Below are 57671 nucleotides of genomic sequence, written 5' to 3' on the forward strand. Positions count from 1 at the left end.
TGTTGGAGGGCAATCCGCGACTCGAAGTCGCTTCGATCAGCGTCGGTGGAAAACCGATTCCGGGAGACGGCGAGCCAGTAATTGGAGCCATCGGAGCCATCCCCGGTTATTATGTCGCGTTCAGCCACAGCGGTGCAACGCTTGGCCTGATCGTGGGCGAGTTGCTTGCTTTCGAGATTGCCACTGGAACCGAACATCCCATGCTCGCGACCTTCCGACCGGAGCGTTTCTCGAAATAACCAGCATCGGGAAAACCTATGGAAAGTAAGCCCGTCCGATCGTGGCGGGCATACTTTGCCGCAAGGCGCTGCAGAATTGTGTTTCGGAAGGTAAGGGAGCAAGCCACTTACCAGTTATCGGCCGGACGAGGACTGGTTATGACGTCGAAATAAAAGGATGAAAGTAACTTGGTAAGGTAACTGAACTCAGAGTGGCAGTACATCATGATGTCCAAGCCCGATCTCGTCTGGCATCTGTGTCCCTTCTCGGTGGTATACAGACCGAGTGCGAACCTGCTGCGCAAAACCAGCCCGTCAAGCGTATCTCTGCCACATGCATCGTTCGGCCCGAGACCAGCACACCATCGGAATCCTGAACCACGTTGTCGCCTCGGGGATTCTCCGAGCGCTCCGATGTAGCTGTTGCCCATTTTCCCGTTTTCGTTCCAGACAGGATGGCGTTTGCGATCGTTTGGATGCCACCAGAGCAAATGCTCCCCGGTTTTTAAATACTTGAAAGCACCAGTCAAGCATGACGCCATTGTAGCCCGGCGTGACGGTTCGGCAAGTGACGACGAAGATAACCGGCACAGCCCGAGCAATCCTTGCCTCGCTGATTGGGTGAACCTCTGCGGCGCTGCTCTGGGCCTCGAAGTCCCTTACGAATTCCCAGACAAGGAAGTGTATCGACGAGTCGACGACTGTATCAGGCTTTTCGCGCCGATCTTGAATGGCGCAACGTCGACCGGATGACGACCCAGATGCAACCAGCCGATCTTCAATCTTCGCGCTGGGTTCAGAAGAGGTTCAGTGTTGACGGACCATGGTGGCCATATCTCATCATTCGCAAGGTCGGGCAAACGGACGTAGCGGCAATCCACGGCAGGGTAGGGCGGCGGCTTTTACCGTGTAAACGCCTCGCCACTTTGGTCAACGTTACCAACCACTAGCTAAGAGCGCCCTGGAGGTATCACCTGTGCGAGCCCAATATCACCCAGCGGCTTTGACGTTGTGGCCGCCGGCACGCAGCAGAGCCATAAGGACCGGACCAAGTGAAAACTCACCGCGCTTCGCCTTGCTTGTCAAATCCCGCAGATATCCGCCCGCTGAGTTGATGTGACCGCCGCGCTCAAGAATGCAAGCGATGGTCACCGCCGCATTTTCCGGACCCATCACCTCACAGGCCTCCTGATATGCCGACGGGCTGACACCCAACATTGATCGAACCACCACGGCAGCCGTCATAAGCTCCCGCCAGTTTCTGATCTCCCCTCCAGGGCCATAGTTCGAAATTTCCGGGCACGCACGCAAGACAAGTCCAATCGGGAAAGCCTTTATCGGCACATGCACGGCCCGCCCATTTTCACTCGGCTTCGCTTCCAGCTCGTTTCGAGAGCTTGGTTCAAGTTCATTAGGAGGGTTGGTATTTGAATTCTGTATGTGCCGCTCAATTTGGGCATCACTGGTGTTCATTTTTGATGAAAAGTCTCCGGAATTCAGGAGTTTGACGATATCCTCACGCAAACTGCTCATCCTGACGCCGAGATCGCCAAGTTCAGCCAGGCTGGGGCTGCGCGGGATTTCTCTCACGAGAGCAATATACCGTTCCTCGATTTCGTCCCAATCGCCTGCAGCCCCTTCTTCAACAGCTGCCGTGATGAGCTTGCGGATATCACGCCGGCAGATTGTCAGGTTTTCCTTTGCCCGTCTAAAGGCAATTCGATCGGCCGCAACCTGCTGGGCGAGGCATGCAAGCTCCTCAGCGCGCATAAGAAGCGGCGATATGTCGAAACCGAAGGCGTGTTCGATTGATCCATCGTTATCTTTTCTGGCATAGCGTTTACCGTTGGCGCTATCCTTGCGGATGATCAAGCCGGCCTCGACGAGGAGCGCAAGATGCCGACGCAAGGTAGCGCCTGCAATGCCATGGGCACGAATTGACAGCTGAATGTTCGAGGGAAAGACGATGAGTTGCGCGTCCTGGCGCAGTTCGTTCTCAGGATAGAAGCTCAAAAGCGCGTCGAGAACCGCGAGGCTGCGGTCCTGCAGACCAAGCACCTCCCGAGCTTCCGATGCGTCGCGGAAAACCTTCCACTTGTTTGCCGATTTACCTTCCTCGATCCTGCTCGTGGCGATCTGCCGCCTCACAAGCGCAAGGGTAACCTGTCGCCGCCCAAAGGGCGTCGTCACTTGTCCACCTTCCATGTCTTCGCCTCTCAAAAAGGCAAAAGAAGAACGCTCACCGAAACGGCGCCAAAGACTCTTGACTAGGTTTCATGGAAATGCGATTCTCAAGCTCTCACACAACGAGAAGGGCTTCCATGACGGCAACGTTTCGGGGGCCTTTTTCTTTTGCGCGCTTTCCTTCCTTAATTCGTGCCAAAATCCGCTTGCGGTTTCGATCAGTTCTTCGATTTCTCACGACTGAAGCGCTCGGCCAGCGCTGGCAACTCTGATTCAATAAAGCTCAGGAATTCCACCGAGGCCGGCGTGTACGCTGAAATACGAACCTCCTTGGCCGTACGCACAAGCCTGCCCAGTTGCTCGCCTGCGGGGCCAGCAATGACTTTGCCAGTCTCCTTCAAGGGAGCTTTCGGTTTCAGAGCATTAAATGCTGCCAGAAACTTCTGGTCTGATCCGAGGCGCTTTTCGGCGCTGACGGATAAAGCCTTGCTCACTGCATCGTGCAGATCCGGCCTTTCGGAAAAAGTCTTTGCAAAGTCGGCCCATCTCGGACGGCCGACCTTCGCCGCCCGCCCGATTGCTTCGATGATTCCGGACGGGACGGCGCGGTAAACGGACCGCATGCGTGCCAGTTCAGGATCGTCGATGGACAGGGCAGCCTTGATATCGCGAGACTTCACATTGGCATCGTCCATACGGCGGGCAAACAGGGCGCGCTCAATCCAGGTCAGATCCTGGCGATCGGCGTTTTCAATACCCTGTGCGATGACCAGTTCAACGTCCGAAATCTCTACCTCGATCGCCTTAACCGGAATTCCGAGGTCCCGGGCGGCCTGGAGCCGGCGGTGGCCGTAGATCACCTGATAGCGGTCAGGTGAGGACGGTGATTTTCGGACCTGGATGGGAACCTTTTGGCCTTCGGAGCGGATCGAATTCCTGAACGCCTCGAAATCGGAGGCATCATCGTCAGGAAGACGATCGGGAAAGGGCGAGGGATCGATTTTGGACGTATCGAGTTCGCGGATGGCGCCTCCGCCGGCCTCGACCAGCGCCTTCAGGCGATCGCGTTCCGATTTGATGTCGTCGATCGCCCGGTGCGCCGCACCAATCACGCCCGCACCGACACGAGCGGATGGACCGGGTTGGGGAGCGGCCGCAGGGTTCTCCGTCGACAGCCGGTTTTCCAGTTCCGCAGAGAGCAACCCAAAATTTGCTACGATGGATTTACGCGATGACTTGCTGGTCATGTGCGCCCCCAACTGGTGTTGATCAGTTTCACAATGGCTTCATTGACGGCGTCGACCGCCTCGCGGGCTCGCTTGTGTGTGTCACGGCCGATCTGGCCCATTTCGAGTTCGTAGATGGAGCGTTTTGCAAGTCCCGCTGCCTCGACGGCTGTGCTTTCGATCAGGGTTGGAAGAAGCACATCGGTACCAAACAGATGGCGCATCATGGCGACAACCTGAGACTGGGGCGCATCGTTGGGATCATGACGGGTGACGAGATAGCGAATGAAATCCTGATCAAGTTGCGCGCCGTTTTCATTCAGCACGCTGATCAGGTCTCCCATCATCAACAGGAACTGGCTCATGGAAGCCACGTCAAGCATCGCCGGATGGACGGTGATGATCATGCTTGTGGCAGCGTAGATTGCGCTGAGCGTCAGGAATCCGAGGGACGGCGGCGTATCGAGGATAACCACGTCATAATCCTGATCGACCTCGGCCAGCGCCAGCTTCAGTCGCTCGAAGAAAATTGCCCCAGAACCGGATTTCTGCGCCAGTACCCTTGGCGTCTCGTGCTCATATTCCATGAGCTCGAGGTTGCCCGGGATCAGGTCGATGCCGTCGAAATAGGTCTTGCGAATAATGTCGCGGATCGATCGACGCTCGGCGTCGTCATAGCGCAACGCCGCATAGATGGTCTCGTTGGCGCCGACGTCAAACTCGGGCTGCGCACCGAAAAGAGCAGAAAGCGAGGCCTGTGGATCGAGATCAAGTGCGAGGACACGATAGCCCTGCAAGGCGAGATAGTGTGCAAGGTGAACACAGGTCGTGGTCTTGGCACTGCCACCCTTGAAGTTGGCAATGGCCACGACCTGGAGGTGTTCTCCCTCGCGGCGTCTCGGTAGGAATCTCAACGCGTCTGCCGGCTTCTGGCTAGCGAAGAGTTCCCGCAACTCGTTGATCTGGGCCAGGGTGTAGACCCGATGATTGTTTTCCAGACGTCCGGGAATCGGGCCACGCCCTTCACTCGACAAGAGTTTCAGGGTGGAATCAGGTATGGACGTCAGCTTTGAAACTTCATTGGTCAGGAAGGGGCGCAGGCTTTTCTCCGACTTCGGCGGATACATGCGTGTGCGCAGTTCCTGCAACTGCTGCGACAAAAGGCTTGCATGGCGGGCAATCTTGCCGCCTGCATCTTCCTTCCGAGCAATTGTTGCTTCAATCTTGTTCGCTATCGCCATATCGCCCCCTTGGCGGACAAAGTTCGGTTTGCCGCCCAAAGCCCGCCAAAGGTACAACACGATTCTCGCGTCGCGTCCAGAGATTAAAAGTTAATGAACTCTTAACGTAACCACGTACGTCCTGAACAAAGGCGGCGCTGCTATTGCGTTATTTTATTGGCTTTCCAATGCCTTAACACTTTAATACGGGCAGCTTTGATTGTCGTTCGGCCCAGGTCAACTATGCAAGCGCCCGCCGTTTGGAACCGGTCCGGGATCTCTGTACAGCCTCCCAGGACCGCGATGTGAAAGAACCCGGATTTGTAGAATTCACCAACTGCCGCCCGATTCCCGAATGTGCTGATTTCCATCCAAAGAAAAACGGGGAACTTCATGCACATCATGGCTATCGCCGCACCTCGCAACGAAGGCGAGAAAAAACTGCTGGAAGAGCACCATAAACTTCGTGCGCGGGTATTTTCAGGACGCCTGGGATGGGACGTACACGTCCACGGCGGACACGAACGCGACGCTTTTGACGATCTGGGACCGACATACATACTCGCCGTCTCCGAGGGCGATCACGTGCTCGGCTGCGCGCGCCTTCTTCCGGCAGTTGGCCCCACGATGGTTGGCGATGTTTTCTCATCGCTCCTTCCCGACGGTAATCTCCACCCCCACGATGCCATGATCGAAAGTTCGCGCTTCTGCGTAGACACCTCTCACGAAGTGGCCGGGCGATCAAACAGGGCTCACGAGACGACGCTCGCCATGTTTGCGGGGATCGTCGAGTGGGCCTTACTCGCCGGCTATACCGAGATTGTAACCGTGACCGATCTGCGCTTCGAACGCATCCTCTCCCGTGTCGAATGGCCACTGCGGCGCATAGGTCCCGTCAAGAAAATCGGTACCACAACAGCTGTCGCGGGGATTCTCCCGGTCTCCTCATTGATCTTCGAAAAACTTCAGCCGGCAAATTACTGCTCAATGATGGAATTTCGTCCAACACGTCCAAAGGAGCGGCTTGTGGCTCATCCCTCGTCCCATGCCAGGCTTGTCAGAAAGCTTAAGGAGGCGCTCGGCGACCAGCTTTGCTCGGCCCTTGATGACGGCGCGGTGGTCGAAGTGATGCTCAATCCCGACGGCAGACTGTTCATCGAGTATATCGGTCGGGCTATTGCGGCGGCCGGGGAAATATCGGCGTCGGCAGCAGAAATGTTGATCGGGACCGTTGCGCACGCTCTTCGCTCGGAAGTCGGCATGAACCAACCAGTCATCTCGGGCGAGTTGCCCATCGGCGGTCATCGATTTGAAGGCCTGCTTCCACCGGTCGTCGCAAATCCAGCCTTTTCGATCCGCCGGCGGACTTCGCGTCTCATAGCGCTCGACGAAGTGGCAGAGCTTGACACTTACAGGACGCTAGCTGCCGCCTTGGTAATGTCGCAGACCCTGCCAACCTGCCATCTCCGATGGCGTAGCGATACAAGTTGGCCATGGCCAACTTTTGCTACGCGCTTCGGGGTGTTTTAAGCATAAGGCCCGGCCAACCTGAGTTGAGCGGGCGGAGCGGATTTCAGATGTTCAGTTTGCTGCCGGGACCGGGCAGTCCAAATCGCCCTCGGTGCACTGCAGGTAACCTTTGAGGTCTTCTGTGCGGCTTTGGGTCAGACCTTCGTGGCATGAGCTGTTGACGAACGGATATACGGTCCCAGTACGAACGTTTGAGGTTTGAAAATTGCATTCGGCATCGCGAAACGCGATCCATGCCCTCTGTGTTGCAACGAGTAGCTTGGTAGTATCGGCATCGTCCTTCAGTCGCCCTTCGATCTCCTTATAGACCTTGTTCATTTCTGCATCCGATTTCTTCAGCGATTCAGATGCGCAGACGTTCATTTCAGTCTGGTTGGTTTTGTCGCCACAACTTTCATCTGCAAACGCGAAGGTTGACGCCGCCAGAACAAATGTGACGGACAGCAGCAAAGCTTTCATGGTGAACCTCTCTCCCTTTAGATGTGCGTTCGAATACCATACGCCGAGACGGAGCTTATCCTATTGGTTGTTTTTTGCGACCACCGGTTCTCATGGTCGATCTTTTCGATAGATTGGCAAGCTCTTCGTTACCTAAGCAGGGCAGCACAGGCGAAGGCGCCGTCAGGGGTCAGAACAAGATCAGGGCGAAATCGTACGCCAAGCAAATTTGTCCATATTCTCAGCAGTTTGCCATCTATTCAGATTTCCAACAAAGTGTTCCTCAGGAACCTGAAGAAACTGTCTCGGCATTGCCGAAGTTGACAAGGTCGCAGTTCGTGAAGGTGCTGTCGCCGGGCCTTGAAGTTCCATAGCATTACAGCGTCGATTTCGATTTCTCGCTCGTTTCCGTTGCCTGGCAGCGCGCTTTTTGACTTCAGTCGGTCTCGCCTGCGACGTTAGTCTGAGATTTTTGAAGACACAGGGTTGCTCAAGCGATCGCTTAAGTCGTAACCGTTCGATTGGGCTTGACCACTCAAGGCGTAGTGACGACTTGTATGAAATTGAGTAATTGCCAACTGGCGTCTGCAAAATCGCATGCTGCCGGATCAAATTCAAACGTCAGGAGACAAGAGGTGTTATTGCGTCGCAAGCTGATCGCCATCTTCCCTTGCCTGGTGCTAACCCTCTTCAACACGGCTGCTCCCTACACAATAAAAGTTCACGGTGTCTCGGCGATCGTTGCTGAACAGGTGGCCGATGCCAAGGATGGCAACGGGAATGGTGGCGGTGGAGGCAGCGGAGGCGGAGGCAGCGGAGGAGGTAGCGGGAACGGAGGAAGTAGCGGCAACAGTGGCGGCAACGGTAACAGTGGCAGCAACGGCAATTCGGGCGGCAAGGGAAGCAATAACGGCCAATCGTCGGGCACCGGAAATGCTGCGAAAAGCCAAACCGATGTTAATGACGCGGCGAATTCAGGTCGCGGTGCCCTGACTGTTCGCCATAGGGATGGCATCAGCGAAAGTGTCCAGCGCGGACGATACGTGATGAAGGACGCGAAAGGCCGAACAATCGTCAACCGCGATGCAACGACCGCAGACGAGCAGCGGCTCAGATCGTTCCTTCGTTAACGGCGTCTGTCAATCTCGTCGCGAAACGCCATCGCGGCTTCCGTCCGGTTGCTCACGCCAAGCTTGGTGAAGATCTGCGTCATATGGTGTTTGATCGTCTTTTCGTGCAGGTCCAGCTTGAGACCGATATGCTTGTTGCTTAATCCGGCAGATGCAAGCGCCAGTACCTCCTGCTCACGATCCGTCAACGCGGTAAAGGGATTGGCCCCTGCGCCTGATCCGCTTTCCGAAATCAGGCGTGCAGACAGGGTCGGCGCAACGTAGCTCTCGCCTGCCGCGACGCTTCGAATGATATCAGCAAGTGCACGTGACCCAACCCCTTTCAGGACGTAGCCCTTCGCTCCACTCTTCACCGCTGCCATGACGTCATCGCCTGCCTCGGAAACCGTCAGCATCACGATCTTCTGGCCGGGCACCTGGTCAAGTATAAGCGGGATAGCCTCGAGCCCGCCTCCAGGCATGGAGATATCGAGCAGCAGGACATCCGGTCGGTGCTCTGCCGCTATGCGTAGCGCGTCTTCCTTGCTGCCTCCTTCTCCGACGACGTTGAACCCGTCCATTTCCATCAGGCTTCGGATGACACCTTCCCTGAAGAGGGGGTGATCATCCACAACTGCCAGGCTGATTTGCTGCGCCGTCATGCCTGCTCCATTTCCTCGATGTTAAGGGACATTCGCACGGTGGTCCCACGCTCGGATGAAAAAAGATGGAAGACGCCACCCAGGCTTTCAACACGATCCCTCAGGCCGGCAAGGCCGAGTTTCTGCGGTGAAACATCCCTCACGCGGAAGCCCTGTCCTTCATCGATAACTTCGATGATAATCAGTCCGTCTTCAGATGTTTGCGCAACCTTTTGCCCGACGCCGCCGGCATGGCGATATCCGTTGTTCAGTGCCTCCTGTACAAAGCGATAGATGCATATCTTTGCCGAGGTCGAGAGGCTTGCAGGCGTCTTGTTCAACGAGAGTTCGGCAGAAGCGCCCGTGCGCTGCCCGTGCGCGAGGATCGCACGTTTCAGCAGGTCAGCAAGGCTATCCGTTTCTATGTGGGGCAACATCAGCCCGCTGCAAATACCACGGATTTCCGCCATAGCGTCATCGAGGCTTGTCTTGATGTTCGTCAAGGATGCTTCGCGATCTTCGGCAGGAGTGCAAGGATCGGTGAGCATCGGGCTGTCAAGGCGTAACGAGGCATAGGCGACCAATTGTGCGGGACCGTCATGCAGGTCAGCACCGATGCGGCGCAGATAGCTCTCGTTAAGCGAGGTGGCCCTTTGCGTGGCGCGCTGAACACGTGCACGTAAAGCTTCGTTCTGCCGCAGCAGGGCGGACAGTTCAGCGACGCGATCACTGAGCGCCTTGCGCTGGCTGTCAATAGTACGGCTTCCACGCAAGACGATAATCGACAGGAGGATAAAAAATGTCATCGTAAATGCAGCAACCATGAACCAGCTCAACAGCCGAGCCTGATTGAGGCTCCACTCGAAATCATGGGCTACCTCGAAAAATTCAGAGACGGCGACGACTTTGCCGGACCAGGGCTGCAGGACAGGATTGTAGATTTGCAGAAGTGGATTTTCACTGTCGCGTTCGGCCTCGCTCTCGACGTCACCGATCCGATTGAACCTTGCTGCCATTCGGCCGGAAAAGGCCGTTCTGAGGTCATCAGAAAGCGGGAACTGCTTGCCGGAAAGATTCTTGTCGCTGGAATAGAGAATTGTTCCATCGCTGCGCCAGAGCCGGAATGAAAAAAGGCGCTTTCCAAGTGCGCCCTGACCAAGTGTCTCATCCAGGGCCCGCGTTATCGAATCGTCCAGAGCATGGGTGGTTTGCATATCAGGCAGAAGAGGGGCGATCACGCTGTCGACATAAAGCGCTGTCGTCGCTGCGGAGTTACGCGTCACGGCGTTTTCGATCAGGCTGGCAACGAAGTAACCCACGATAACCATCGCACAGACCGCGACAAAACCACCCGCAAGCAGGAATTGCCTTGCAAGGGATTGAGAATTCCAGCGTGCGACGAGATTTGTCAGAGGCACTTTGTATTTACGGCCTGTCGGCAGAACACGCATTATCAGCACTCATCTCCCAACCTTTATAGCTATCCTGGCAAAGCGGATTGTCAACCATTGCCTCGGGGAGGCGCGGGTTTGCCCCGAAGATGAGCCCGTTCTCACTCCATACAATCAGGGACCATCGGGCGCGATCAATCGGACTATGGTCCGAATGCCCAAGGCATAGGTCCGAGCGGAGTAGAAACCTGAAATTTCGGCAATATTGTAGTGCGCAACAACTGCTGGCACCGCGGCTCGAACTGAAGCGGCGGCAAATTTTATGAAGGACGTTCTCATGAAAATCCGCTCTGTGATCGGTACCGCAAGCCTTGGCCTTGTCCTCGCCGTTGCCCCCATGGCAGGAGATACCGTCGGCCTCATGCATGCTGCTTTTGCCAAGGACGGAAACGGCGGTGGTAGTGGCGGCGGCAACGGTGGTGGCAATGGCGGCGGAAACGGCGGTGGCAACGGGGGAGGCCATGGTGGAGGCAAATCCGGCGCCGGCGAAAGCCGGGCTTCCTCGAACTCATCCGCGCACAAGGGCTCTTCGACATCATTGAAATCGCATGATTCAAACAAGCCCTCAAAAAACCACGGCGAGAAATCGAAAACGCACAGCGCAAAGCCCGGCACTGGCAGCCTTAATTCGATGAAGAGAAATTACCATGCCTATCTGAATTCCAAGGACCCCAAGATGGCAGCGCTTGCCGCCTACGTGAAGGCATATGCGGAATTCGAAATTCAGTACGGGGTGACGGCCGTGCCCACGGATCCCGCGCTTAGCGAGACTGCGCTGGTTTCGGCGCTGGAACAGTTGGCAAACAGGCCGGTGACCGACGAGGAGCTTGCCGAGGCGAAGAGCATTCTGGGCGCCGGAACAGACACAGGGAAAATTGCAGAAGTTCGCGATGCTCTCGAACAAGAAGCCGGAAACTGAGAGACAGCCGGAAAGGGAACGGCGACGCCAGGACGAGGCCCGGTCAGCGATCAGGGCAACAGGTTCAGTCGATAAAATCACCGGCGGCGAGTTTTCTGCCAGGCCCCTGGGGAATTCGGCGTCGACCAATGCTATTGAATTGCCGGAGCAATAACCGGCATTATCGCCGGATCAAGCCGCCCGCCGCGGGCTTGATCCGGCGATATCATGTGAGCGAGACGCGTGTCGTGTGCGTGATTGGGAGGCGGATACCTCCCAATCAATTGCCTGGAGAACCGATTATGTCGAGCCCGAATGGACCGGCTGTATCCCGGAAAGTGGCTGCGGCTACTAACCTCCGTCCGTCGTTATGCCGCGCACTTGCCGACACTCAAACCAATGTCGATCGCGCCGTGTACCCGAAAGCGGCAAACACCCGGCGTCGGGCGAGTAACGACCGCCACGGCAGTCCTGCATTTATCAACGCCTTCAAACTCCGTTTCCCGGGAATAGAAAGTTGGAGAAACGGCCCGCAGCTTTCCAAGGCGCCATTAGGCGGCTGCGGCGCCTTGACTGCGAGCTTCCCGACTCATCGCGACGAAAATAATCGAAGCCTGGATCTGGTGTTTCGCCAGTTTCTTCAGACCGGCTCACGTTTCAAAAGACGGCCTGGAGCGTGCCAGACCTTCAGGCGACTGCATCGCCTGTCCGGATTTCAGCGGACTGTTCATACGCCAGCGCAAATTCCAGCGTTTCCCGGTCACGGCGTGGTGGTCCCACCAACTGTATACCAGTAGGCAGGCCATTCACCCCGAAACCCGCAGGAACGGCTGCCACGGGAAGTCCAGCCAGCGTGGGACCGATCACCACCTCCATCCAGCGATGATAGGTGTCCATGGATTTGCCGTCGATTTCGGTCGGCCAAGAGAGGTCGATATCGAAAGGGAATACCTGTGCGCTCGGCATCAAAATGAAATCATACTGTTCAAACAGTTTGCAGAGATACTGGTACCAGGCCGTCCGGACGACGGACGCATTGAAGATGTCGGTGGCACTGCAGGAAAGCGCGATGTCGAATTCAAACATCTGTTGCCGATTAAGAAGCAACCTTGTTTCTGCCTGGTCATAGAAGGTGCGCAGACCGTGGGTCACGTTGAAGCTGCGCAATATCATCCACGCTTCCCACAGCTTCGGCAGTTCAAAATCCGGCACAAGTTCATCGATAACGCAACCCATGTTCGCCAGAACGGCGAGAGCCTTGCGATCAACATCCAGAACGCCGGCTTCAAAGGGAAGATATCCGCCGAAATCACCGAACCAGGCGACTTTCATTCCCTGGGTTATTGCAGGACTGCGGATTGCCAGGCTTTCGTCCGCCAGGGAAAGAGGGTCGCGCCGGTCATAACCCGCCTGCGTTGCGAGAAGCAGGGCGGCATCCTCCACCGTCTTGCCCATTGCGCCAGAAGTGGCAAGCTGGCCGAGAAAGAGCTCGTTCCCTTTTGCGCCTGGCACTCTACCGAAGCTCGGCCGGAAGCCGATTACGTTGTTGAAGGCAGCAGGATTGCGCAGCGAGCCCATCATGTCAGAGCCATCTGCGACCGGCAGCATTCGGCAGGCGAGCGCCGCCGCCGCGCCACCCGAAGAACCGCCGGCGCTTCTGGTCGCGTCATAAGGATTTCGGGTTGGGCCGTGAACGGGGTTGGTCGTATGGGACCCGAGGCCAAATTCGGGAGTGTTGGTCTTGCCGATGAAAATCGCGCCTGCGGCGCGGACGCGTTCCACATGGAGACTGTCTGCGCTGGAAACGAAATTATCAAAGAGCGGGGACCCCCAAGAACATGGCAGGCCCTGAACTTCGGAGAGATCTTTTATCGCTTGGGGGAACCCGTGCATCCAGCCCCGCGAGCGCCCCTCCCCAAGTTCCCGGTCACAGGCGCGCGCTTCGTCCAGCAACTCTGTGCTTGATCGACGAAAGACGATCGCGTTCACGGCCGGATTGAGAGTATCGATGCGATCGAGGTAGGCTTCCATTACGGAAAGGCAGGAAACCTGCCGCGAGTGGATTGCCCTGGAAAGCGCAGCTGCGGAAAGCCGGGTGATGTCGCCTGTCATCAATCTGTCCTCAATCCAGTGTCGCCAGAAGGCCGGCCATCAGCCTGCCGCGATCGACCAGGCTATCAATTTCGATGTGCTCTTCGAGAGTGTGATAACCTGCGCCCAATAGCTGACATAGGGGTCCAGCAGTGCACATGCGTAATTATACTTTGTTATGGCGTTTGAGGTAGCTGACGGTAGCGTCAATTAGTCTGCTCAAGGTTTCCACACCAGAGGAGGTGTTAAACGCATGATCCATGGCAGCCTCCCAAACAATGTGCTCGCCTCGATGAGCTGCGGCGAACTTTTTCGCCGTACCATGTGGTATGACGTCGTCAACCGTACCCTCTGCAATAAAAGCGGGTCCGGCATATTGAGACAGCTCTGTAAGAGGATCGAAACCCGAGACTTCTACGAAGAATGGCTGCCCCAAAGTCACGGACGCTCCCCAAGGCAAGGTCAGCGTCGTTGGTTCCGGGCTGTTCAGGCCATAGAGATAGGCATTTTTGCCGACCAAACCGGGGAAAGACACCTTAGGTTCTCCCACGGCGGCCCAAAGTGCCACCCCTGATGGCCGGTTAGTTCGACCAGCAGCGGCTGCTGCAACCAGTCCGCCCTGGCTCCAGCCGAGTAGGATGACCTCGCCATTTCCAAGATCGGGCTGGGTGGCGATAAAATCCATCGCTGCCAAACAATCATCAATCTGCGTGGAATAGCTAGATCCTTCGATGGAACCATCACTGTCTCCCCAGCCATGAAAGTCTATTCGAAGCGAAGAGTGGCCGAGATCAGCCAACCTGGCAGCGACGTATTCAAATATCCCCATTCCTAGAGAGGGGATCGCGAGTTCATTTCGAGTACCGCCGAAACCGTGAAGGAGCAAAAACGTTGAGTTTTTGTGGCCTTTCGCATCACGAACTGTTCCAACGATGGTATGCGCACCAGATTTGAATGAAACTATTTTCTCTACTGCCACTGGATTCATCCTCCGTAATTTGAGTGAGGAACAGGCTAGAGAACCCCGCAGCAACTAGGCGGGGTGTTGGTGAGCGAACTAACTACTGCTCATCACAACTACACCACCCGAAGGCAGTGCGAACAATGCACTGAACAAATGCTTTCTCATCCATACAAGCAACTTCTATTTTGAAGGCTCAAGAGTCAATAAGCCTCAGTCTGAGACGTCTTCCTTAATTGTCCGCGAGACGAAAGTCGTCGTTCGGCTGCCACCCCATCGCGGAGACTTGCAAAGCGGTCTTGACAATCAGCTTCGGGCCGAGAGGCGTCTGCCGCTCAGCGCGGATACCGTTGAAAAAGGCGCGTGCTAATCTTGCTCGGAGGCTTCCGTTGTCGGGGCGTGTCGAGATGTCTTTCCCGTCACGCCGGTTTTGGCATTGGTAGCGGGATCAGCTTTGCGAGTTTCCGGAGGTTTTGGGCTGCTGCTGCGAGGTGGAACTCATCACGCGCTCCGTTCGGCCCTCGTAATCGCAAACGATCCAGTCTGAGGATGCGTTTGAGGTGGGCAAAAAGCATCTCGACCTTTTTCCTTTGATGCCTCGACGCAACATAGGCTTCGGTCTTGGCGATATCACGCGCCATATCGCGAGCGCCTTCATGGATGGAGCGTGGTATCTTGCGCGCCGGAGCGTTCGGGCAGCATCTTGGTTTCAGGGCGCAGGCATCGCAGTCGAGTTTGCTGGCCCGATAGCGTACCATGCCATCTTCATCCACGAGAGGACGCTCATTCTTGTAGGTGATTTGCCGCGAGCGTAACTCCTTGCCGCCAAGGCAGGTATAGAGATCGTGCTTGTGGTCGTAGGTAAAGTCGGCACGCTCGAATGTGCCGTCACGCCGTTCCGATTTGTCGAAGACTGGGATATGCGGCTCTATCCCGCGCTCGTGCACCAGCCAGCCCAGCATCTCTGCCGAACCATAGGCGCTGTCGGCGGCCAATCGCTCCGGATAGAGGCCGAAGCTTTCCTGAGTGCGCTCAATCATGGTGCGCGCCGCGCCGACTTCGGCCTGCCGGATCGCACGGCTCGCCTCGACATCAACGATGACGGCATTATCCAGATCAATCAGATAGTTGGTAGCGTACGCGAAGAAGGCATGGCCTTTCATTGCTCCGGTCCACTGCGCCGCCGGGTCCGATCTCGATACGAACTTCGGCTTTGCTTCGCTGGCCGCACCCCATGCCGCGTCATCGAGAGTGTCGAGATATTCCTGAACCGAGCGACGGGTCTCGGCCATAGCTTCCCAGTCGACAGCCTCTGACCCCTCTGCGGAGCGCTGCTTGTTGGCATCCGCCTTGATCAGGCTCGCATCGACGGCGAAGCCTTCGCCACCGACAAGTCCCTCTTCGATGCAACGCCTGACCGTCGTCTCGAACAGCTCCCGCAGCAGATCGCTATCACGGAAACGGCCATGTCGGTTCTTTGAGAAAGTCGAATGGTCCGGAACATCACCTTCAAGGCCAAGCCTGCAAAACCAGCGATAGGCGAGGTTCAGATGAACCTCTTCACATAGCCGACGCTCCGAACGGATGCCGAAGCAATAACCGACGATGAGCATCCGGATCATCAGTTCCGGATCAATCGAGGGCCGCCCGATCTCACTGTAGAAAGGCCGCAAATGAGACCGAAGGCCAGACAGGTCGACAAAGCGGTCGATAGAGCGCAGAAGATGGCTTGCAGGGACATGACGCTCGATGCTGAACCCGTAAAACAGCGCTTCCTGCGCCACCGTCCGCTCGCCATCATCGGCACATCCTCCTAAATCCCTGGAAGGAGTGAATCAGAACTTTGCACTGACAGCAACGCCGACTTTTTCAACGCTATCCGCCAGAAGCGGACTTTGCGAGCACCACGAAACGATCTATTAAAGTTGGATAATGCGCTTATCTGATATCATCATCGCGACCCTCGCCATCGCACTTTCTGCAACATGGGCAGACGACGCTCAATCGTCTCGCCAAAGCTTCGTCGTACCGACAGGTAGCGGTGGAGTTCTGGTCGAAAGCTTCGGAGATTGCGCAAGGGCGGTTTGCCCCGCTGCTGTGATCTTGAGCGGCAGCAAGGGCTTCGGCGCACCCGTTTACAACGACATCGGGCAGACGTTCCAGGCGGCGGGTTTAAGCGCCTATCTCGTTCATGTCCTTTCGCAGGCGGACCTTGACGCTATCGCTGCCGCGGACAGCGCGAAAGCACGCCTCGCGTATTACGCAAAGCGGTTGCCGGACTGGACTTCCAGCGTTCATCGGGTGATTTCCCATCTTGACGGACAACCGCGCCACGGCGGCAGGGTTGGCGTCCTCGGAATCTCCCTTGGCGCGCAGATCGCTTCAGCGGCGTCCGTTGGGCGAACCGATGTCGACGCTCTGGTGCTGGTCGATGGTGGGTTCCCAAATGGCTATTCCCACACTGCACACTCATTTCCGCCCTTGCATTTGATTTGGGGCAGTGCCGACCGGACCTTTCCTTTGTCTATTGGGCGGGAGTTGCAACGGAAGGCGCAACGCCTTGGCAGGCCTGCTAGCCTTGATGTTTATGAGGGAGGCGCACACGACTTCTTCCTGAGATCAAGAACCTGGAACGCTGATACAGCTCACCAGAGCGCCGCCAATTTTCTGTCGTCGACTTTGTTGCAACGATGACCTCTTAGGGCCGCAAGCGGACCGTAGCTGTGTCAGCCGCATCAGGCGTATGTTTCGCTTGAAAGGAAGGCTTCGACCCGCTGGATAACTTGCCAAGGCAGAGCGGACCAGCTCACCCGTGCACGATCGTTCAAGACGCGGCGTCATCTTCTGTGTCACAACAATTTCGCGGCTGCCGTAATTTCGCTTCTTCTTCGCGGTCGAACAATGAGGAATCACTGATGAAATCAATCAATCTCGCTGAGAAACTCAACCAGTTTTCGAGCCACTGGGACCCTCACGTCATCGCGGACTACAACGAAAATGACGTGATGGTTGTCCGGTTTATTGGTGAATATCCTTTCCACAAGCATGACACGACTGATGACTTCTTCTACGTCCTCGAGGGTGAAATGGAAATGGATATTGAAGGAGAGCCGCCTCGCACCGTCAAAGCTGGCGAATTGTTTATCGTTCCTAAAGGTGTTGTGCATCGTCCTCGGGCCAGAAATGAAGTCAAAGTGCTCCTGATCGAACCGAAAGGCGAACCAAATTCGGGTGACTCAGATCGTGAACCAGGTCCCAAGCCGCGCATCTGACAGGTCTGCTTTGAGCCAAGAGCGGAAAACGTTTCCGCTCTACACTTCCATACCGGTCGTTCACGCCACCCGCAGTCGCTCCTGAAAGTTGCCGGTCTGGTGTTCGAGCGGTCACGCCCGGACCGCGAGGATTGGTGACTTCGGCATGATATAACGCCAATCCTTGCGCCTTGGGAAAACCCAATTGCCTCGCAAGCATCCGTGGGACGAGCGTTTCGCACCAGTCGTTTTGGCATCGGTGCGCCTGTCCTCATCGACTTCCGCATTTCGCAGCGGTGTAATGACGACAGGTGGTTCACTTCACGTTTTGAATTGAGCGGTCACCGAAAATGAGTTCCCATCCGGTGACTATGCGGTCATGTCTTCGTTCAGATCGTATGAGCCATTGCTCGACGATACGCGAAGCAAAGAGTTGACAGTATGGAAAATCCGGTTGCACTGAATCGCCTTTCCGAAAACACGGTCTTCCGTGAGGGCGATGTTTTTGTACTCTTCGGCGAACTGTTCGGTCGCGGATATGCCACCGGCTTGCTAGACGAAGCCAGACGGGCTGGAATGGAGATTGTGGGGATCACCGTCGGGCGGCGCGACGAGAATAACGCGCTGCGGCCACTCGACACCGAGGAACTGTCTTTGGCGGAGGCCCGGCTGGGCGGCAGGATCATCAACATCCCTCTTATGGCGGGATTCGATCTCGATGCGCCCGCAGGCGGCCCAACTCCCACCGATCTCCTGGCAACAATGACGCTTGAGAGCTGGCAACATGACAAGCTCGACTGGGATTATGTCGGGCAATGCCGCGACATCGCCACTGAACGTTTCAAGGCGTCGCTTTCGAAGGTCATGACCGTTCTTGACGGAATGATCGCAGATGGCCGCAATGTTTTCTTCGCGCACACAATGGCTGGCGGCATTCCGAAGGCGAAGGCATTCCTGGTCGTCGCCAATCGCATCTACAAGGGAACCGGCACTCGCCACATGTCGTCGCAGACCCTGCTCGACAGCGACATGGGAAAACTCATTCTGCAGAATTTTGAAGACGTCTCAGCAAACACCTTTCGCCATCTCATTGATTTCAGCACGGCGATCCGCGAGCGCGTCGAAGCCTCGGGCGGACAAGTGCGATATACGGCCTATGGTTATCACGGATCGGCGGTCCTGATCGACGGGAGCTATCGTTGGCAGACCTATACCAACTACACCCAGGGATATGCGAAGATGCGGCTTGAAGGTATCGCGGAGGATGCCTGGTCGAAAGGGATCACGGCAACCGTCTACAATTGCCCTGAAATCCGCACCAATTCGTCCGATGTGTTCACGGGTATCGAGCTGCCCCTGATCCCGTTGCTGCTTGCGTTAAAGAAGGAAAACGGGAGCGAATGGGCCGATAAACAGTGGGAGGCCTGCGAGACGCTGCTGGTGGATGGCTTAACCATGAAGGATGTTTTCAGGAAGATCACCGACATGCAGGCCAGCGAGGTCATGCGTCCGTTCTATGACTTTTCGGCATGGCCCATGGCAAACAGCCAGGCACAGGCCGATCTGACCATTGGCACGTCAAACGAGATCACCCGGATGCATCGGGATGGCAAGGTGATGATCAGTGACCTTCTCAGCAGTCTCGTTGTGACGGCGACAGGGGAGCTGATCTTTGGTGAATCGTCGGAACCCGCGGGTCCCGTACTGTGGCTCAACCACGATATTGTGGCCCGGCGACTGAACGCTTCACATCCGCCTTCAAGATCTTCTGCGCCGCTTGTCGCGCAGGGGAAGGAATCCTCACACCTTGAGACGGCGTGACGGCTTCCAAGCCTGGCTTCGAAGCCGGTTGTTTTGGCCACGGAGCGACAAAATCCTGTTACAGGAACTGACCTCCAGTGAGGTCATGTGAGCGAAAGCGGCCCATATCGGAGAGCGGATGTGGCTTGCGGCGAGGCCCCCCGTCGCCTGTGCGCCGACAGGAGACATGGTGGCTGCCGCTCATGGGTCAGCTTCCGCAAACAGCCTCTCAGTCAGGAAATCGATGAAGACGCGTAGCCTCGGCGCAACGAACCGCGCCGATGGCCAAAGTATCGAGAAATGGCCAGGTGCCGCCAGGCTCTCGCTCAGCACCGTTTCCAGCAGACCATCGCGAATGGCGTCGGCAGCCAGGAATTCGGGCATATATGCGAGCCCCATGCCATCAATCGCGGCGGCTCTGATCGCCTCCATGTTTCCACATGTGAGCGCAACCGACATGTTTTGCAGGCGATCGCTTCCGTCTTTGAGACGCCATTCCTGGAACTTGCCCGATGTCGGAAACCGAAAACGTAACGCCTCGTGCTTTCGCAGATCGTCGGAATGTGAAGGTTTTCCCATTCGCCTGAAGTAATCCGGCGATCCGCAGACCAAGAAGCGAAATGGCCCCAGTCGTCTGGCCATCAGGCTGGAGTCGCGCAGGTCACCGCTGCGAATGGCCACATCAAATCCACCTTCGATCAGATTGACCTGCCTGTCATTGAAATCGAGCTCAAGATCGATACGTGGATAGCGTTTGCGAAATTCGGGGAGAATAGGAAGGAGAAAGCGGTAGCCGATTGTTGGCAGTGTCACATACAAACTGCCACTTGGCGAATCGCGATCAGCCTTGACCGCCTCATGCGTGTCGCGCAGGTCAGCCAGTATGGCTCGATAACGCTCGAACAACATCGCGCCTTCTTCCGTCAGCGAGACTTGCCGTGTTGTTCTCTGAAAAAGCCGTACATTCAGGGAGGCTTCCAGTCGACCAACGCTTTTTCCAACCGCAGACGGGGATAGCCCGAGACTCTGGCCAGCCTTGGCAAAGTTCAGGCGTTCCGCCACCCGGACGAAAGCCTCGATTTCGCTCAATTTATCCATTCACGCAGATTAGAGAATTTTGGTCCGCAATGAAACGACAAAAAGAGGAATTATCGACCCATACGCTTTTGCTGCAGGCTTGGCCAACACGGTGCCCGATCACCGCGGCATTTTTTGCACTGGAGCTTCCATGACCGATATATCCCGAAAAACACCGACCTCCCGCCACTCGGTACTGGCGGCAGTTTGTCTGGCAGCGTTGACGTTGCCTCTCAGCTTCTCCGCTGGCGCAGTCGCAACACCCGCAATCGCGCAAGACCTCGGCGGCTCGCCTGAGGCTTTGACCTGGATAACGAACGCTTTCATGCTGACGTTCGGCAGTCTGCTCATGGCTGCAGGCGCTCTGGCCGACAAATTTGGAAGACGTCGTGTCTTTCTGACCGGCTTGTTGGTCTTCGTCGGATTTTCATGCGCCCTTGGGTTGGCGAATGCGGTCTGGCTCATAGACACTCTCCGCGCGTGTCAGGGTGTGGGAGCAGCCGCAGCCCTGGCAGGCGGGACTGCCGCCCTTGCCCAGGAGTTCGACGGCCACGCCAGAACAAGAGCCTTTGGTCTGCTTGGAACAACGTTCGGCGTAGGTCTTGCATTGGGTCCACTCGTCACAGGAGTCCTGATCGAGACCGTGGGATGGCGCTCGATATTCCTCGCCGGAGGACTGATCGGCCTCCTGGCGCTTGTCCTCGGACCGCCGCGTATGCGCGAAACGGTCGACCCCGAAGCGGCACGCCTCGACTGGATGGGCACGGCTTGCTTCACCCTGATGCTGACGCTGTTCACCGTCGCGATGATAGAATTGCCTTCCCTCGACGCGGCCGAACTTGCGATCTTGAGCTTGGGATTCGTCATCTCGCTGGCAGCGTTTATCCTCGTTGAAATCCGGGCCCCTCGGCCGATGCTGGACTTGTCCCTCTTCCGGTATCCACGTTTCATCGGTGTGCAACTGTTCCCTGTGGCCACCTGCGCTTGCTTCGTCGTTCTGCTTGTCATTATCCCGCTGCGCCTCATTGGCATTGAAAAGTACGACGTGATCACGGCGGGCGTCCTGATGCTTGGCTTGTCAGCCCCGATGTTGATTATGCCTTTCATAGCAACAATATTGGCCCGCCAGATATCGCCAGGCATCCTTTCTGCCACCGGTCTCCTGATCGCCGCCGCCGGCCTTGTCTGGCTCGCCGACATCGCCGGAAACGCCGGAAGTCTGCTTGTTCTGCCAATGATTATGATCGGCATCGGTGCTGGACTGCCATGGGGACTGATGGATGGCTTGTCAGTCAGTGTCGTGCCCGTGGAGCGCGCAGGAATGGCAACCGGCATATTCAGCACCGTGCGGGTTGCCGGAGAGGGTATCGCTCTCGCGATTGTTAGCGCGACGTTGTCCGGGCTCGTCGCGACAGAGCTTGGTCGAGCGACGGGGCTGTCGTCCGAGGTTTTGAAAGATATAGGACAGCGGCTAGCCGTCGGCGACCTTGTTTCGGCGGGTGCTTTATCTCCGGAAATACGAACGAGCAATCTGCAGGATGCTTATCAGGCTGCGTTCACGACGCTGTGCTGGTGGCTTGCCGCCATAACATCGATTTGTGCCATCGCGATCGCTGTTCTATTGCCCAGACGTCCCGGTATCACGGGTAATGTGGCCCAACAGGAGGCAGCAAGGTTTGAAGGCGGTTCGTCGAAGTAGGCTATCTTGTCCCGAACGGACTACAGCGGAAAGGATGTCCGCTTCGCGCCTTTATTTCTGTCATCCATCTTGCTGCCACCCCTAATCAGAAGCGGACATCCGTTAGAGCAAGCTGATCAGTTCCGGTGGAGGCGAAAAATGGATCGTAACTGTTTCTGCCTCAGATCGTGCTAGCCTTCGGGTTGTCGCTCGCAAGCAGGCGTGCCATCGCGTCGGTGATGGTGAGGTCGTCATAGGGCTTCGAAAAGTAGCGGCTTCCAACCGGCAACATGCTTTCTTCGACAATGGCCGCACCGGATGCGACGATCAGCTTCAGTGGTGGCCATCGGTCGCGGATGTAGTGGGACAGCTTGATACCGTCCATCGTTCCTGGCATCTGGACATCGGTAAACACGAGATCGATGTCATCTCGTGCTTCAAGGATGCGGATCGCCTCGTCGGCGTCGCCAGCTTCCAGCGCTTGATAACCCGCCGACAGGACGAGATCGACTGCGCTCATACGTATTAGTGGACTGTCTTCCACGATCAGGACGACCGGTTTGCCATTCTTCATTATTCACTCCCTGTATGAGTATGGCTGCAAAAACGCGCCGCAGGGCTTCGGGGGCCGGTTCGTTTCTTAAGCCGCCGGCGAAACTTCGGTCAGCAGACCGGGCGTTTGCCTGCGGGTGACCGTCACCACCGTGCCCGGGTCAGCGTCAGTCAGCGTGATCTCGCCTTCGAGGTTCTTCACGAGTGCTTCCACGATGCCGGTGCCCAAGCCTGCCTTAGGCGCGTCGCTGCCGACTGGCATTCCAATTCCATTATCCGTAATTGAAAGCGTCCAGTCTTGACCCGAGGATTGATAGTCGATCTCGATCAACCCGGTTCGCTCATCGGTAAAGGCGTGCTTGAGGGCATTGATCACGAGTTCTGTGACGATGAGACCCAAGCTGATGGACACATCTGCAGGGACCGAGCTGTCATCCACCGTCACCCGGATCGATAACCTCTCGGGGTCCGCGATCATCGATGCACCGAGACTTTGGCAGAGCTGCGTAAGATAGGTACGCAGCTCGACGTTTCCGCCGGCAGATGTTGAAAGTTGTCGTTGCAGCGCTGCGATCGACATGATGCGGTGGCGGGCGTCTGCCCACGTGCCTCTTCCGATTGAACGCGGCGGGCGCTTTGCATCAGCACGCTGGCAATGATCTGCAGGCTGTTGGCAACCCGGTGTTGGACCTCCTGCAGAAGGATGGCCTTGTCGCGAACCAGGTCGTCTTTCAGACGAGCCTCCGCGCGCATGTCGGTGACGTCGGTTATGGCGACAAGCAGGCGAATATGCTCGAGGTCGCCGTCGTCGAGCGTTCGCGCGTTGATAATCAACTGTCGCGTTTTCTGGTCCGGTCGCTTCAGGTCGATCTCATAGGCATCGATGTTGGCACTGCCGGTGACGGTCGCCGTCAACAGGGACTCGAGCTTGGCCATTGCCCATTCGCCGTGCCCGAGTTCTGCGAGACGCTTGCCTCTTACGGAGGCCGGGGGGATCTCGAATGCCCGGCAGAAGGATGCACTCGCTGCGATGATCTTCAGATCATCGGACAGGAATAGCAACGGTTCGTTGGATGACATCACCATGGCAAGTGTGCTTGGCGCTTCGAAATGCACGATCGGTGTCTGTGACATAATGAGGCCCTCATGGGCCGAAGACTCACGGCGCAAGTCATGACTCGGCAGGAGTGTGGGACAAGGCGCTGAAAGCCATGTCCGACATGAGCACTGTAACAGATATCATTCGTGGAGCTGCATTAATTCTGCCGGGCGGGTCTGAGCGCGTTTAACTGAATTTGCAATGGCTCATTGGGGCGTTTACTGGTAAGCGGTTAGCCGATGGCGTCAGGCTTGAAGTTCCATGGCATAAGTGCCTCGAGTTCGGATACTGGCCAGCCTTTCGCGATGCGGGTCAAGGTCTGGGAAAGCCATTCGAGCGGATCGACTTTGTTCATATGTGAACCTTCCCCCCAACGCGGAGAGCGACGGGGGCAACGGAGTGATCCACATGGGACTTTTAAATATCATCCGTCGGATGGCGCTGCGCGAGAAGCAGTCGATCCGCGAGATCAGCCGGCACTTTGTTTTCCTTCGAATTGTTTGTTCACACCGGGAGAGGCCGGCTCGTTGAAACAACTGGAGGCTTCAAAGCTGTTCCATGTGATTGGAGTCTTTTTGTTGTACGCGGACGCTCTCACAATGCGCGGCGAAGCAGTACCGTCACCTATCGGAACAACCGCCGCAGGCCATATTCTTTGAACCTGTCATAAGGTGCAAAGCTGTCCTCCGCCTTCATGCGGACCAGGGCACCTTCGTAGGCTTCGATCAGGAAGGCAGCGGCCGCATCAGCCGTGACACCAGGAGCCAGCGCATCGGCATCCTCGGCCTCGCGAAGAACTCCGCGCAGGTTGGACTCCCAAAGTGCAAAGCATTTTTGCAGTGCCATGCGAAGCGCCGGGCTGCGAGTGGCAAGGGTCTGCGCCACAACGCCATAGAGGCAGCCACCGAGCGGCTGCTCGCGACGCAACTCCTGCTCCAGCGTGGCGAAGTAAGTTTCCAACCGCTGTCGAGGGCGTTGCGTCTGATCAGTCAGAAGGATAACCAGAGTCTGGCGATAGTGTTCGGAATAGGCGTCCAGCACGGCACAGGCGAATGCCTCCTTGCTGGGGAAGAAATGATAAAAGGACCCCTTCGGCACGCCGGCCTCGGCCAGGATCGGACCGATACCTACACCATCGTAGCCGTTCGCCAGCAGGGCTTTTAGCCCCACCTTGATCAGCTCTTTACGCGTTTCGTTTTCTACCATACAGTTCAGAGTAGACCGGTCGTCTAGCGCGGTCAAGACCGGACTGGATGACAGGAGAGCAACATGGACGCCAGTGTAAGTGAGGACCGAATGGATGCGGGCGAAGGCCCTCTACGGCACAAGGAACGATGGCTGTACGGGGCGCTGCTCATCACCGCCTCGACTCTGATGTGGAGCAGCGCCGGCTTCTTTGTCCGGGCGCTTGACCTCGACGTCTGGACCATGGTGGCCTGGCGCTCGCTGTTCGCCTGCCTCTCCCTGGTGCCACTGGCTTTCATGCTGCGCGGGAGAGCGCTTCTCCAACTGCGCCGGAGCGTCGGAACCGGCGGGGCGGTAGCGATACCCGTCATGGCCGTGGCCATGTTCAGCTACGTCGCAGCACTGAAGCTGACCAGCGTCGCCAACGTCATGGTCGTCTATGCCACCGTACCCTTCCTTGCAGCCGGTCTGGCCTTCCTGCTGCTAAGCGAACGGTCCGGCCTGCGCGCGCTCTGCGCCGCCGGCGTGGCCTTTCTCGGGGTGATCATCATGGCTGGCTCGGCCACCGCCGCGACGGATATTGCCGGCAACGGCTTTGCGCTGTTGATGACGATGGGGTTTGCCGCCTCCGTCGTTATCGCCCGGCGCTGGACCAGCTACGACGCGACATTGGTGACGGGGCTGGCCAGCGGGCTCTGTGCGCTGGCCTGCTTCGCGGTAGCATTCGCCTTATTGCCGACGTTGCCCGTTCCGAGCCTGCCACAATTCGGCATTCTCTTCCTGTTCAGTCTGGCTACGCAGAGCCTCAGCTATCTGTTCTTCCTGTTGGGCAGCCGCCATGTGCCGTCAGCGGAAGCGGGGCTGATAGCTTTGCTCGACGTCGTTCTAGGGCCGCTTTGGGTGTGGCTGGTCTTCGCCGAAGCACCTGGCACGCCGGCCCTGATTGGTGGCGCGCTCGTGCTGCTGGCCGTGGTGGGCTACCTCACGCTGCCGCGCCTACTGCGAGCCTAGTGGAGACGCGTATGAGGTCGGTCCCTTCCCTGTGACCGAGGCGCTCATAAGGTGTCTGCTGCCATCCGTTCTCCGACGACAATGCCGGTGAAGCACCCACGTGGCCTCTCCTCGGGGCTGGTCTGACGCCGGGCCGGCCTTGGTCTGCAACGGCTTCGCCGACCTTCTCCCCTGGCTCGCAAGGGGCGGCTTCAGACAAACAGTCAGGAGATACCAGAATGGCTCAGATCGGCACCTTCACCCGCGACTAAAACGGCAACTTCGCCGGGACCATCCGAACCCTCGCACTCAGCGTCAAGGCCACCATCAAGCCCTGCGACCGCGACAACGACAAGGCACCCGACTACCGCGTCAGCATGAAGCGGCCGGGTTCCTCGCAAAACCCGGCCTGTGGTTCCGCCGCATCTCCGGCGTTGCCATTCGTGTCATCTAACAAACAATTTCAAGCGTCAACCCACTCAGGGCGCAAACACGGGGGCAACACGCTTTGCGCTGTCGAAGTCGGCACAATCGGCGATGGCTTCACACCCGCCTTCTCTCAAGTGTCCATAAATTGTGAAGAACGAAGCGTCGTTGCGAGAATATCCATCCTCAGCAATCGACGCTGCGATTGCTCCGAGCGCATTGCGGATGGTTGACAGGCGGGGGCCATTGAAACTTCCATGCGGCTTGGTCAAAGAATATCCGCTATCTCCGTCTATGCGACATTGACAAGCGCGCGCCATCCGACCCCGGCAACGATCGTGCGGCCAGCACGCAAGTGATGTCTCCACTGTGATCCCGCGTGGCCAGCACGTTCGAAGCAGACGCCTTGTGTCGATCTCGAAGCGGCGGGTCGTCCTCACCCGGATGCACGATTGCAACGGGTAGCCCGGAAATTTTGCACTGCATTTGTTCGGTCTCTCACGGCTCGCGGCACTACGCTCTTTCATGGGACTGATAACAAAGTGAAATTCCAGTTTCACGGAAACTGGCATGAAATCTGCTTCTTCTTTTTTGCCGGGCAGAGACCTGGCGGCAAACAAGAAGAGGGAACAGCATGATGCAGATATCCGGGAAGACGCCTCCGATGCTCAAAGGCCTGCGGATAGCAACGCTGGCGGGCGTCGCCATAGTCTCGCTGATGGCGGGGAATGCGTCAGAAGCCCTGGCAGCCGGGACGCTTCGTATCGGCATGACCGCCTCCGATATACCGCTCACCACAGGTCAAACGGATCAGGGTGGCGAAGGCCAGCGTTTCATGGGCTATACGCTTTACAATGCATTGATCGAATGGGACCTCTCGAGCGCAGACAAACCCTCGGCACTGATCCCGGCGCTTGCGACCTCCTGGGAGGTCGATCCCGCCGACAAGACAAAGTGGACGTTCAAACTGCGTGATGGCGTCAAATTCCATGACGGCAGCACATTCGATGCCGCCGCAGTGGTCTGGAACCTCGACAAGTTGCTGGTGAGCGATGCACCGCAGTTCGACAAGCGCCAGTCGGCACAGGGCAAGTCCCGCATTCCGGCAGTTGCCTCCTACAAGGTCATCGATCCGTTGACGGTAGAGATCGTCACCAAGACCCCCGACGCTACACTTCCCTACCAGTTGAGCTGGGTTCTGATGTCCTCCCCGGCGAATTGGGAAGCGCAAGGCAAGAACTGGGATGCAGTTGCCCAGAAGCCTTCCGGCACAGGCCCATGGAAAATGGAAAGCGGTTTTACACCGCGTGAACGGGCTGAGCTGACGGCCAACAAGGACTATTGGGACAAGGCGCGGGTGCCGAAGCTCGACAAGCTGGTTCTTGTGCCGCTTCCCGAACCCAATACACGCGTGGCAGCCCTGCGGTCCGGTCAGGTGGACTGGATCGAGGCACCGGCGCCGGATTCGGTCAAGTCTTTGAAGGATGCCGGTTTCAGTATCGTCACCAATTCCTATCCGCATAACTGGACGTGGCATCTGTCGCGCGTCGAAGGCTCACCGTGGAACGATATCCGCGTTCGCAAGGCTGCCAACCTTGCGGTTGACCGCGAAGGCCTCAATGAACTGCTCGGCGGTCTCTCCGTCCCGGCTCAGGGTTATCTGCCACCCGGGCATCAATGGTTCGGCAAGCCGACTTTCAAGCTTGAGTATAATGTCGAGGAAGCAAAAAAGCTGATGGCCGAAGCTGGATACGGCCCGGACAAGCCCATCACCACAAAGGTTGTGATCTCTTCATCCGGTTCGGGTCAGATGCTGCCGCTCGCCATGAACGAATACATCCAGCAGACCCTGTCGGAAATCGGCATCAATGTCGAATATGAGGTTGCCGACTGGAACACGGTTATCAACATCTGGCGCGCCGGTGCCAAAGACCCGAGCGCAAAGGGTGCCAGCGCCATCAACTACAGCTACTTCATCCAGGACCCTTTTACGGCATTGATCCGCCAGTCACAGTGCAATCTGGCGCCGCCAAACGGCACCAACTGGGGTTTTTACTGTGACCAGGAAATGGATGCCCTGTTCAGTCAGGTGCGCAACACCTTCGATGCGGCTGAGCAAGACAAGGTACTCCAGAAGATTCATGAGAAATATGTCAATGACGCGCTCTTCCTGATGGTGACGCATGACGTCAACCCGCGCGCCATGTCCACCAAGGTCAAGGGCTTTGTTCAGGCACAGAACTGGTTCCAGGACTTTTCGACGATCTCCATGGATCCCTGATTTTTGCACAGCGACAGGGCGGGAATGACCCCGCCCTGTCATTGCCGATGCCCGATCTGACTCTCACGAGGACATCATGCTGCTCTACGCCATAAAACGACTGTTGCATGTCATTCCCGTCGCGATCGGCGTGAGCATTGTGTGCTTCATGCTGATCCATATCGCCCCTGGTGATCCGCTTGCCGCGATTTTGCCCTCGGATGCCTCTGCGGAAATGCAGGCCCAGATGCGGGCGTTTTACGGCCTCGACCGTCCCTTGCCGGCGCAATATGCCCTTTGGGTGTGGCATGCCGTGCAGGGTGATCTTGGGACGTCGATAGCAACAGGGCGTCCCGTTCTCGCCGATATCATTGATGCGTCGATCAATTCGATCATTCTTGCCCTGTCTGCGGCGGTGATCGGTTTTGTTGGCGGAGCAACATTGGGATTTCTTGCCGGTGTCTTTCGCGGTGGATGGGTCGATCGTCTGTCATCGGGAATATCGATGCTTGGCGTCAGCGTGCCGCATTACTGGCTCGGCATGGTGCTGGTCATCACCTTTTCGGTCACGCTGGGCTGGTTGCCGGCGATGGGGGGCGGCCCTGGAGGGTCTTCCGGTCGAAGCTTCGGCTGGGAATATCTCCAGTATCTTGTTCTGCCGGCAGTCACGATGTCGGTCATTCCGATGGGGATTATCGCCCGCACGATCCGTTCGCTGGTAGCAGACATTCTTGCCCAGGATTTCACCCAGGCGCTTGCGGCCAAGGGGCTGATGCGAGGTCATATCCTGCGCCATGTCGTGCGCAACGCCGCGCCCACTGCACTTTCCGTCATGGGCCTGCAACTGGGATATCTTCTCGGCGGGTCAATTCTGATCGAGACGGTATTTTCCTGGCCCGGTACCGGCTTTCTTCTGAACGGTGCAATCTTCACCCGTGATTTGCCGATCCTGCAAGGCACCATCCTGGTGCTCGCGATGTTCTTCGTTGTCCTCAATCTTTTGGTCGACGTGTTGCAGAGCGCCATCGATCCCCGCATCCAGAGGAGCTGACAATGGCTGCCATCACCATAGCGTCCGAAATTCCCATCGAGAAAATTACCAAGTCTCCCGGCTTCTGGAGCGGCGTTTTGAGACGTCTCAGTCGCGATCCGGTCGCGATGGTGGCGCTGGCACTCCTCGTTCTTCTCATCCTTATTGCCATTTTCGCCCCTTATCTTGCGCCTTACGACCCGGCAAAGGGCAGTGTGATCCGCCGCCTGAAACCGATTGGAACGGAAGGATATATTCTCGGAACCGACGAACTCGGTCGCGATATGCTGTCACGTTTGATCTATGGGGCACGGCTGTCGCTGATCATGGGGGTCGTGCCGGTGCCTATCGCGTTTGTTATCGGCTCGGCAATCGGCATCATTGCCGGTTATACCGGCGGCTTAATCAACACCCTGATTATGCGCACGGTCGATGTTTTCTACGCTTTTCCGTCGGTTCTGCTTGCCGTCGCGCTGTCGGGAGCACTTGGGTCCGGCCTCACCAACGCGCTGGTGTCTTTGACGGTGGTGTTCATTCCGCAGATCGCCCGTATCGCCGAAAGCGTGACAACGCAGGTGCGAAAGCTGGATTACGTTGATGCGGCACGCGCATCGGGTGCCCCGGCCTTCACCATCATTCGTGTTCATATCCTTGGAAACGTGCTTGGCCCGATTTTTGTCTTCGCCACAAGCCTGATTTCGGTGTCGATGATCCTTGCATCAGGCCTGTCGTTCCTGGGGCTGGGTGTACGCCCGCCCGACGCAGAATGGGGGCTGATGCTCAATACGCTGCGCACGGCGATTTACACCAATCCCTTCGTCGCGGCTCTGCCCGGCGCGATGATCTTCATCACTTCGATCTGCTTCAACCTTTTCTCAGACGGGCTGCGCACAGCCATGGACGTGAAGTCATGATCAACATCGTTGGAAAACCGGCTTTGGAACTGCCTGTTGGTGAACGGGGTGGCCCTGCCCAGCCGTTGATCTCCGCTCGCGGGCTGCTCAAGCATTTCCCGGTCAAGGGCAGCGGCTTTCTCAAGCCGAAGAAAGTGGTGCGCGCTGTAGACGGGGTCGATTTCGATATTCTGAAAGGAGAGACGTTGGGTGTGGTCGGTGAAAGCGGCTGCGGCAAGTCGACGACGGCACGACTTTTGATGCAACTGATCGAACCGGACCAGGGCGAAATTCTCTTCGACGGTGAAACGGTTGGAGGCGCACTGCCGCTTTCGGCCTATCGCCGTCAGGTGCAGATGGTTTTTCAGGATAGTTATGCTTCCCTCAATCCGAGACTGACGATCGAGCAATCCATAGCATTTGCTCCACAGGTTCATGGAACGCCAGCCGCAAAGGCCATTGCGAGAGCACATGATCTGCTTCAACGCGTAGGTCTGGAGCCGTCGCGTTTTGCAGGCCGTTATCCTCATGAATTGTCCGGCGGCCAGAGGCAGCGCGTCAATATTGCCCGGGCGCTGGCGCTTGAGCCAAGGCTGGTCATTCTGGACGAGGCGGTCTCGGCCCTCGACAAGTCTGTGGAGGCGCAGGTTCTCAACCTGCTTCTCGACCTCAAACGCGATTTCGGCCTGACCTATCTGTTCATCTCACACGATCTCAATGTCGTGCGCTTCATGTGCGACAGGGTCATGGTCATGTATCTCGGCAAGGTAGCGGAAGTGGGCAGTCGCGATGCGATTTACGGCAATACGATTCACCCCTATTCGGCGGCACTTTTGGCCTCTATGCCGAAGATGGATCCGGCCGAGCGAACCGAAGCGCCGCCGTTGACGGGTGATCCGCCAAACCCGATCGATCCGCCCTCCGGTTGTCGCTTCCACACCCGCTGCAGTTTTGCGGAGGATGTCTGCCACCGGACATTGCCACCGTTGACCGGCATTTCCAGTGATCAGGCCGCAGCCTGTCTCATGGCGGTACCTGGTTCCGGCCATAGCCGCGCCCCTGTAATGATGGAGGCATGACCATGCAGAATGATGCGATGATCGATATCAGCAATCTTTCGGTAACGTTTCGGCGTGGCGGAAAGGCGGTAAAGGCCGTCAACGGTGTCAGCCTTTCCGTGAAGCCTGGAGAAGTGGTCGCCCTGCTCGGTGAATCCGGTTCGGGCAAAAGCGTGACGATGCGCTCATTGTTGCGGCTTCACCCCAAGGGAACCTTGATCGAAGGCGGAATGACGGTTGACGGGCATGATATCATGTCGCTTTCCAACCGTGCGCTTTCCGATCTGCGCGGGGCTGTCGTCTCCATGGTTTTTCAGGAGCCGCGTCTGGCGCTTGATCCCGTCTATACCGTTGGTCGGCAAATCGAGGAAACCATCATGCGGCATGAAAAGGTGTCACGCGGTTTAGCTGCCGAACGAGCGCTTGCCTTGTTCCAGAAAGTCCGTATTCCCTCGCCAGAGCGACGCCTTTCCAATTATCCTCACGAAATGTCGGGCGGTATGCTTCAGCGCGCCATGATCGCGATGGCGCTTGCGTGCAATCCCAAAGTTTTATTGGCCGACGAACCGACGACAGCACTGGATGCCACAGTCCAGATTCAGATCCTGCTGCTCATTCGCGAGCTGCAGCGGGAATATGGTCTGTCAGTCATCTTTGTCACCCATGACATCGGCGTGGCGGCCGAGGTGGCTGACCGTATTGCAGTCATGTATGCTGGGCGTATCGTCGAGGAGGGGCTGGTTGGCGATATCATCCGGAATCCGCGTCATCCCTATACGAAAGGCTTGCTTGGCGCGCGCGTCGAACTGGCCGAAGGACGCGACCGACTGGTCACCATTCCAGGCGCCCCACCCGATCTGGCGGCAATGCCACCGGGTTGCGCTTTTGCGCCGCGATGCGTGCAGGTGAGCGATCTTTGCCAAAAGCAAATCCCGCCACTCCTTCCGCTTTCCGGCGGTGCGGGTGTTGCCTGCCTTTTTCCCGATTGAACACCCTTGAATCCAGGCGCTACCCATAACAACCGAGCAGGACAAACAAACCCTCGTGGTCATGCAGGAACGATGAAACGCATAGGATTGATCAACCCGAATACCTCGCAAGCGACGACCGCGATGATGACAGATATCGCCCGTAGCTACCTTCCGGAGGGGTTTGCAATCGAAGGGCACACCGCGGCACATGGTGTACCCATGATCCTCAACGACGTCGAACTGGCCGCTGCCGCCGACAGCGTCGTGGAGACAGGGCGCGAGCTGGCCCGCCGGAACGACGGCCTCATTGTCTGCGCTTTCGGCGATCCAGGGCTGGAGCGCCTCGCTGTTGCATCCGGCGTTCCCACCGTCGGCATCTGTGAGGCCAGCATGATGGAAGCCGCGGCCGGTGATCGTCGTTTCGGGATCGCTACCGTGACCCCCGATTTGGTGGGCAGTTTTGCTGCAAAGGCGCAAACACTCGGCGTGGTGTCGCTTTTTACCGGTACACGACTAACCAGGGGAGATCCACAGCACCTGGCTTCAGACCCGGCAGCATTGCAGACAGCGCTGGAAATCGCTGTTCGGGAGTGTTTCGAGCGAGACGGCGCCGATGTCGTCATCATAGGTGGTGGCCCACTGGGACAAGCGGCTGACAACCTGCAGCGTATCGTGTCCATGCCAATTATTGCACCAATCCGGTCAGCTGTGGAGCTGCTCATCCGCACAATGGAGCTTGATGGAGGGACAAACCCCTCGCAACGGTAACGCATATCGGCTTGCCAGTCATGCAAACTGTCGCTTTTTCTATTGCAAGCCGCACCAGGGCGACTGAAGATTGTGGCGTTGAGATTTCACCGGAGCATCGTGTGCCCAAGGAAAGATCATTCCTGTTCCGCGTTAGGCAATCCCTGCCGGATCTTCACCCCGCAGAAAAGCGGATTGGAGAATTCGTTTGCGATTTTCCCGGCGAACTCGCCAGTTATTCTGCCCAGGAGCTTGCAGCACTGGCGCATGTTTCCAAGGCAACCGTGACACGTTTCATCCGGCGGCTTGGCTACGAAAATTATGAGGAAGCCAGACGACACGCCAGGGCGGAGAAGCAGACGGGTTCGAGGCTCTTTCTGGCGCGGGCTGCCGATGCTGGAGCCAGACAATCGATCAAGGCGCATGTCGCACAGGCTCTCCTCAATATCGAAGCCACATTTTTCGGAATTTCGGAAAACCAGATCGACGGTGCCGTCACAGCACTACTTCTTGCACGCAAGGTCTGGGTGATAGGCTTCCGCAGCAGCTACCCCTTTGCAGCCTATCTCCAATGGCAGCTTACTCAGGTCATCGAAAGCATTATCGTTATCCCGGGTGCCGGGCAGACCATGGGCGAGCATCTGGTCAGCATTGGTGAACATGACGTCGTGATTTTCTTCGGACTGCGTCGAAGAACCAGCCAATCCGATGGGATCGTCGATCAGGTGAGACACTCGAAGGCAAAGCTTCTTTACGTGACCGACGAGGGCGCTCCCTTTGAGACGAAGGCGACGTGGCACTTTCAGTGCCAGACGCTCGCGCCAGGACCGCTCTTTAATCATACGGCGGTGATGGCTCTCTGCCATCTTCTCATAACCCGTTGCCTTGAAAAGGCGGGGGCGACCGGTCGCACCCGCCTGCGCAATATAGAGGCCCTTAACGAAACACTGGACGAACTGTGAGTGACTTGCCGCTTGGCACAGATCGAACAGGCGTGGCTATCCGTCACCGACTTGGTCGGTGGCGTCGCCACCTACCGCACGTTTGGATTTTTGTCGCGAGGCTTCCTGAATGCAACAAGAGAATTGCAGTCAGGGGCAAGTAGGTCATGTTTCTCGGCAAAAGCGACAAAAAGGCTCCGCGCGGTCTCGGCTTCAATTTCATCGGACAACGCTGCCCGGCACGCGTTGACAGCGACAGCGTGCGCTCTGTCTCTGAGGGCCTGCGGCCACTCGCACAGATGCCGGTACGCCTCCGTCACCCCGCGTATCTCGACCGGAAAACCCAGCCCCACAAGAACGGTGACCGGTTCATGAAACATTCCTGGTTTCATTTTTCTCTCCTTCCCAATCCTGACACATTATGGAGAGCCGTCTGAGCGGGTCTCCTGGACAAGGTCCGTTTAAGCTGCCTCCTGCGCGTCGATCTGGACTGATGCAGGCGATGCAAGCGCGGGTGAGTCCGCTCGGATCTCGATTTTTCGCGGCTTGAGCGCTTCCGGTATCTCCCTGACAAGACTGATTGTCAGGAGACCGTTTCGGAGATCGGCGCTGCTGACCCTGACATGGTCGGCAAGCTCAAAGCGATGCTCGAACGGACGGCCTGCGATGCCGCGGTGCAGATAGCCGTTCCCGGCGTTTTCCTGCCTCCTCCCGCTGACCTTCAAGAGATTTGACTGAAAGGTAATTTCGAGCTCATCGGGTGAAAAACCGGCTACCGCAAGTGCGATGCTGTAGGTTTCTTCGCCAGTCTTTAGAATGTCGTAGGGCGGCCAGTCGTTGAGCTGGCGCGCGCGCTGTGCATTTTCAAGCAGATTGAACACCCTGTCGAAACCGATCGTCGACCGGAATAACGGTGCATAGTCAAAAGAGGTCGTCATAGCCATATTCTCCTTGAAGCAACATGGGCATGGAAGCACCGTAAGACAGCGCCTCCATTCGGCCGGTCCAACTTTCAGCAACCGGCGCATAACGATTTGGTTTTCAGATCCGGTTGTTCAAGAGGGAACATAAAAAAATCCGAGCCGGGCGAATGAGCGCGCATCTCGGCGTCATAAAGCGCTCGAAAAATGACGACTAGCGGCCAACGGGCTGTGAGGTTTCCGTTCCCAAGAGAGGGAATGGCGTAGAATCGAAGCGCCGGCGCGCGGTAATCTGGGACACTTAACTTCTTCCAGGTGTTGGTAGAGCCCGTCGTATCAGTGAGACGGACGGAATGGAGCATGCACGGTTCACGGACGAGCAGATCATCGGGATACTGAAACACCAAGAGCGGCCTGAGGACGGCCGTGATCGCGACCTCAGAGCCTCCGCAATGGCTACGACGCAACGGGAAGCACGTTCTCGCTCGGCCCTTGTCATTCCCACGGAGCTTTCCCGACCGTATGATGACCTATTTTTTGTGGTTGCCCGAAAGAGCAGCCGTCATGCCAAGACCGATATACACGAAACCACTGACCCAGCGTTCAGCTTTCAGGTAGACAGGACTACGCTTCAGCCAGTTGCCCGCCGTGCCGGCAGCAAGTGCATAGGCGCCATCCGTGAGCACGCCGATCGCTGTGTAGAGAATCCCGAGGAATGCGACCTGCATTGCCACATGGCCACGGTCGACCTCAACGAACTGCGGCAGGAATGCCAGAAAGAACAGCGCGGTCTTCGGATTGAGGAGGTTGACTATGAAACCCTCACGAAAGATGCGCATGCGGCTACGCGCCGGCACCATCCCTTCTATGTCCGGAAGATCCGATGGGCCGAAGAGCTTCTTGAGACCAAGCCAGATCAGATAGGCCGCGCCCGCATACTTTACCACGCTGAAAGCGAGAGCAGACGACGCCAGAAGCGCCGACAGCCCCACAGCGGCTGCGACGACATGAACCAGCGTGGCCGAATGTATGCCGAGAATCGAAACGAGACCGGCGGAACGACCTTGCTCGACGGAGCGCGCGAAGATGTAAAGAACCGCCGGTCCCGGCACGAGAAGCAGCACCAGCGTGGCGCTGACGAACAGGCTGAGATTGGCGGTGCTGGGAATTATCAAGTCCATGGTTGTCCTACTCCCCTCTTTGCTACAATAGAGATAGCATCGGACCGTGTCCGATGCGAGATCAGCTTGCTGTGTCGTCGCCGGGAATTTCCGCGATCGAGCCGCCTGGATTTTTTCACTGTAGCTGGGTCTCGCCAACCCCGTCCAGAGAATTGTCCGGATCTTCCGGCGCGTTGGCGGGACCTGGCGCTATGGCGCCCAGGCCTTCGCGGATGGAACGTCCCGCTTCCTTATCCGGAGGAACGCACCATCCCTTTTAATGGAGCTGACGGGTTCGACACGCTACTGGCAACGTCTCGCTGCAACATCAGCGTGAGGATCCACAACGACGTATCGGTGTGCCGCCGGCGTCAAATACCGGTCTCGCGGCATATCACCACACGCCAGCCGTCAGGATCCTGATAGGTGAAGCTGCGCTCGAGCCAGTATGGATTTTCCGGTTCCAGGGGCGCATAACCCATTCCTTGCATCCGCTCGTTGAGGCGATCATAAGCATCAGGCTCGGTGATGTATAGCACCAGCAGATTATCGAAGCTTGGAGCGGGACACGAACTGCCCTCTGCGTGTCGGGTAAATTCAAGATGCACAGACTTGCCGGGTAGGCCGAGCATGATGCCATCGTAGCCGGCGTGAGCTTCGAATCGGGCGAGCTCCGGCAGGCCCAGGCCACCGCGATAAAACGCGACTACGTCCTCAAGCTTGTCGGTCGGCCTGGCAATGCGCACCTGCACCGGTACAGCGTCACCGCCCAGCGAATATACGCTCGGGAAGGTTCTGTCGTGATTATCCATGGTATTTCTCCTGCTGGTCAGGATTGAGTGGGAAGTTGCGACACCTGGCGCACCGTTCGCCAAAGAACTGGGCTCTGCATGACCAGGACACCGGCGACAACCAGCAGCGCTCCTGCGAGACGATATCCGGAAATCGGCCTTGCCGTGAAACCGACAATACCGAAATAGTCGATCGTGATCGAAGCGAGGATCTGGCCCGCAATGACTGCCGTCATGAAGCCCGCAGCCCCGAGCTTCGTGGCAAGAAGGAGCGCCACCGTGATGTAGGTCACTCCGGCAATGCCTCCGATCCAGATCCACTTCGGCTGGACGGAGAGATTTGCGATCGTCGGCGCGGAAACGCGCAACGCAATCATCAAGGGTACGACGAGGATGGCGCTTGTCACAAGCGATACCACTGTCGCCCAGAGGGGGTGGCCAAGAGCGCGGCCGAGCGCCGCATTCGCGCCGGCCTGGAAGGGGACAAGAGCGCCAGAGATCAGCGCAGCAACGAGGAAAGCCAAAGGCTGCATGAGAAGATGTCCTTTCGCGACTTGAACAGGCTCTTCTTCTAATTATGCATCTGGACTATGTGAAATTCAGATTACGGCGGGTATCATGCACAGCATGAATAATCTTCGCGGTGTGGACCTCAACCTTCTGGTAGTACTCGATGCGTTGCTATCCGAGCGCCACGTATCACGCGCGGCGCTGCGACTGAACATGAGTCAGCCGGCGGTCAGCCACGCGCTGGCGAGATTGCGCGTGCTTCTTGAAGATCCTCTCTTTACGCGCCACAGCGGCGGTCTGTCACCGACCATCCGCGCGCTCGAACTCTCACAGCCGGTGAAGGAAGCGCTTGCCCAGATACGCGCGGTGCTTGGGCCCGGCGGGTTCGATCCGGCGCGAGGCCGGCACGTTTTCAGGTTGGCAATGTCGGATTACGGCGCCAGCATCATCCTGCCCGAACTGATGTCGCTGATAGGGCGATCGGCGCCGGGCATAGATCTGTCAATCACTCAGCTGAGCCGGGAAGGAATGGTCGCCGGGGTGGTCGACGGAGATATAGATCTGGGCCTTGGCGTGTTTCCGCACCTGCCTGCCCAGATTCACTCCGAGTTATTGTTTTCGGACCAGTATGTCTGCCTTGTAGATCGCGCTACTCTTCCGCCATTGGCCGACCGGATTGACCTGGATGCCTATCTCGCCCGCCCCCATGCGCTGGTCGCCGTTCATGGTGAGGCATCGACAGAGATTGATGAGACCATTCACACGGCAGGATTCAGTCGCCGGGTGGCGCTGGTGCTCCCGCACTGGAGCGTCGCGCCAAATACAATTATCGGGACCGACCTCATTCTCACAGTCGCCGCGAAAAGCCTGGAGACGCTTCGGCGCCACAAGAGATTGGTCATACTGCCTTCGCCAATCGAGTTCCCTCCGGTCCCGTTCACGCTGATCTCGCACAAGAGGCGACAGGCCGATCCCGCACTCCGATGGATCCGGGCCGCGATCAGTGCGATCGCGCATCCAGTTTCGCCGGGCAATAATCAAAGAAGTCGACCTAGAGCCTGATTTCCGGCGATCCGAGATGTCCGTTCGACCTTGACGTGCGATTGAACTACTGTTGTTCCGACCCCGAAAGGACGTCGGCGCATATAAGTTCTGAGTGAAGGGTGGGGCGGGAGTTCGAGGGGCGGGGCGTCAGGGGAGCCACCTCGAAGGTGGCCGGGTTCCTCGCAAAATCCGGTCTGTGGTTTCACCGCATCTCCCGGCGTTGCCATTGGTGGCATCTAGCAAACAATTTCAAGCGTCAATCCACTCAGGGCGCAAAGTTGTGAGGCAACACGACTGGCGCTGTTAGAATCAGGGCAATCCGTGATGGCTTCGCAACCACCCTCTTTGAGGTGCCCATAAATTGTGAAGATCGAAGCCTCTTTGGGAGAATATCCGCCCTCGATACAGTCCGCACCCTCGTCAGCAGCTTCAAGAGTTGTGAACCTGCTCCAATCCGTCTCCTTCAAAGCCGTGCAGCAATTGAACAGCTCCGCCGAAAAGAGTGACGAGGCGGGGCGCATCAATGTGCACCCTTCAGCCTGGCCTTCTCGGCTCCAAGGAGCCAGAGCGCCTTGTTGAGCTTGATGTCCTGATCGATGCCGGTAAACGGCGCGGGATGTGACACGCCGGCGGCGGCCATGAATTGGCCGGAAGCGCTCTGATCTGCTTTCGTGTGCCTACGTTGCGAAGATCGATGGCGCGGTCTTGCGCAGTTCGTCTTCGGTCAAGGCGCGGCCGGTGTCGAAACATGCGGTGCTGGGGTATACGGTCATGACAGGCTCTCCGTTGTTGCCACAGTTCAGGAGCAAGCCCCGCAGTGGGTGAAGCCTTTACCCACCGTTCCGGTGGATGTGCTCTCACATCCTCCGGAACGAAGGGGGAGGGCGAAGTCCGCTCCCCGGTGATCGGTGGGGCTGGTCGTGGGTCCGGCGACTGAAAACCGGTTTTATGATGAACGGACAGGCGCGAGCCTGCTTGCCCATTGGCGAGATCAACCGAGCATCGTAGGGCGGGAAGACAGGAATGGGCAATGCGCCTTGTGGGATGGACGGCCTGGGCAGTCCTGTTCAAACGCGGCAATCAGGGCGGCCTTGGGCCGCCCGGCAATCCATTAGCCCGTCAGACGCAGACGCGCGTTTTCAAACGGATAGCCATCATCGTCGACAGGACGGCGTGAGAGCTCCCTGAAACCCAGTTCGGTATAGAAGGACATTGCCTGCCGGTTTTCGATGTAAACATCGAGAGAAAGTTCTCCCCTGAGACCGAGAGCATGAGCAATGAGCCGGCGTCCGATTCCACGGCCCTGACGGTTTGGAGAAACAAATATTCCTCCGACGAATGTGTCGAGCAGGCTGATAAAGCCGCAGGGCAGATCGTGAATGGTCGCCACCCAGGTTTCGGCGCTGGGCAGATATTGATTTTCAATGAGCGCTCGCTGCTCGACCAAACGCGCTTCGCCTATAAACGGATGGACCACGCGTGACGCCTCCAGCCAGATGAGTGAGAGCTCTTGTGTGTCCTTTGCCGGCGCATAAGGCCGGATCAATACATCATGGTTCTTCATGAGAACTCCGAAGAAAAATATGCCAAGAGGTCCGGCAACCTCTACGGTGCCGGGCAAGACCGCTACGTGCGGCTACAATGGCTGCCTCTGCGCATAATCCTCCTTCTGCTGATGAGCTCTTCTAGAGCCCTGAAAGATGATGGTCAATTTCCATGTCGGGTCGCCGGATCGACACCGCCAGCAGTCCTCGTGATGAGGCACCACAACCCGGGCCGGGGAGAACCGACAATATCAGGCGAAGGCACTGGCCAGATCAACAATCGTTGTCGCCGCAAAACGGGTTCGAAGGGTGTGTTCGGCGTCTGTCATCGCCTCGCCCAGAAACATATTCACAGCACCCTCGACAGGACAGGCGCTATGGTCGTTCGAAAGGGCAATCGAAAACGCCGATCCGATCGTCAGCGCATCGTGGACCTGCTCGACGGTAATCTGGTCGGCTCCCCTTGCAAACCGCCAGCCACCGCTTCGCCCTCCCGCTGATTTCACGATCCCGTACTCCTTCAGGGCAGCCATTGTCCTGCGCACCACGACCGGATTGGTGTTCAGCATTTTCGCGATTGTTTCGGAAGTTTCACTCCCGCCGAGCAGATGCATGTGAACAAGTACGTGAAGCATGCGGGAAAGTCGGGTGTCTGACATTTCGTAACTTTCCATGTTTCGGAAACTTGACGTGAAGTTTTCCGTAACATAAATTGTTTCGGAATAACAGAGGAACTCGTCATGCCGTCTCGCAAGCTGGTCGCCAACGGACTCAGGATGCATGTTGAGGAGGAGGGGGAAGGACCGGTTGTCCTTTTGGCTCACGGATTTCCCGAAACCTCCTACGCCTGGAGACACCAGCTTGTCGCACTGGCAAGAGCCGGCTTTCGCGCCGTCGCACCTGATATGCGGGGCTATGGAGAAACAGAAAGTCCAACGTCAGCCAGCAGGTATTCCATTTTTGACCTGGTGGGCGATCTTGTGGGCCTGCTCGATGCACTGAACTGCGACAGGGCTGTCATTGTGGGCAACGACTGGGGAAGTACAGTGGCCTGGCAGGCAGCCCTTATGCGCCCGGACCGCTTCAGAGGCGTTGTTGCAATAGGCGTTCCCATGATGGGCTCCCCGCCGGTACCGCCGACAAGTCTCTTTCCACAATCCGACACCGAATTGTTCTACACCCTTTATTTTCAGGAGCCCGGGATCGCCGAAGCTGAATTTGAGCGGGATATCGGCGCGACGCTTCGCAAGATTTTGTTTTCCGCATCGCGGGAGGCGGGAGCACGCGAGGAAGGCGACGGGACGCCTGATCCGTTCGGCATGGTATCGCCCATGAAGGGGATGCTCGCGCCCTTGCCGGCGCCCGACATCCTGCCGCAATGGTTGAGCGAGACTGATTTCGCCCATTATGTCGACGCCTTTGGCCAAACCGGTTTCAGCGGCGGGCTTAACTACTATCGCAACCTCGACGCCAACTGGAACCTGCAACGTTCGCTTCACGGTCTGAAAGTGGAGGTTCCGGCGGTCTATATGGTGGGAGAGCAGGATCCGGGATTGAGCATGCCTGCCATGCGACAGATCATTGACGCCATGCCCGAGCTTGTTCCCAACCTGACGCGGAGCTTCATAATACCGGATTGCGGACACTGGGCACCTCAGGAGAAACCGCATGAGGTTAGTGAAGCGATCATTGCATTTGCGAGGTCCTTGCAAAATTGCAAATAACGATGCCGCCCAAACCCGTTGGCCCCTTTGCGCCAGGACCTCACCGGTGCAACAGGTGATGACTGCAGCCGCCAGCAAAGCGCGGAGGGATTGGGTGGGAGACGATGGCCGTCGCCAGTTCTTCCGACGGCTCGCTAAACCCACGCGCCGGCACCCCTCAGCCGATCGCAATATGACCGGTCGGGGTTAACGCCCGTGACCAGGAACACCCCGCCCGAAGATGGCACGATGCTGCGTCCGGTCACTCATCCGGCCTCTTGCTGCTTCGTCCTTTCGTGCGATCTGTCGCGATGGAAACCCAGCCGGTTCAGTCCGGCTATGACTTCCGGCGCGTTCATGAACAGTTCCCAAATCAGACCGCTCCGGTCGTTCTCCATCATGGCGACGACTGGCCCCTGATTGATCGCAAGATGCGTTTTGGAGACCCAGCCTGTTGATGGCTGAAAAGAATCCATCAAGCCAAAGCGGCCGACGAGCGCCCCGCCATGCCATCGCAGAAAGCGCAGCGCCGCCTGGCGTGCACGCTGCGGCAGGAACGGCATGCTTGAGAGGGCAGCCGTTGTTGCGATGATGCCATGATCATCGGTTGGAGAGTTCACGAGATAACCTTTCGGCCCGTCACAGGCGGACAAGCCCCATCCTGCTTCACCTGCATAGCGCGTGCGACAGTACCGGTAATTGATCAGGCAATGTGCGTGAACCTGTTCCAGATAGTCGCTGCAATAGGCATCACCGAGACCTCTCGGATCAAGCGTGCAGAACGAATAGTGCGACAGGAAGAGCGGACCTCCAAAAGGCTCGCCAAGCGGGAGGCGCACACCGAAATATGACGATCCGTTCCTGATTGCGCCATCGCGTGCCCACCCGGAATGATAGGTTTCCCGGCCGACCGGATGCGCCGTTGAACCTGCCGCCAGCACATAACAAACCAGAGCCTCGTTCCAGCCGGCGATCGGCAGATTTTTCGACCATGCATATCGCGGGCTCCAGTGCCAGAAAAGCGGCCCGGTCTTACCCCTGGTAAACCAGCTCCACTCCACCGTTTCGACGATTTCTTCAATGGATCGGCGAAGCTTGATCTCGGCGGATGTCTGCCCGCCAAAGAACTCACGCACGCAGATCAGCGCCTGAACCAGAAGCGCGGTTTCAACGAGATCACCGCCGTCGTCGAATTTCGCGAAGGGAAGCGTCTTTCCGCTGGACGCGTTGACGAAGTGAGGAAAAGCGCCATGGAACCGCTTGACCGCAGCCAGCGATTCCAGCATGCGGCCGGCCCGCGCAATAGCATCCCGGCGTGTTATCCAGGTACGATGAACGCCAACGATGAGCGACAGGAAACCAAACCCCACCCCGGAGATTGATGTGATCTCATGGATCGGCAAACCGTCGGCTCGCATCCGGTCCCTTGGCAGCCCGCTTTCGGGATGGCTTCCGGACCAGAAATAGTCGAAGGTACTGCGATGCAAGCTGTCAAGTTGACTGGATAATTCGTCTGTCACTTCCGACCTCGGGAGAACCCTGTGATCGAGGGCAATACTCGGCCAAGGCTTATCCGACTCGGCCTCTGTTTCCAACCGGAGGCAGATTGAGCGGGTATGCACATCGGAATAGAACCTGGGAGAACCTTGGCAGCTCCACGGGAACACCGGAAATTTTGCGTGGTGAAATGGGCAGGGCGAACAAGAGACAGAAGACCAATGATCCTCTCAATGTCCAACGTCAGGAAGTCCTATCAGACAGCGGAAGGCAACGTCCCGGTGCTGAAGGGCGTTGATCTTTCGCTACAGGCCGGCGAAAGCCTGGCCCTGACAGGAGAATCCGGCAGCGGCAAGAGTACACTTCTGCATCTGGCCGGCGGACTCGATCTGCCGGACAGCGGCACTATTGCGGTGAGCGGCAGGTCTGTCAGCGGCCTCGATGATGCAGGTCGCGCAAGTTTCCGGCGCCGGGAGGTCGGGCTTATCTTCCAGCAGTTTAATCTCATCCCGAGCCTTAATGTCAGCTCGAACGTCTCGTTCCACGCGAGACTGGCAGGGCGGTTCGACCCGTCATGGCAGGAAGAACTCGTCGGGGTACTGGGAATCGGAGAGTTGCTCGGGCGTTACCCCGAGCAACTCTCCGGCGGTCAGCAGCAGCGGGTTGCAATCGCACGCACACTTGCGGCAAGACCGTCCCTCATCCTCGCCGATGAGCCGACCGGCAATCTCGATGAGGCGACGGCTGACCTCGTCATAGAAATCATGCTGAGCCTGACAAGATCAGCAAGGATCGCGCTTCTCCTCGTTACCCATTCAAATCGCCTGGCGGCAAAACTCGATCGGCGCATCATCCTCAGCGGCGGGAAGGTTTTGCCATGAACCATACCGCCTTCCGGGCGCTGCTCTCCCACTGGCGCTACAGACCGCTCCAGTTTTTCACCCTCATTCTGGGTGTTGCGCTGGCGACCGGCCTTTGGTCGGCCGTCCAGGCAATCAACGCCGAAGCGCGGGCAAGTTATGACCGGGCAGCCTCGGTCCTGGCACAGAACCAGCTTGATCAGCTTGTGGCGAAGGACGGCGGGAAGATTCCGTTGCAGACATATGTCCGGCTTCGCAGGGCGGGTCTGGATGTCTCCCCGGTGATCGAAGGCGAGTACAGGTTTGGTACGACGCGTCTCAGGCTCGTCGGTATCGATCCATTGACAATGCCCTCCGGGCAAATCGTTCTTCCGCCCTCCGACCCGTCGGCTCTGATTGATTTCATGCGGGAGCCCGGCCAGATGATTGTCTCGCCGGCAACGGCTGCCAGACTCAACGATACCTCCGGCCTTTTAATCAGGACGGCGAAAGACATCCCGGACGATGCAGCTTTTGTCGATATTTCAACGGCGGACCGACTGTTGAAACGAAATGGCGACCTGAGCAGGATCGTCATTGTCGCTTCGCGAAACGCCGATTATCAGACGCCCGGGCCCCTTCCGCCCGACCTTTCCCTGAGAAAAGCCGGCAGCCGGTCCGATATCGCAAGGCTGACCGACAGCTTTCATCTCAGTCTCACAGCATTTGGGTTTCTTGCCTTTGTTGTCGGTCTTTTCATCGTCTATTCCGCGACAGGCCTTTCGTTCGAACAGCGGCGCGGTACATTCAGAACCATGAGATCGCTTGGGGTTTCGCACAGTTCCCTCATGGTGATGCTCGTGACCGAGACAACGTTTTTTGCGCTGGTGTCGGGTGCCCTTGGTGTTGTGCTCGGTTATGTCGTTGCGTCGGCACTTTTGCCGGGTGTTGCCGCGAGCTTGCGCGGCCTTTACGGCGCAACTGTCGCCGGCTCATTGTCATTCCGTCCGGAATGGTGGCTGGCGGGAATTGTCATTGCATTGATCGGGACGCTGCTATCCTCGCTTCAACATTTCTGGCACGTCTGGCGCATGCCGCTTTTGTCGGCGGCACAGAGCAGGGCCTGGACCATGGCATCTACCCGAGGGCTGACGTTTCAGGCAGGCGCTGGAATGTTGCTGCTTATTTTGTCCGGCGTGCTTGCATCGCTGGGACACGGGCTCGTTTCAGGTTTTGCGGTATTGGGGACACTGCTTCTCGGCGCAGCATTCATTCTTCCGGCCCTTTTGGCGCTCGGACTGAAAGTCGGCGAAGATGTATCCCGACATGTGTTGGCGGGGTGGTTTTTTGCCGATACACGCCAGCAACTGCCCGGGCTTTCTCTCGCCCTGATGGCATTGCTGCTGGCGTTGTCAGCCAATATCGGCGTCGGGACCATGGTTTCCAGTTTCCGGCAAACATTCCTGGGCTGGCTCGACCAGCGCCTGGCGGCGGAAGTCTATGTGACGGCGCGCGACGAGGGCGAAGCGGCACGCCTGCGGCAATGGTTTCCGGACCACACAAGAGCGGTTTTGCCTGTCTGGAGCGCGAAAGGTGAAATCGCCGGGCAACAGGTCCAGATTTTCGGCGTGGCTGATGACGCTACATACAGGGATCACTGGCCGTTGATCCTGGGCTCTGCCGCGACCTGGGACGAAATCGCGGCAGGACGAGGCGCACTGGTCAACGAGCAGTTCTGGAGGACAGGGAAGGCCTCGCTCGGCGAACAGATCGAATTGCCCGGAGGCTGGAGCGCTACGGTCGTTGGTGTCTTTTCCGACTACGGCAACCCGACAGGCCAGGTTATCATCGGTGTCGATGCTTTGGTTCAGCACTATCCGGACATCGAAAAACTTCGATACGGCCTCCGCATGGAACCGGGAATGGTCGAGGATTTCAGGCGCCGCCTGATGAAGGATTTCGGCCTGCCGGACGCGAATATTGTCGATCAGGCTTCGCTGAAACGTCAGTCAGCCGCGATCTTCGAACAGACATTTGCGGTTACCGGCGCGCTCAACGTCCTGACGCTTGCGGTGGCGGGTTTCGCCATGTTTTCGAGCCTGCTGACGCTTGCCTCGCTCCGCCTGCCCCAGCTTGCCCCTGTCTGGGCGCTTGGCCTTCGTCGTCGCCATCTTGCCATACTTGAGGTCCTGCGAACGCTTGCCTTGTGGCTGGCCACCTTTGTCGCTTCCATCCCGGTCGGGCTGGGACTGGCCTGGGTTCTGCTGGCGATCATTAATGTAGAGGCCTTCGGATGGCGATTGCCCCTGATCCTGTTTCCGCTGGACTGGCTCAGGCTCGGCTTCACCGCTCTGCTTGCGGCCTTTGTTTCGGTTCTGATACCGGTCCGCCGGCTGGCCAAGACGGAACCGGCCGACCTTCTGAGGATATTCGCCAGTGAACGCTAAAATTCTCCTTCTGCTCCTTTCCGCAAACTGCATTTTGGCGCCGACCGGCATACTGGCCCAAGGCTTTGCGGGCCTGGGGTCGAATGCCGAAGGCTTCAGTATTCCGAAACGCGGGGTGCCGCTTGTTTTTCCAGGAGATCACGGGGCGCATCCAGATTTCAGGATCGAATGGTGGTATGTTACCGCAAATCTCCAGAAGGCAGATGGACAACGGATGGGCGCTCAATGGACGCTCTTTCGTTCCGCGCTTCAACCAACCGAACGCGCGGGGTGGACCGATCCGCACATATGGATCGGGCACGCAGCCGTCACCACTGCCAGTGGTCACTACGTTACCGAAAGGCTGGCAAGGGGAGGGGTCGGCCAGGCGGGTGTCGACGTTGAACCCTTCGAAGCCTGGATTGACAACTGGCAAATGAAATCGACGGGTACGGATCTCCACGACCCACTCGACCAACTGGAACTCAACGCTGACGGCAACCACTTCCAATATAACCTGAAGCTTCGGGCGCTCGGGCCGCTGATACGCCAGGGAGACGGTGGATACTCCGTGAAATCGGCGGAAGGGCAGGCAAGCTATTATTATTCTCAACCCTTCTACGATGTCAGCGGCAGCGTTCGTGTCGACGGCGATATTCAAAAGGTAACCGGCAAGGCATGGCTCGATCGGGAGTGGTCGTCCCAGCCACTGGCTGCCAATCAGACGGGCTGGGACTGGTTTTCGCTCCACCTGACGTCAGGCGAAAAACTCATGGCATTCCGGCTGCGCGATGACAATGGCGGCTATATTTCCGCCAACTGGATTTCAGCAGATGGCAAGACGACAACCATCGATCCGGGGGACATCATCCTCACCCCTTTGCGGACCGCTGACGTGAAGGGCAAGGCAGTCCCGGTCGAGTGGAGCATCAGGATACCGGGGCGCGGCCTCGACATTAAAACACTGCCCCTTAACGAGCAGGCATGGATGGCGACATCGACACCCTACTGGGAAGGACCGATAGAGTTTAAAGGGAGCATTTCGGGACAAGGCTATCTGGAGATGACCGGTTATTAAACCTCACGACCTCCCGGGAGATGATGGTCTTCGTTTTGAGCGATGCCTCCGGTGCGAATGCCGTATGCGGGACAGATAGCGGCGGGCCAGAAAAAGGGAAAAGTGTTGTGTGGGGAGGTTCGTTGGTCGCCGCCAGGCCCGCGTCCAGCGCGTGCACCGGTTCCCGGCCCCGCGGAAAAGTCCGACACGTTTCAGCCCGCTTTTCATTGTTTTCGGAACATTGGGCGCCGATGCTGGTTAGAAGATTCCCGCATGACGATCCGGTCAAAGCCCAAACATGGTCAGGCCGGGGAAGTCTCTGCCGGGAGCAAACTTTAACGGAGGTTGAATTGAACAAATTTCTCGTCATCGGATGCGTAGGACTGTGTCTGACAGCTTGCACATCGACAGAAAAAGGTGCCGGGATTGGCGCTGCAACAGGCGCCGTCGTCGGTGGCGCAGCCACAGGCAACGTTCGCGGCGCCGCAGTCGGTGCTGCCATCGGTGGCGTATCCGGCGCCTTGATCGGAAACGTAGCAGGACAGCCCGGCCGTTGTTACTATCGCGACAGCGACGGAAACCGCTACGTTGATCGATGCTGATCTGTCCGGCCTTTATCGTCGAACATAGCTGACGGTCGGCTACGAAGCCGCGCCGTATGACAGCGGCTTGTAGCCTTGATTTTATATCTGTTGGCTTCAATCCCCGGCCTGATGGGTGCTTCGGAGTAAGCTGGTGTGGGCGTGCTCGTCGATACCGGAATGGCACCAATCGACCGGCCCGGGGGCGACGCCATAGAGCGTGCCAGTGACCCGCATGTGCTGTGACGGCAAAGGACGCATCGCTGTCTTTCGGTGAATGCTTGCTGGATCGTCTGACAAAGGTTCAGCTGGCGGCAAGATTCTCTGCTGAACCATTCTCCTCGCTCCTCAGATTTGTCAAATCCTCATCCAGTTCGCTAAGCCGCATCATATGTGCCGCGACCTGCAAGGAGATGGTGCACGGATTATCTGGCGAGAAACGTTGCCAACTCTTGAGACTGTCGACGACCTCAATGAGATCGCGGCGTTCTTTTTCAAGCTTCCTCAGGTCCCAGATCATTGTTACTCGCCTCCCGTTTCCACGTGGTTGAACGTAGCACGGCAGGATCAGTCCAAATCCCTAAGATTTAGCGTAAATTTTATCTAAATTGCCATTCCCGCCGGAGACTGGGTTCGGGCCCGTATATCGGCATTTGCGCTCGGCCTGTTGAAGGAGGCCCGATCGAGCGCAACAGACAGCCGGGCAAAAACGAGGTCTTCGGCCCTTGATCAAGTAACAGCCTGTGGGTCCCAATATGGTGGATTGCCGAACACGGTTTTCAGATGCTCGGCCATGGCGCGCAGCTTTGCGGGAGGTTTGCGCCCTTGTGGATGTGCCATAAAAATGAACTCCGGCTCCGGCCTGTGATCGACCGACACCTCTTGCAGCAGGCCATCCCGAATGGCAGGCGCGGCTATGAATGCCGGCAAAAGAGCAAGGCCGAGTCCAGCGATGGCAGCATCGCGCATCATGTCACCGTTGTTGATGGCAAGACCCGGCTTTGCCCGAACGATGACGTTTCCGGAGGCCGTCTGAAATCGCCAGTCGGCTATGCCCCGGTTGGTATAGAAAATACCTTTGTGCTGTTCGAGATCCTGAAGCGTATGAGGGGTACCAAAGCGCGACAGGTAGTCCGCCGATGCGGTCAACATGCGCCGGCTGGTTGCAAGTTTCCAGGCAATCAGCCTCGATGCCGACAGTGGCCCATGGCGGATGACGGCGTCATAACCGTCCGAGATCGGATCTACCCTTCGGTCATCGATATCAAGCGTGAGCTCCAGTTTCGGATGCCGCGCCAGAAAGGGGTACAGGGCCGGCCCGAGATGCATACGACCGAAGGTGACAGGGGCCGCAATGCGCAACGGTCCGGCAATCTCACCCCGCCGCTCGGAAATATCTTCTGCAGCCGCCTCCATTTCCTGGATTATACGGCGTGCGCGCTCCAGAAAGGCCTGGCCGCTTTCCGTCAATGTAAGTTTTCTGGTCGTTCTCTGCAGGAGCAATACGCCAAGAACCTTTTCCAGTTCGGCCAAACGCTCGCTGACAACGGATTTTGAAAGCCGAAGCCGTCTCGCCGCCTCACTGATTGACCCGCTTTCAACGACCGCCACGAAAGTGACGATGCCTTCGGTCCGCATCAACATTGTTCGCCATCTCCGGATTTCAGTTCCAATATCTTCCGACTAATCCAAACAATAGCAACGTGCCATCTTAGTCCAACAGAAGGAGCGGCAGGGTGCCACTCCGCAAATGGAGAAAAGAGATATGACACGACTGAGTAACAAGGTGGCCATCGTTACCGGTGCCAGTTCCGGCATCGGAAGGGCGACCGCAAAACTCCTTGCCGCAGAGGGTGCCAGGGTAATCGTCGGCGCACGTCGGCAGACAGAACTCGACAGCCTCGTCGTCGAAATCGAAGCGGCTGGAGGACAGGCTGTCGCTGCAGCAGGCGACGTGAGGACCGAAGATTATCATCGGCACCTGGTCGCTACCGCGCTGCAACACTATGGCAAGCTCGACATCGCTTTCAACAATGCCGGTACGCTTGGCGAATCCGGTCCGACGACAGGCGTTTCGGAACAGGGTTTCGCCGATACGCTTGCGATCAATCTGACGGCGTCCTTTCTTGCGGCGAAGCATCAGGTTGCCGCGATGGAAAAAAACAGTTCCGGTTCCATCATCTTTACCTCCACCTTCGTCGGCTACAGCTACTCGTTCCCCGGCGTGGCGGCCTACTCCGCCAGCAAGTCCGGCCTCATCGGCCTGACACAGGCGTTGGCCGCAGAGTTTGGTCCGAAGAACATTCGGGTGAATGCCATCCTGCCTGGAGCGGTCGATACGGACATGTATCGGGAAATGAATGAAACACCGGAAAAGCAGGCATTCATTGCCGCGCTGCATGCGCTGAAGCGGGTTGCGACGGCTGAGGAAATTGCAAAATCCGTTCTATATCTTGCTTCCGATGACTCCAGCTTCGTGACCGGCACGGCATCGCTCGTGGATGGAGGTACGTCGATTACCCGGACTTAACCTTTCTCCGCCCAAGCCCCGCCTGGTCTTTGGATGCGAGATGCCAGATATGCCTTCCGGCCGCGGCGCTTGATCGACCGCGCGTTGTTCAGTTCTGCCAGGGCTCACGCATCGGGAGTGCCCTGGCCGCGAGCCGTTGGTCCGACACGCTGAACGTGAGGCGCGTCGATGCTGACGACAGGACTGCACGACGCCGTAGCAACCGTGACGTTCAGAACGTTTCATAACCGCATGAGTTGATGCCACATATCCTGGGAAGACGTTGAGGTAGCGGAAAAAAGCATGGTACGAATTGAGATGATACCGCGCGGTGGCGATAGGAATGTTGTCTGGCCAGAAACAAAATCGGCGGCGAAGGAGGAGGCATGAGCAGGGAGGAGCCAGGGTTTGCCTGGTGGATCGTACGTTGGGCCTTGCTCGCGCTGGCCATCCCCGGGGGCATCGCAATCAGCGCTGGCGGATGCACCACGGCTTGGCCCTTTCGAACGGCCCAAGCCACGCGAGCTGACCATTTTTCGTGACGATCAGGCCTTCAATCCCTTTGAGGCTCTGAACGGATCTTACGCATCGGCAGCGTCGTGCGCCACTGTTCCTCATGGCCTGTGGATCGAGATCGACGGAAAGGGAGATTGCATTCGTTATTATCCGCAAGCACTGGCCGAGGGCGAGAACCGGACGGTTCTGGTTTATTTCGGTGGCGATGTGATGCTGCGCAATTCCAAAGGTGTACGTTTCATAACCGATTCCTATCTCCGCCAGTCGCCTGCCACTATCGCAGCAGAAATGGCGGACTGGGCCCGACAAGCCGGTCGTCCGGCGATTTTTATGGCGCGTCCGGGCATCTACGGCTCATCCGGCGACCATAACAAACGCCGTCATCCGCGCGAAATCGTGCTCATGGACCGCGCGCTCGACCAGATCAAGCAGGAGCATAAGATACCGACTTTTATCCTTGTGGGTCACTCCCCGGGTGGTCAAATCGTTGCCGGTCTCTTGAACCGGCGCAGCGACGTCTCGGCAGCAGTGATCAGCTCCGGTCTGGTCTCGGTAAGCAGGTATCAGCCTATTGGGAGCGGCGGCGACGGGTTTCGGGCAAACTGCTCTACAACGCGGCATCTTACGATCCGGCCGATGAAATCGACCGGATCCCGACCGCTCATCGGCCGGACATATACGTACTCTCCGACCCGGAAGATCGGACCGTACCGTTTTTCAGTCAGTTGTTTTATGTCAGACGCCTGCGCGTCGCAGGCTTTGAACCGCACCACATCTATGTTCAGGCAACAGACCGTCAGCGCCATTTACTTGCCTATCACGGGAGTACAAGCAACGTGCCAGAACGCGAAACGAAATCGTGGCCTTGGTGCGCAGGGGGTCAAGCTCGGCTCATGAGTCATAACTAGGCCAACATGGTTAGCAGTTGGTTAATTGCCAAACCCGGATCTGGTGTTCCTTCCTCGGATCAGCGCCGCGCCCCCGCAGTTACCTGATAACAATATTGACCTGTGAGATTGAGACCCTAGAATCGCCAGCAGATTCTTTTGAGGTGTCGTTTTGCCAAAGCTCGAGCTTGTTTTTGTTATAGGCGCTTTTTTGGCTTTGGGGACATGGCTTTACTCGGACGAGTATCGGGCGCATGGCGCTCTTGTGACAATAATCCTTCTCGCGGTCGCATCAATCTATATCCTCTTGACGTCCAAGGAGAGAGTGTACCGGTTATATGCATGTATATCGCTGACCGTAATTTCCGCGGCAATCGGGGTCGTATTGCTGCGATTGTCAGGAATGCTTGGCTGATTCCGCGACGCAGGAATCAATATGCCATCGCGAACTGATGCGTCACGACAATGGGCGGGCATGAGACCTCTGCCGGGCCTCCTTCAGCCTTTTCCTTTCCTGCAACGCCGGCACAGCGATAGCTCGTGCATCGGATTTGGAAAATACGACCGTTCAATGGTCGATTTAGCAGCATAAAAGTGTGGCGGCAGCGACGATAGCGTTCCGGGGCTGCGGATTTACGAGAGCAACTACGGGCGTTCGATGCGATCCGAACGGTCAAAAAAATCGAAGCAGATACGACAATCCAGCGACCTGCGGTGTAAAGGAACTGGTCAGCGAAACCGGTTGTTCGCTAGAATCTGGTTTCGATTTTTATGCGCACCGCATGGTCCCGGGTCCCGGAATCATCGAAGCCGGTCCGGTACTCCAAGCCAGCGGACCACACATTGAAGATAGCATCAAGCGTAAGCCCGATGTTGCCATAACCGGAGATCTCATCCTTTCTGTCGAGCGCATAGGGAAGCCCGCCAGATGCGGCATAACCCATTATGGCACGGCCGGAATCCTTGAAGTCGAGTGCATATTCAGCCCTGACGCCTGGAATCAGCCTGCCCCATTCATAGTCGAACGCGTAACTGGCGCGCAGGCCCAGAACGCCCGCTACATTGTCGACCGTCTGGTCACCGTAAGTGAGGCGATAGGTGCTGTCACCTGCTTCGGAAAAGCCCTGAAGCCAGGATCGTGACATCTCCACCCGGCCGTAGGGCGATACCAGCCACGATTCGTTACGGAACTCGTAAGCGGCCGTCAGTGAACCAAACAACTGACTGCCGTTACGTCTTCCGCTTGTGAAATTGCTGTCGGCCGCAATGAACCGTACCGAATTGAAATCCAGGACGCTACCGCCGAGAAGCGCGTCAATAAACAGATTCTCGAACGGTGTATAGCTGCCATAGAAAGCGGCGCTGTAGGCGTTGGCACGACTTTGCGTGCCATTGTTGCCAACATCTGTGCTATCACGTCCATAGCCGACGCCAACACCTGCGATGAGCTCTTCCGAGAAACGGTAGTCAATGCCACCGCTGACGCCCGCAAGCGTGTAATCGAGATCGAGCCTGCCATCTTCCCGTTCACCGAAATTGACGAAGCCGCTCGTCCAGACAGCGAAAGGACCGGGGTCAAAATCTCGCTCCGGGAATTGATATTCCCCGGGAGCGACGACTTTCTCAGGAAGCCCTTGCTTGTTCTCGGTCGCATAACCGAGCGATGCAATGCCGGCGCCACCCGGATCCGGCTCGGGCTCCACGGGCAAACCGGAACCGGCGCCCGTCGACTGTCTGCCAAAACGTATACCGAAACTCGACTTTCTGCGCTCGCCCTCGTTATGAAGTCGCTCAAGCCGATTTTGGAAATTGCGTATCTGAACCTGCGCAAAACGTCCTGCGGCGCTCGTCTGCGCGTTGAGCAAACCAACAACGTCGGCGTCCATTGTTGGATCCGGAAAAACCAGTTTCTCCCTGTTGACGGAGATCGTGTAGGAACGTGCAGCTCCGTTTTGCGCCGTCACCAGCACGGATACGGTGTTTATACCCACGGCCAGTTCGATGGGCTGGCTCATATTCCCCGATGCGATCACATTGCCATGTATCGTGACGGCAGCGAAAGGGTCGACGGCTGTCGGCATCACCTGAAGCGTAGCGGTGTCGAAAGGAAGGGAAAGCATATAATTAGCGACGCCCGGCGAAAATGCCGGTTCAAGACTTCCGACCGACGTGACCAGCGCAGCAAGACTTGTATTTCCGGACTGAGCGCGGACGATGTTGACGCGGTATGTATTTGTGCTTACCCCGTCCCGGGCCGTGACGGTTATATCGGCCGCATTGTTGCCGATGGCGAGTGGTATTGCCGGGCTCGGAAGACCGTCCGGGACGGGCGACCCGTTCAGCGTGATTGTTGCTGCGGCGTCGGCAGCAACGGCTGTCAGGGAAACACGCTCTATATCGCTTCCGACACTCACGACATAGGAGGTTATGGATGCCGAGAAGGATGGGGTGAGGGTGCCGACGCTCGGTCTGATGTCTTGCAAATCCGCATTTATCGAAGAGCCGACTCGCCAGGTCAGAGTGTTGGACGCGAGGTTGCCATTTCCGCCCGTGTTGATTGCGGAATTTGCCGGCAGGCGAAGACTGAAAGTACCCGCACCGGAGGTGTAAAATACCAGAACGTCGTAGGTAATATTATCGTCGGTTCGAAGCCCCGTAACAGAACCGACCGCCGACCCGGTCGGGATCAAACTGAAATCCCCATGCGTCAGTCCGGTAACCGCTTCCGAAAACGTGACTGTTATACGGCGAATGGAATCATCAGGGGAGGAAGAGGTAGAAAGAGTGACCGTTGGGGAATTTGCATTGACGAGTATCTGGCCCGTCGGGGGAACGCTGTTCAGGGCAAGTTCGGCTGGCTCGCCAACGGAATTTGCAATTGTGCCACCATTTAATGCGATGGATGTGCCAAGAGCAATTCCGTCCATATCCACATCGCCGGACTGGACAGTATATGAAAATGTGAGGACGCTGGAGCCGGTACCGGATCGATAGGCGGCTTGCCGGGTGGTCGCGCCGATGATGAGTTGAATAGCGGGAGTACCGGTGATCCAAACACTCTGGTCCATGTGAACGTGGAAACTCAATGTTTGACCGGCGTTGTAGTGTCCGTTCGCCGGCACGTCGACGGTTCGCACCCCCGGCGCGACAGCGGAAAGGACCGTCAAGGACACCGGAGCGGAGTAAACGGTGCTACCTGCCAGCGTTGCCGCAACTCGATAATAGGTGCCGCTGTCAGAAAGCCTGACGTTCGGCAAGTGGAGTTCCGCTCCGTTGCCGTTGCTGACATTGGAAAACTGCCCGCTCGGGCTATAGGCCTTTTGCCATTGTATCGAGGTGGCGGCGTCCTGAACCTCGACGCTGAAAATGGCGTCCCGGCCTTCCGAAACGGAAACCGCGACCGGGTGTCGGGTGACAACGGGCACCTGTGCCGAGGCGGCAACTGCCGTCAGAATGCTTATGAAAGCGGTCAGTATTACGATTGACAAATACCGGCGCGTTCCATCCAGCGTAAGTGTAGACCTAAAAAATGGCGGCATAGGTCAGAACTTTATGCCTGGGCCAACCCTGACCGTGTGCTGGCCGGTATCGACAGCGACGCCCTGAAGGGACTTGTCTCCATAATCAGTATAACGGTATTCGATACGACTGAACATATTGTCGGTGAAGGCATAGTCCAGCCCGGCGCCGATCGTGTAACCGCTGAATGTCTTTTCCTGTTTGCCCAATCCCGGCGCGTCCACATAGGCCCGCGTTCCGGCCCATCCCGCCGTAGCGTACGCAAGGACGTTGTTAAAGGTGTAACCGACACGGCCACGCAGCGACCCAACCCAGTCCAGACCGAAATCAGCGCCAAAGACTTCCTGTTCATTCCAGTGGCGCTCAATATCGCCCTCTACGGCGACACCGAAGCCTGAAAACGCGCCGTTGGCCCAACCTCCACCGGCATGAACTCCGAAATAGGTTCCGGACCAGGTGAACTCCGGTTTCTCCGCAACGGGCTGCGCGGTGTCCTCAACGGTGACATCCGCCGCAATCGCTGCGGATACGGTCAATGCTAGAGCGGCAGGCAGAAAGAATATTTTCATGGTGTGAAGCCCGATTGGAGACGACGATGTGGCGCTCGTTGAAACTCCGCTCTGCGCCGCCGACGCCCTGAATTGACGGCGCGCCGGAAACGCCTGGTGTGTGCGCCCACAGTGCAGACAATCGAAATTTCACAGGGGATAGAAGAGTTTTCGGACCGGCAGTGGCAAATCTATCCCTGCGCGCAAATGGCACTGGATAAAACAATCATTAAACGCAAATCCTGCAGACCCCGGATTGCGGTTATCGTCCCCATCTAGAGGCGTGATCGAACCAGGTTTGTGACTCGCCCTGTCTCGCCAGCGCGTTTTGCTGCGCAAGGGCACGCATCTCGCGCGGGCTCAATCCGTAGACACGCTGGAACGCGCGCGTAAAATTATGCGCGTACAGGAAACCGTGTTCCAAACCGATATCGGCGATGGACCTGGAGCTGTGCGCCGGATCGCGAAGCACCTTGCGCGCCATTTCCAGCCGCCGTTTCAGAATATAGGAAGCCACACCGCCGTCATCGGAAAAGAGGTAGGTCAGTTTACGTATCGATATACCGAAGGTTGCCGCAATTCCGACAGGGGACAATTCCGGGCTTAGCAGCTTCGCATCAATATGGCGGCGGATTTCCTCACGCTGCACGTGAACGACGCCCCTGGCCAAATCCTCTCTCGGAGCCCCGTTAAGGGTGGCAGCGACGAGTTCGATCGTCGGCTGAACCAAAGCCGCGGCCTGTCTTTGATTCAGAAGTGGAAGAGTGTGAAAGATATTATCGATGTGTTTGCGAAGCAGTACCACCATCGGCTGATGCGCTGAAAGGACCCTCATATTCTGCTCGTCGGGATGGTTTAATAACCGCACCAGCATCTGGCGAGGAATGAAGAGAGTAATATTGGAAAAATCGTTCGCTGATCCGGCATGGGCCTGGGCCGTATCATGAACGATCAGATCTCCGGGAGCGGCCTCGGCTTCCGCACGACCGTCCTGTCGCCGCCACCATCCACTGGTGAAAAACTGCACTTCGAAATGTTCGTAACCATCCGCAGCAATCCGATAGCTGGACCGGCTGAGCGTCTGTCCGACACTCTCGCAGTGGGTGAGCAGAAGGTCGCCCAGACGAAACGTAAGATGCCGGGTGTAAAAGCCGCTCGGATCGCTGAGTTTGAAATCATACAACGAACCTGCCGATTCCTCCCAGAAGGCGAGAGCCTTTTTAAGAGTGGTGCGGCGCGTATCCGTTTTGAACAGGAGCGTCGGCGGGTTGATTTTCATTACATCGCGTGCAGGGTCGACGGACATATCATCTTCTTTTGTCGGATTGGGGCCTGATACGCACGTTTGCCCACCTGCGTGTGAGTAAAAGACTGTCAGGGTGTTTTCGACAACCGGGAGGCATCACCTCGCCAAGCGAAGACAACGCCTGTCGTGGCCGGAAGCCCGTCGTTCCATAAACTGGTTGCCGGCACTGAACCTGATTTGCCTGAAACATCCTCAAAAAAATCCCCGGTGCGCGGTAAGAGAAGGCAATAATGGCTGCGAACTACGCGGCCAGATTGGGAACCTGCCATCGCGAAATTCGTTAGCGCCCAAGGCCCCACGAAACCATATCAGGAATTTCGCAATGCCAAGGTACTTTTTCCATGTGCGTGACGCGCAGGGTCTCTCCGTGGATATGGAAGGAGCTGTCC

The 57671-nt window shown here is 57.4% G+C and carries 51 protein-coding genes and 4 pseudogenes (2 of these 55 cut by a window edge); 27 read left to right on the forward strand and 28 right to left on the reverse strand.

Annotation, left to right across the window (positions count from 1 at the left end; all coding sequences use genetic code 11):
* Positions 1-239, forward strand: the final stretch of a protein-coding gene (locus MRBLRC7O_RS24905; RefSeq protein ID WP_020808212.1) for an NAD(P)/FAD-dependent oxidoreductase. 889 nt of this gene lie to the left of the window's left edge; 239 of the gene's 1128 nt are visible here — the last part of the coding sequence; its start codon lies off the left edge, out of view; its stop codon occupies positions 237-239.
* A gap of 969 nt (positions 240-1208) precedes the next feature.
* On the opposite strand, the gene repC is transcribed toward MRBLRC7O_RS24905, so the two are convergent.
* From repC to repA, 3 genes are all read right to left on the reverse strand, one after another.
* The gene (gene repC / locus MRBLRC7O_RS24910; RefSeq protein WP_080865331.1) at positions 1209-2423 is read right to left on the reverse strand and encodes a plasmid replication protein RepC; all 1215 of its coding nucleotides are present in this window, start codon (positions 2421-2423) and stop codon (positions 1209-1211) included.
* A gap of 197 nt (positions 2424-2620) precedes the next feature.
* Positions 2621-3649, reverse strand: coding sequence for a plasmid partitioning protein RepB (gene repB, locus MRBLRC7O_RS24915; protein WP_020808210.1), 1029 nt, complete (start codon positions 3647-3649; stop codon positions 2621-2623).
* On the reverse strand, positions 3646-4869 hold the full coding sequence (repA, locus tag MRBLRC7O_RS24920) for a plasmid partitioning protein RepA (protein ID WP_060727476.1): 1224 nt from the start codon (positions 4867-4869) through the stop codon (positions 3646-3648). The genes repB and repA overlap by 4 nt, the downstream gene beginning before the upstream one ends.
* 372 nt (positions 4870-5241) lie before the next feature.
* Between repA and traI the strand changes: the two are divergent.
* Together traI and MRBLRC7O_RS24930 are read left to right on the forward strand one after the other, a co-directional pair.
* Positions 5242-5835 (forward strand): annotated as a pseudogene (traI, locus tag MRBLRC7O_RS24925) (acyl-homoserine-lactone synthase); the annotation flags it as partial.
* Positions 5836-5838: 3 nt separating this feature from the next.
* Positions 5839-6240, forward strand: a pseudogene (locus MRBLRC7O_RS24930) (P-loop NTPase family protein); the annotation flags it as partial.
* 189 nt (positions 6241-6429) lie between these two features.
* Here the strand turns inward: MRBLRC7O_RS24930 and MRBLRC7O_RS24935 are convergent.
* Complete coding sequence (locus MRBLRC7O_RS24935; protein WP_020808206.1) at positions 6430-6837, reverse strand: lysozyme inhibitor LprI family protein; 408 nt, start codon at positions 6835-6837, stop codon at positions 6430-6432.
* Between the two features lie 536 nt (positions 6838-7373).
* Between MRBLRC7O_RS24935 and MRBLRC7O_RS24940 the strand changes: the two genes are divergently transcribed.
* Positions 7374-7946, forward strand: a complete 573-nt coding sequence (locus MRBLRC7O_RS24940) for a hypothetical protein (RefSeq protein WP_162144065.1) — start codon at positions 7374-7376, stop codon at positions 7944-7946.
* Here MRBLRC7O_RS24940 and MRBLRC7O_RS24945 read toward each other — a convergent pair.
* Together MRBLRC7O_RS24945 and MRBLRC7O_RS24950 are read right to left on the reverse strand one after the other, a co-directional pair.
* Complete coding sequence (locus MRBLRC7O_RS24945) at positions 7943-8587, reverse strand: response regulator (RefSeq protein WP_020808204.1); 645 nt, start codon at positions 8585-8587, stop codon at positions 7943-7945. The genes MRBLRC7O_RS24940 and MRBLRC7O_RS24945 overlap by 4 nt on opposite strands.
* Positions 8584-10017, reverse strand: coding sequence for a sensor histidine kinase (locus tag MRBLRC7O_RS24950; protein ID WP_020808203.1), 1434 nt, complete (start codon positions 10015-10017; stop codon positions 8584-8586). Before MRBLRC7O_RS24950 ends, MRBLRC7O_RS24945 begins: the two co-directional genes overlap by 4 nt.
* A 262-nt stretch (positions 10018-10279) precedes the next feature.
* Between MRBLRC7O_RS24950 and MRBLRC7O_RS24955 the strand changes: the two genes are divergently transcribed.
* Positions 10280-10936 carry a hypothetical protein gene (locus MRBLRC7O_RS24955; protein ID WP_020808202.1) on the forward strand — a complete coding sequence of 219 codons (657 nt, stop codon included), beginning with the start codon at positions 10280-10282 and terminating at the stop codon, positions 10934-10936.
* Between the two features lie 666 nt (positions 10937-11602).
* Here the strand turns inward: MRBLRC7O_RS24955 and MRBLRC7O_RS24960 are convergent.
* From MRBLRC7O_RS24960 to MRBLRC7O_RS24970, 3 genes are all read right to left on the reverse strand, one after another.
* Entirely contained in the window at positions 11603-13027 is a 1425-nt protein-coding gene (locus tag MRBLRC7O_RS24960) for an amidase (protein ID WP_112540268.1), read from the reverse strand.
* 145 nt (positions 13028-13172) lie between these two features.
* On the reverse strand, positions 13173-13994 hold the full coding sequence (locus MRBLRC7O_RS24965; RefSeq protein WP_174035391.1) for an alpha/beta hydrolase family protein: 822 nt from the start codon (positions 13992-13994) through the stop codon (positions 13173-13175).
* Between the two features lie 392 nt (positions 13995-14386).
* Positions 14387-15751, reverse strand: coding sequence for an IS1182 family transposase (locus tag MRBLRC7O_RS24970; protein ID WP_112540272.1), 1365 nt, complete (start codon positions 15749-15751; stop codon positions 14387-14389).
* A 148-nt stretch (positions 15752-15899) separates the two neighbouring features.
* Between MRBLRC7O_RS24970 and MRBLRC7O_RS24975 the strand changes: the two genes are divergently transcribed.
* The 3 genes from MRBLRC7O_RS24975 to MRBLRC7O_RS24985 all read left to right on the forward strand — a co-directional run bounded on the left by MRBLRC7O_RS24975 (position 15900) and on the right by MRBLRC7O_RS24985 (position 19039).
* Complete coding sequence (locus MRBLRC7O_RS24975; protein WP_020808201.1) at positions 15900-16661, forward strand: dienelactone hydrolase family protein; 762 nt, start codon at positions 15900-15902, stop codon at positions 16659-16661.
* 221 nt (positions 16662-16882) lie between these two features.
* A complete protein-coding gene (locus MRBLRC7O_RS24980; RefSeq protein ID WP_020808200.1) occupies positions 16883-17239 on the forward strand; it encodes a cupin domain-containing protein in 357 nt (118 codons plus the stop codon).
* 420 nt (positions 17240-17659) lie between these two features.
* A complete protein-coding gene (locus MRBLRC7O_RS24985; protein ID WP_020808199.1) occupies positions 17660-19039 on the forward strand; it encodes an enoyl ACP reductase FabMG family protein in 1380 nt (459 codons plus the stop codon).
* A 180-nt stretch (positions 19040-19219) separates the two neighbouring features.
* Here MRBLRC7O_RS24985 and MRBLRC7O_RS24990 read toward each other — a convergent pair whose 3' ends face one another.
* Positions 19220-20116, reverse strand: a complete 897-nt coding sequence (locus tag MRBLRC7O_RS24990) for a LysR family transcriptional regulator (protein WP_020808198.1) — start codon at positions 20114-20116, stop codon at positions 19220-19222.
* A 130-nt stretch (positions 20117-20246) separates the two neighbouring features.
* Here MRBLRC7O_RS24990 and MRBLRC7O_RS24995 point away from each other — a divergent pair, with 130 nt between their 5' ends.
* Positions 20247-21794 (forward strand): MFS transporter, encoded by a 1548-nt coding sequence (locus tag MRBLRC7O_RS24995; RefSeq protein ID WP_174035390.1) that lies wholly within the window; start codon positions 20247-20249, stop codon positions 21792-21794.
* 160 nt (positions 21795-21954) lie between these two features.
* Here the strand turns inward: MRBLRC7O_RS24995 and MRBLRC7O_RS25000 are convergent, their stop codons facing one another.
* The 4 genes and pseudogenes from MRBLRC7O_RS25000 to MRBLRC7O_RS25015 all read right to left on the reverse strand — a co-directional run bounded on the left by MRBLRC7O_RS25000 (position 21955) and on the right by MRBLRC7O_RS25015 (position 24630).
* Positions 21955-22347 (reverse strand): response regulator, encoded by a 393-nt coding sequence (locus MRBLRC7O_RS25000; RefSeq protein WP_020808197.1) that lies wholly within the window; start codon positions 22345-22347, stop codon positions 21955-21957.
* A 66-nt stretch (positions 22348-22413) separates the two neighbouring features.
* Positions 22414-23459, reverse strand: a pseudogene (locus MRBLRC7O_RS25005) (sensor histidine kinase).
* Between the two features lie 197 nt (positions 23460-23656).
* A pseudogene (locus tag MRBLRC7O_RS25010) lies at positions 23657-23779 on the reverse strand (transposase domain-containing protein); the annotation flags it as partial.
* A 269-nt stretch (positions 23780-24048) separates the two neighbouring features.
* Entirely contained in the window at positions 24049-24630 is a 582-nt protein-coding gene (locus tag MRBLRC7O_RS25015) for a TetR/AcrR family transcriptional regulator (protein WP_087747326.1), read from the reverse strand.
* Between the two features lie 63 nt (positions 24631-24693).
* Between MRBLRC7O_RS25015 and MRBLRC7O_RS25020 the strand changes: the two genes are divergently transcribed.
* The 9 genes from MRBLRC7O_RS25020 to MRBLRC7O_RS25060 all read left to right on the forward strand — a co-directional run bounded on the left by MRBLRC7O_RS25020 (position 24694) and on the right by MRBLRC7O_RS25060 (position 33946).
* Positions 24694-25620: a DMT family transporter gene (locus MRBLRC7O_RS25020; protein WP_367727730.1), complete on the forward strand. Its 927-nt coding sequence runs from the start codon at positions 24694-24696 to the stop codon at positions 25618-25620.
* Between the two features lie 305 nt (positions 25621-25925).
* Entirely contained in the window at positions 25926-26258 is a 333-nt protein-coding gene (locus MRBLRC7O_RS25025) for a hypothetical protein (protein ID WP_236731855.1), read from the forward strand.
* A gap of 485 nt (positions 26259-26743) precedes the next feature.
* Positions 26744-28306, forward strand: a complete 1563-nt coding sequence (locus MRBLRC7O_RS25030) for an ABC transporter substrate-binding protein (protein WP_223568952.1) — start codon at positions 26744-26746, stop codon at positions 28304-28306.
* Between the two features lie 76 nt (positions 28307-28382).
* Positions 28383-29336 (forward strand): ABC transporter permease, encoded by a 954-nt coding sequence (locus tag MRBLRC7O_RS25035; protein WP_020808191.1) that lies wholly within the window; start codon positions 28383-28385, stop codon positions 29334-29336.
* A gap of 2 nt (positions 29337-29338) precedes the next feature.
* Positions 29339-30229 carry an ABC transporter permease gene (locus MRBLRC7O_RS25040; RefSeq protein WP_087747324.1) on the forward strand — a complete coding sequence of 297 codons (891 nt, stop codon included), beginning with the start codon at positions 29339-29341 and terminating at the stop codon, positions 30227-30229.
* A complete protein-coding gene (locus tag MRBLRC7O_RS25045) occupies positions 30226-31287 on the forward strand; it encodes an ABC transporter ATP-binding protein (protein ID WP_080865380.1) in 1062 nt (353 codons plus the stop codon). The genes MRBLRC7O_RS25040 and MRBLRC7O_RS25045 overlap by 4 nt, the downstream gene beginning before the upstream one ends.
* Positions 31284-32255 carry an ABC transporter ATP-binding protein gene (locus tag MRBLRC7O_RS25050; RefSeq protein ID WP_020808188.1) on the forward strand — a complete coding sequence of 324 codons (972 nt, stop codon included), beginning with the start codon at positions 31284-31286 and terminating at the stop codon, positions 32253-32255. Before MRBLRC7O_RS25045 ends, MRBLRC7O_RS25050 begins: the two co-directional genes overlap by 4 nt.
* Positions 32256-32327: 72 nt before the next feature.
* Positions 32328-33005, forward strand: a complete 678-nt coding sequence (locus MRBLRC7O_RS25055) for an aspartate/glutamate racemase family protein (RefSeq protein WP_112540365.1) — start codon at positions 32328-32330, stop codon at positions 33003-33005.
* Positions 33006-33106: 101 nt separating this feature from the next.
* Positions 33107-33946, forward strand: coding sequence for a MurR/RpiR family transcriptional regulator (locus tag MRBLRC7O_RS25060; protein ID WP_112540363.1), 840 nt, complete (start codon positions 33107-33109; stop codon positions 33944-33946).
* Positions 33947-34017: 71 nt separating this feature from the next.
* On the opposite strand, the gene MRBLRC7O_RS25065 is transcribed toward MRBLRC7O_RS25060, so the two are convergent.
* The 5 genes from MRBLRC7O_RS25065 to MRBLRC7O_RS25085 all read right to left on the reverse strand — a co-directional run bounded on the left by MRBLRC7O_RS25065 (position 34018) and on the right by MRBLRC7O_RS25085 (position 37329).
* Positions 34018-34317, reverse strand: a complete 300-nt coding sequence (locus MRBLRC7O_RS25065; RefSeq protein ID WP_020808185.1) for a DUF982 domain-containing protein — start codon at positions 34315-34317, stop codon at positions 34018-34020.
* A gap of 69 nt (positions 34318-34386) precedes the next feature.
* Positions 34387-34863: an Hsp20 family protein gene (locus MRBLRC7O_RS25070; RefSeq protein ID WP_020808184.1), complete on the reverse strand. Its 477-nt coding sequence runs from the start codon at positions 34861-34863 to the stop codon at positions 34387-34389.
* Between the two features lie 512 nt (positions 34864-35375).
* Positions 35376-36026, reverse strand: coding sequence for a LysE family translocator (locus tag MRBLRC7O_RS25075; RefSeq protein WP_020808183.1), 651 nt, complete (start codon positions 36024-36026; stop codon positions 35376-35378).
* A 350-nt stretch (positions 36027-36376) separates the two neighbouring features.
* Positions 36377-36817, reverse strand: a complete 441-nt coding sequence (locus MRBLRC7O_RS25080) for a VOC family protein (protein ID WP_020808182.1) — start codon at positions 36815-36817, stop codon at positions 36377-36379.
* A gap of 17 nt (positions 36818-36834) precedes the next feature.
* A complete protein-coding gene (locus MRBLRC7O_RS25085) occupies positions 36835-37329 on the reverse strand; it encodes a DMT family transporter (RefSeq protein WP_112208200.1) in 495 nt (164 codons plus the stop codon).
* 85 nt (positions 37330-37414) lie between these two features.
* Here MRBLRC7O_RS25085 and MRBLRC7O_RS25090 point away from each other — a divergent pair, with 85 nt between their 5' ends.
* On the forward strand, positions 37415-38368 hold the full coding sequence (locus tag MRBLRC7O_RS25090) for a LysR family transcriptional regulator (protein WP_087747319.1): 954 nt from the start codon (positions 37415-37417) through the stop codon (positions 38366-38368).
* A gap of 659 nt (positions 38369-39027) precedes the next feature.
* On the opposite strand, the gene MRBLRC7O_RS25095 is transcribed toward MRBLRC7O_RS25090, so the two are convergent.
* From MRBLRC7O_RS25095 to MRBLRC7O_RS25105, 3 genes are all read right to left on the reverse strand, one after another.
* Positions 39028-39123: a phosphoribosylamine-glycine ligase gene (locus MRBLRC7O_RS25095; RefSeq protein WP_111785164.1), complete on the reverse strand. Its 96-nt coding sequence runs from the start codon at positions 39121-39123 to the stop codon at positions 39028-39030.
* A 338-nt stretch (positions 39124-39461) separates the two neighbouring features.
* On the reverse strand, positions 39462-39914 hold the full coding sequence (locus MRBLRC7O_RS25100) for a GNAT family N-acetyltransferase (RefSeq protein WP_111797429.1): 453 nt from the start codon (positions 39912-39914) through the stop codon (positions 39462-39464).
* Between the two features lie 231 nt (positions 39915-40145).
* Positions 40146-40553, reverse strand: coding sequence for an RrF2 family transcriptional regulator (locus tag MRBLRC7O_RS25105; protein WP_020808177.1), 408 nt, complete (start codon positions 40551-40553; stop codon positions 40146-40148).
* An 81-nt stretch (positions 40554-40634) separates the two neighbouring features.
* Here MRBLRC7O_RS25105 and MRBLRC7O_RS25110 point away from each other — a divergent pair, with 81 nt between their 5' ends.
* Positions 40635-41618 carry an alpha/beta fold hydrolase gene (locus MRBLRC7O_RS25110; protein ID WP_112540355.1) on the forward strand — a complete coding sequence of 328 codons (984 nt, stop codon included), beginning with the start codon at positions 40635-40637 and terminating at the stop codon, positions 41616-41618.
* 245 nt (positions 41619-41863) lie between these two features.
* Here MRBLRC7O_RS25110 and MRBLRC7O_RS25115 read toward each other — a convergent pair whose 3' ends face one another.
* Positions 41864-43015, reverse strand: a complete 1152-nt coding sequence (locus MRBLRC7O_RS25115) for a glucoamylase family protein (protein WP_111785167.1) — start codon at positions 43013-43015, stop codon at positions 41864-41866.
* A 300-nt stretch (positions 43016-43315) separates the two neighbouring features.
* On the opposite strand from MRBLRC7O_RS25115, the gene MRBLRC7O_RS25120 reads away from it, so the two are divergent.
* The 4 genes from MRBLRC7O_RS25120 to MRBLRC7O_RS25135 all read left to right on the forward strand — a co-directional run bounded on the left by MRBLRC7O_RS25120 (position 43316) and on the right by MRBLRC7O_RS25135 (position 48018).
* On the forward strand, positions 43316-43975 hold the full coding sequence (locus MRBLRC7O_RS25120) for an ABC transporter ATP-binding protein (protein ID WP_112540353.1): 660 nt from the start codon (positions 43316-43318) through the stop codon (positions 43973-43975).
* A complete protein-coding gene (locus tag MRBLRC7O_RS25125; RefSeq protein WP_112540351.1) occupies positions 43972-46380 on the forward strand; it encodes an ABC transporter permease in 2409 nt (802 codons plus the stop codon). Before MRBLRC7O_RS25120 ends, MRBLRC7O_RS25125 begins: the two co-directional genes overlap by 4 nt.
* Entirely contained in the window at positions 46370-47437 is a 1068-nt protein-coding gene (locus MRBLRC7O_RS25130; RefSeq protein ID WP_020808174.1) for a lipocalin-like domain-containing protein, read from the forward strand. The genes MRBLRC7O_RS25125 and MRBLRC7O_RS25130 overlap by 11 nt, the downstream gene beginning before the upstream one ends.
* Before the next feature lie 329 nt (positions 47438-47766).
* A complete protein-coding gene (locus MRBLRC7O_RS25135; protein ID WP_020808173.1) occupies positions 47767-48018 on the forward strand; it encodes a YMGG-like glycine zipper-containing protein in 252 nt (83 codons plus the stop codon).
* Positions 48019-48301: 283 nt separating this feature from the next.
* On the opposite strand, the gene MRBLRC7O_RS25140 is transcribed toward MRBLRC7O_RS25135, so the two are convergent.
* Entirely contained in the window at positions 48302-48517 is a 216-nt protein-coding gene (locus tag MRBLRC7O_RS25140) for a hypothetical protein (RefSeq protein WP_020808172.1), read from the reverse strand.
* Positions 48518-48726: 209 nt separating this feature from the next.
* Entirely contained in the window at positions 48727-49638 is a 912-nt protein-coding gene (locus MRBLRC7O_RS25145) for a LysR family transcriptional regulator (protein ID WP_112208026.1), read from the reverse strand.
* Between the two features lie 124 nt (positions 49639-49762).
* Here MRBLRC7O_RS25145 and MRBLRC7O_RS25150 point away from each other — a divergent pair, with 124 nt between their 5' ends.
* Positions 49763-50527, forward strand: a complete 765-nt coding sequence (locus MRBLRC7O_RS25150) for an SDR family oxidoreductase (RefSeq protein ID WP_020808170.1) — start codon at positions 49763-49765, stop codon at positions 50525-50527.
* Positions 50528-50914: 387 nt separating this feature from the next.
* On the forward strand, positions 50915-51919 hold the full coding sequence (locus tag MRBLRC7O_RS25155) for an alpha/beta fold hydrolase (RefSeq protein WP_236731847.1): 1005 nt from the start codon (positions 50915-50917) through the stop codon (positions 51917-51919).
* 739 nt (positions 51920-52658) lie between these two features.
* Here the strand turns inward: MRBLRC7O_RS25155 and MRBLRC7O_RS25160 are convergent.
* The 3 genes from MRBLRC7O_RS25160 to MRBLRC7O_RS25170 all read right to left on the reverse strand — a co-directional run bounded on the left by MRBLRC7O_RS25160 (position 52659) and on the right by MRBLRC7O_RS25170 (position 57282).
* Positions 52659-55397, reverse strand: a complete 2739-nt coding sequence (locus tag MRBLRC7O_RS25160; protein ID WP_020808168.1) for an autotransporter domain-containing protein — start codon at positions 55395-55397, stop codon at positions 52659-52661.
* 54 nt (positions 55398-55451) lie between these two features.
* The gene (locus MRBLRC7O_RS25165; RefSeq protein ID WP_020808167.1) at positions 55452-55997 is read right to left on the reverse strand and encodes an outer membrane protein; all 546 of its coding nucleotides are present in this window, start codon (positions 55995-55997) and stop codon (positions 55452-55454) included.
* A 241-nt stretch (positions 55998-56238) separates the two neighbouring features.
* A complete protein-coding gene (locus tag MRBLRC7O_RS25170; RefSeq protein ID WP_112208016.1) occupies positions 56239-57282 on the reverse strand; it encodes a helix-turn-helix domain-containing protein in 1044 nt (347 codons plus the stop codon).
* 322 nt (positions 57283-57604) lie between these two features.
* Between MRBLRC7O_RS25170 and MRBLRC7O_RS25175 the strand changes: the two genes are divergently transcribed.
* Positions 57605-57671, forward strand: partial view of a DUF6894 family protein gene (locus tag MRBLRC7O_RS25175; protein ID WP_020808165.1) — the 5' end (the start) only. Its footprint extends 170 nt past the window's final position; the window shows 67 of its 237 coding nt (coding positions 1-67); the start codon lies at positions 57605-57607; its stop codon lies off the right edge, out of view.

This window comes from Agrobacterium radiobacter, from assembly GCF_040801995.1.
In the GTDB taxonomy this organism is placed as follows: domain Bacteria; phylum Pseudomonadota; class Alphaproteobacteria; order Rhizobiales; family Rhizobiaceae; genus Agrobacterium; species Agrobacterium radiobacter.

Coding starts and splice junctions, on each gene's coding strand:
- MRBLRC7O_RS24990 (WP_020808198.1), bottom strand. CDS start 20,116: ATGGATAAATTGAGCGAAATCGAGGCTTTCGTCCGGGTGGCGGAACGC.
- MRBLRC7O_RS25140 (WP_020808172.1), bottom strand. CDS start 48,517: ATGATCTGGGACCTGAGGAAGCTTGAAAAAGAACGCCGCGATCTCATT.
- MRBLRC7O_RS25150 (WP_020808170.1), top strand. CDS start 49,763: ATGACACGACTGAGTAACAAGGTGGCCATCGTTACCGGTGCCAGTTCC.
- MRBLRC7O_RS25020 (WP_367727730.1), top strand. CDS start 24,694: ATGGACGCCAGTGTAAGTGAGGACCGAATGGATGCGGGCGAAGGCCCT.
- MRBLRC7O_RS25080 (WP_020808182.1), bottom strand. CDS start 36,817: ATGGATAATCACGACAGAACCTTCCCGAGCGTATATTCGCTGGGCGGT.
- MRBLRC7O_RS25165 (WP_020808167.1), bottom strand. CDS start 55,997: ATGAAAATATTCTTTCTGCCTGCCGCTCTAGCATTGACCGTATCCGCA.
- MRBLRC7O_RS25015 (WP_087747326.1), bottom strand. CDS start 24,630: ATGGTAGAAAACGAAACGCGTAAAGAGCTGATCAAGGTGGGGCTAAAA.
- MRBLRC7O_RS25040 (WP_087747324.1), top strand. CDS start 29,339: ATGGCTGCCATCACCATAGCGTCCGAAATTCCCATCGAGAAAATTACC.
- repC (WP_080865331.1), bottom strand. CDS start 2,423: ATGGAAGGTGGACAAGTGACGACGCCCTTTGGGCGGCGACAGGTTACC.
- MRBLRC7O_RS24940 (WP_162144065.1), top strand. CDS start 7,374: ATGAAATTGAGTAATTGCCAACTGGCGTCTGCAAAATCGCATGCTGCC.
- MRBLRC7O_RS25085 (WP_112208200.1), bottom strand. CDS start 37,329: ATGCAGCCTTTGGCTTTCCTCGTTGCTGCGCTGATCTCTGGCGCTCTT.
- MRBLRC7O_RS24955 (WP_020808202.1), top strand. CDS start 10,280: ATGAAGGACGTTCTCATGAAAATCCGCTCTGTGATCGGTACCGCAAGC.
- MRBLRC7O_RS25055 (WP_112540365.1), top strand. CDS start 32,328: ATGAAACGCATAGGATTGATCAACCCGAATACCTCGCAAGCGACGACC.
- repA (WP_060727476.1), bottom strand. CDS start 4,869: ATGGCGATAGCGAACAAGATTGAAGCAACAATTGCTCGGAAGGAAGAT.
- MRBLRC7O_RS25030 (WP_223568952.1), top strand. CDS start 26,744: ATGGCGGGGAATGCGTCAGAAGCCCTGGCAGCCGGGACGCTTCGTATC.
- MRBLRC7O_RS25105 (WP_020808177.1), bottom strand. CDS start 40,553: ATGTCAGACACCCGACTTTCCCGCATGCTTCACGTACTTGTTCACATG.
- MRBLRC7O_RS25100 (WP_111797429.1), bottom strand. CDS start 39,914: ATGAAGAACCATGATGTATTGATCCGGCCTTATGCGCCGGCAAAGGAC.
- MRBLRC7O_RS24960 (WP_112540268.1), bottom strand. CDS start 13,027: ATGACAGGCGACATCACCCGGCTTTCCGCAGCTGCGCTTTCCAGGGCA.
- MRBLRC7O_RS24950 (WP_020808203.1), bottom strand. CDS start 10,017: ATGCGTGTTCTGCCGACAGGCCGTAAATACAAAGTGCCTCTGACAAAT.
- MRBLRC7O_RS25035 (WP_020808191.1), top strand. CDS start 28,383: ATGCTGCTCTACGCCATAAAACGACTGTTGCATGTCATTCCCGTCGCG.
- MRBLRC7O_RS25045 (WP_080865380.1), top strand. CDS start 30,226: ATGATCAACATCGTTGGAAAACCGGCTTTGGAACTGCCTGTTGGTGAA.
- MRBLRC7O_RS24995 (WP_174035390.1), top strand. CDS start 20,247: ATGACCGATATATCCCGAAAAACACCGACCTCCCGCCACTCGGTACTG.
- MRBLRC7O_RS24965 (WP_174035391.1), bottom strand. CDS start 13,994: ATGAATCCAGTGGCAGTAGAGAAAATAGTTTCATTCAAATCTGGTGCG.
- MRBLRC7O_RS25125 (WP_112540351.1), top strand. CDS start 43,972: ATGAACCATACCGCCTTCCGGGCGCTGCTCTCCCACTGGCGCTACAGA.
- MRBLRC7O_RS25120 (WP_112540353.1), top strand. CDS start 43,316: ATGATCCTCTCAATGTCCAACGTCAGGAAGTCCTATCAGACAGCGGAA.
- repB (WP_020808210.1), bottom strand. CDS start 3,649: ATGACCAGCAAGTCATCGCGTAAATCCATCGTAGCAAATTTTGGGTTG.
- MRBLRC7O_RS24935 (WP_020808206.1), bottom strand. CDS start 6,837: ATGAAAGCTTTGCTGCTGTCCGTCACATTTGTTCTGGCGGCGTCAACC.
- MRBLRC7O_RS25065 (WP_020808185.1), bottom strand. CDS start 34,317: ATGAAACCAGGAATGTTTCATGAACCGGTCACCGTTCTTGTGGGGCTG.
- MRBLRC7O_RS25170 (WP_112208016.1), bottom strand. CDS start 57,282: ATGTCCGTCGACCCTGCACGCGATGTAATGAAAATCAACCCGCCGACG.
- MRBLRC7O_RS25095 (WP_111785164.1), bottom strand. CDS start 39,123: ATGACCGTATACCCCAGCACCGCATGTTTCGACACCGGCCGCGCCTTG.
- MRBLRC7O_RS25000 (WP_020808197.1), bottom strand. CDS start 22,347: ATGAAGAATGGCAAACCGGTCGTCCTGATCGTGGAAGACAGTCCACTA.
- MRBLRC7O_RS25075 (WP_020808183.1), bottom strand. CDS start 36,026: ATGGACTTGATAATTCCCAGCACCGCCAATCTCAGCCTGTTCGTCAGC.
- MRBLRC7O_RS25115 (WP_111785167.1), bottom strand. CDS start 43,015: ATGCGAGCCGACGGTTTGCCGATCCATGAGATCACATCAATCTCCGGG.
- MRBLRC7O_RS24980 (WP_020808200.1), top strand. CDS start 16,883: ATGAAATCAATCAATCTCGCTGAGAAACTCAACCAGTTTTCGAGCCAC.
- MRBLRC7O_RS25070 (WP_020808184.1), bottom strand. CDS start 34,863: ATGACGACCTCTTTTGACTATGCACCGTTATTCCGGTCGACGATCGGT.
- MRBLRC7O_RS25050 (WP_020808188.1), top strand. CDS start 31,284: ATGACCATGCAGAATGATGCGATGATCGATATCAGCAATCTTTCGGTA.
- MRBLRC7O_RS25090 (WP_087747319.1), top strand. CDS start 37,415: ATGCACAGCATGAATAATCTTCGCGGTGTGGACCTCAACCTTCTGGTA.
- MRBLRC7O_RS24985 (WP_020808199.1), top strand. CDS start 17,660: ATGGAAAATCCGGTTGCACTGAATCGCCTTTCCGAAAACACGGTCTTC.
- MRBLRC7O_RS24945 (WP_020808204.1), bottom strand. CDS start 8,587: ATGACGGCGCAGCAAATCAGCCTGGCAGTTGTGGATGATCACCCCCTC.
- MRBLRC7O_RS25110 (WP_112540355.1), top strand. CDS start 40,635: ATGCCGTCTCGCAAGCTGGTCGCCAACGGACTCAGGATGCATGTTGAG.
- MRBLRC7O_RS24975 (WP_020808201.1), top strand. CDS start 15,900: ATGCGCTTATCTGATATCATCATCGCGACCCTCGCCATCGCACTTTCT.